This window comes from Trinickia dabaoshanensis (genome assembly GCF_002879885.1).
GTDB lineage: Bacteria > Pseudomonadota > Gammaproteobacteria > Burkholderiales > Burkholderiaceae > Trinickia > Trinickia dabaoshanensis.
The window spans coordinates 54218-109716 of record NZ_PNYA01000019.1 but is presented as its reverse complement, the minus strand read 5'-3'; the positions used below and the strand labels follow the sequence as shown (position 1 = coordinate 109716).

At 65.2% G+C, this 55499-nt stretch carries 55 protein-coding genes (2 of these 55 running past the window's edge); 25 read left to right on the top strand and 30 right to left on the bottom strand.

What is annotated here, in order from left to right:
• From C0Z18_RS20435 to C0Z18_RS20405, 7 genes are all read right to left on the bottom strand, one after another.
• Window positions 1–315, bottom strand: partial view of a GntR family transcriptional regulator gene (locus C0Z18_RS20435; protein ID WP_102647248.1) — the beginning only. The gene continues 408 nt to the left of window position 1, outside the view; the window shows 315 of its 723 coding nt (coding positions 1–315); it begins with the start codon at window positions 313–315; its stop codon lies beyond the left edge, outside the window.
• Window positions 316–449: 134 nt separating this feature from the next.
• On the bottom strand, window positions 450–1025 hold the full coding sequence (locus C0Z18_RS20430; RefSeq protein ID WP_102647247.1) for a DUF2946 family protein: 576 nt from the start codon (window positions 1023–1025) through the stop codon (window positions 450–452).
• Window positions 1018–2076: a YheT family hydrolase gene (locus tag C0Z18_RS20425; RefSeq protein WP_102647246.1), complete on the bottom strand. Its 1059-nt coding sequence runs from the start codon at window positions 2074–2076 to the stop codon at window positions 1018–1020. Before C0Z18_RS20425 ends, C0Z18_RS20430 begins: the two co-directional genes overlap by 8 nt.
• Window positions 2077–2128: 52 nt before the next feature.
• Entirely contained in the window at window positions 2129–2581 is a 453-nt protein-coding gene (locus tag C0Z18_RS20420; RefSeq protein ID WP_102647245.1) for a nuclear transport factor 2 family protein, read from the bottom strand.
• A 162-nt stretch (window positions 2582–2743) separates the two neighbouring features.
• Window positions 2744–3778 carry a lipopolysaccharide heptosyltransferase II gene (gene waaF / locus C0Z18_RS20415; protein ID WP_102647296.1) on the bottom strand — a complete coding sequence of 345 codons (1035 nt, stop codon included), beginning with the start codon at window positions 3776–3778 and terminating at the stop codon, window positions 2744–2746.
• Window positions 3779–3949: 171 nt separating this feature from the next.
• Window positions 3950–4144 (bottom strand): zinc-finger domain-containing protein, encoded by a 195-nt coding sequence (locus tag C0Z18_RS20410; protein ID WP_102608952.1) that lies wholly within the window; start codon window positions 4142–4144, stop codon window positions 3950–3952.
• A 53-nt stretch (window positions 4145–4197) separates the two neighbouring features.
• Window positions 4198–5121: a branched-chain amino acid transaminase gene (locus C0Z18_RS20405; RefSeq protein WP_102647244.1), complete on the bottom strand. Its 924-nt coding sequence runs from the start codon at window positions 5119–5121 to the stop codon at window positions 4198–4200.
• Window positions 5122–5380: 259 nt separating this feature from the next.
• Here C0Z18_RS20405 and C0Z18_RS20400 point away from each other — a divergent pair, with 259 nt between their 5' ends.
• The 7 genes from C0Z18_RS20400 (at window position 5381) to C0Z18_RS20370 (ending at window position 13614) form a co-directional block, all read left to right on the top strand.
• Window positions 5381–6574, top strand: a complete 1194-nt coding sequence (locus C0Z18_RS20400) for a phosphoglycerate kinase (protein ID WP_102647243.1) — start codon at window positions 5381–5383, stop codon at window positions 6572–6574.
• Between the two features lie 311 nt (window positions 6575–6885).
• Window positions 6886–8322, top strand: coding sequence for a pyruvate kinase (pyk, locus tag C0Z18_RS20395; protein ID WP_102647295.1), 1437 nt, complete (start codon window positions 6886–6888; stop codon window positions 8320–8322).
• Window positions 8323–8513: 191 nt separating this feature from the next.
• Entirely contained in the window at window positions 8514–9578 is a 1065-nt protein-coding gene (fba, locus tag C0Z18_RS20390; protein WP_102647242.1) for a class II fructose-bisphosphate aldolase, read from the top strand.
• Window positions 9579–9732: 154 nt separating this feature from the next.
• Entirely contained in the window at window positions 9733–10623 is an 891-nt protein-coding gene (locus C0Z18_RS20385) for a phosphoribosylaminoimidazolesuccinocarboxamide synthase (protein ID WP_102647241.1), read from the top strand.
• A 36-nt stretch (window positions 10624–10659) separates the two neighbouring features.
• Window positions 10660–11181: a 5-(carboxyamino)imidazole ribonucleotide mutase gene (gene purE / locus C0Z18_RS20380; protein WP_102647240.1), complete on the top strand. Its 522-nt coding sequence runs from the start codon at window positions 10660–10662 to the stop codon at window positions 11179–11181.
• 136 nt (window positions 11182–11317) lie between these two features.
• On the top strand, window positions 11318–12526 hold the full coding sequence (locus C0Z18_RS20375; RefSeq protein ID WP_102647239.1) for a 5-(carboxyamino)imidazole ribonucleotide synthase: 1209 nt from the start codon (window positions 11318–11320) through the stop codon (window positions 12524–12526).
• A gap of 26 nt (window positions 12527–12552) precedes the next feature.
• Window positions 12553–13614 (top strand): L-threonylcarbamoyladenylate synthase, encoded by a 1062-nt coding sequence (locus C0Z18_RS20370; RefSeq protein WP_102647238.1) that lies wholly within the window; start codon window positions 12553–12555, stop codon window positions 13612–13614.
• 158 nt (window positions 13615–13772) lie between these two features.
• Here C0Z18_RS20370 and C0Z18_RS20365 read toward each other — a convergent pair whose 3' ends face one another.
• The 3 genes from C0Z18_RS20365 to dacB form a co-directional block, all read right to left on the bottom strand.
• Entirely contained in the window at window positions 13773–14981 is a 1209-nt protein-coding gene (locus C0Z18_RS20365; RefSeq protein ID WP_102647237.1) for an SGNH/GDSL hydrolase family protein, read from the bottom strand.
• Window positions 14982–15110: 129 nt separating this feature from the next.
• Window positions 15111–16055 (bottom strand): sterol desaturase family protein, encoded by a 945-nt coding sequence (locus tag C0Z18_RS20360; protein ID WP_102647236.1) that lies wholly within the window; start codon window positions 16053–16055, stop codon window positions 15111–15113.
• 218 nt (window positions 16056–16273) lie between these two features.
• On the bottom strand, window positions 16274–17830 hold the full coding sequence (dacB, locus tag C0Z18_RS20355) for a D-alanyl-D-alanine carboxypeptidase/D-alanyl-D-alanine endopeptidase (protein WP_199189506.1): 1557 nt from the start codon (window positions 17828–17830) through the stop codon (window positions 16274–16276).
• Window positions 17831–17983: 153 nt separating this feature from the next.
• On the opposite strand from dacB, the gene C0Z18_RS20350 reads away from it, so the two are divergent.
• The 6 genes from C0Z18_RS20350 to C0Z18_RS20325 all read left to right on the top strand — a co-directional run bounded on the left by C0Z18_RS20350 (window position 17984) and on the right by C0Z18_RS20325 (window position 23493).
• Complete coding sequence (locus C0Z18_RS20350; RefSeq protein ID WP_102647234.1) at window positions 17984–18643, top strand: response regulator; 660 nt, start codon at window positions 17984–17986, stop codon at window positions 18641–18643.
• Between the two features lie 15 nt (window positions 18644–18658).
• Window positions 18659–19960: an ATP-binding protein gene (locus C0Z18_RS20345; protein WP_102647233.1), complete on the top strand. Its 1302-nt coding sequence runs from the start codon at window positions 18659–18661 to the stop codon at window positions 19958–19960.
• A 137-nt stretch (window positions 19961–20097) separates the two neighbouring features.
• Complete coding sequence (locus C0Z18_RS20340; RefSeq protein ID WP_102647232.1) at window positions 20098–21588, top strand: DegQ family serine endoprotease; 1491 nt, start codon at window positions 20098–20100, stop codon at window positions 21586–21588.
• A 128-nt stretch (window positions 21589–21716) separates the two neighbouring features.
• Window positions 21717–22208 carry a hypothetical protein gene (locus C0Z18_RS20335; protein ID WP_102647231.1) on the top strand — a complete coding sequence of 164 codons (492 nt, stop codon included), beginning with the start codon at window positions 21717–21719 and terminating at the stop codon, window positions 22206–22208.
• Between the two features lie 121 nt (window positions 22209–22329).
• Window positions 22330–22695 carry a DUF427 domain-containing protein gene (locus C0Z18_RS20330; RefSeq protein ID WP_102647230.1) on the top strand — a complete coding sequence of 122 codons (366 nt, stop codon included), beginning with the start codon at window positions 22330–22332 and terminating at the stop codon, window positions 22693–22695.
• Window positions 22696–22719: 24 nt separating this feature from the next.
• Window positions 22720–23493, top strand: coding sequence for a CoxG family protein (locus C0Z18_RS20325; protein WP_102647229.1), 774 nt, complete (start codon window positions 22720–22722; stop codon window positions 23491–23493).
• Window positions 23494–23524: 31 nt separating this feature from the next.
• Here the strand turns inward: C0Z18_RS20325 and C0Z18_RS20320 are convergent, their stop codons facing one another.
• The gene (locus C0Z18_RS20320; protein WP_102647294.1) at window positions 23525–24496 is read right to left on the bottom strand and encodes a helix-turn-helix domain-containing protein; all 972 of its coding nucleotides are present in this window, start codon (window positions 24494–24496) and stop codon (window positions 23525–23527) included.
• 189 nt (window positions 24497–24685) lie between these two features.
• Between C0Z18_RS20320 and C0Z18_RS20315 the strand changes: the two genes are divergently transcribed.
• Entirely contained in the window at window positions 24686–25330 is a 645-nt protein-coding gene (locus C0Z18_RS20315; protein WP_102647228.1) for a cysteine hydrolase family protein, read from the top strand.
• On the opposite strand, the gene C0Z18_RS20310 is transcribed toward C0Z18_RS20315, so the two are convergent.
• A complete protein-coding gene (locus C0Z18_RS20310) occupies window positions 25327–25986 on the bottom strand; it encodes a TetR family transcriptional regulator (protein ID WP_102647227.1) in 660 nt (219 codons plus the stop codon). The two genes, C0Z18_RS20315 and C0Z18_RS20310, sit on opposite strands and share 4 nt — an antisense overlap.
• 402 nt (window positions 25987–26388) lie before the next feature.
• On the opposite strand from C0Z18_RS20310, the gene C0Z18_RS20305 reads away from it, so the two are divergent.
• From C0Z18_RS20305 to C0Z18_RS20295, 3 genes are read left to right on the top strand one after another with little or no spacing between them, the layout of a single operon-like run.
• Window positions 26389–27612 carry an efflux RND transporter periplasmic adaptor subunit gene (locus tag C0Z18_RS20305; RefSeq protein WP_102647293.1) on the top strand — a complete coding sequence of 408 codons (1224 nt, stop codon included), beginning with the start codon at window positions 26389–26391 and terminating at the stop codon, window positions 27610–27612.
• An 18-nt stretch (window positions 27613–27630) separates the two neighbouring features.
• On the top strand, window positions 27631–30837 hold the full coding sequence (locus C0Z18_RS20300) for an efflux RND transporter permease subunit (RefSeq protein ID WP_102647226.1): 3207 nt from the start codon (window positions 27631–27633) through the stop codon (window positions 30835–30837).
• 1 nt (window position 30838) lies between these two features.
• Window positions 30839–32359 (top strand): efflux transporter outer membrane subunit, encoded by a 1521-nt coding sequence (locus tag C0Z18_RS20295; protein ID WP_102647225.1) that lies wholly within the window; start codon window positions 30839–30841, stop codon window positions 32357–32359.
• Window positions 32360–32448: 89 nt separating this feature from the next.
• On the opposite strand, the gene C0Z18_RS20290 is transcribed toward C0Z18_RS20295, so the two are convergent.
• From C0Z18_RS20290 to C0Z18_RS20225, 14 genes are all read right to left on the bottom strand, one after another.
• Window positions 32449–33042 (bottom strand): thiamine phosphate synthase, encoded by a 594-nt coding sequence (locus C0Z18_RS20290; RefSeq protein WP_102647224.1) that lies wholly within the window; start codon window positions 33040–33042, stop codon window positions 32449–32451.
• Between the two features lie 130 nt (window positions 33043–33172).
• Window positions 33173–34219, bottom strand: a complete 1047-nt coding sequence (locus tag C0Z18_RS20285) for a TadG family pilus assembly protein (RefSeq protein WP_102647223.1) — start codon at window positions 34217–34219, stop codon at window positions 33173–33175.
• Window positions 34212–34640 (bottom strand): TadE/TadG family type IV pilus assembly protein, encoded by a 429-nt coding sequence (locus tag C0Z18_RS20280; RefSeq protein WP_102647222.1) that lies wholly within the window; start codon window positions 34638–34640, stop codon window positions 34212–34214. Before C0Z18_RS20280 ends, C0Z18_RS20285 begins: the two co-directional genes overlap by 8 nt.
• On the bottom strand, window positions 34637–35506 hold the full coding sequence (locus C0Z18_RS20275; RefSeq protein ID WP_102647221.1) for a tetratricopeptide repeat protein: 870 nt from the start codon (window positions 35504–35506) through the stop codon (window positions 34637–34639). Before C0Z18_RS20275 ends, C0Z18_RS20280 begins: the two co-directional genes overlap by 4 nt.
• 36 nt (window positions 35507–35542) lie before the next feature.
• Window positions 35543–36472: a type II secretion system F family protein gene (locus tag C0Z18_RS20270; protein ID WP_102647220.1), complete on the bottom strand. Its 930-nt coding sequence runs from the start codon at window positions 36470–36472 to the stop codon at window positions 35543–35545.
• A complete protein-coding gene (locus C0Z18_RS20265; RefSeq protein ID WP_102647219.1) occupies window positions 36469–37455 on the bottom strand; it encodes a type II secretion system F family protein in 987 nt (328 codons plus the stop codon). Before C0Z18_RS20265 ends, C0Z18_RS20270 begins: the two co-directional genes overlap by 4 nt.
• On the bottom strand, window positions 37452–38951 hold the full coding sequence (locus C0Z18_RS20260; RefSeq protein ID WP_233217404.1) for a CpaF family protein: 1500 nt from the start codon (window positions 38949–38951) through the stop codon (window positions 37452–37454). The genes C0Z18_RS20265 and C0Z18_RS20260 overlap by 4 nt, the downstream gene beginning before the upstream one ends.
• The gene (locus tag C0Z18_RS20255) at window positions 38951–40177 is read right to left on the bottom strand and encodes an AAA family ATPase (RefSeq protein ID WP_102647218.1); all 1227 of its coding nucleotides are present in this window, start codon (window positions 40175–40177) and stop codon (window positions 38951–38953) included. Before C0Z18_RS20255 ends, C0Z18_RS20260 begins: the two co-directional genes overlap by 1 nt.
• A gap of 32 nt (window positions 40178–40209) precedes the next feature.
• Window positions 40210–40614: a CpaD family pilus assembly lipoprotein gene (locus tag C0Z18_RS20250; protein ID WP_102647217.1), complete on the bottom strand. Its 405-nt coding sequence runs from the start codon at window positions 40612–40614 to the stop codon at window positions 40210–40212.
• A gap of 12 nt (window positions 40615–40626) precedes the next feature.
• Entirely contained in the window at window positions 40627–42000 is a 1374-nt protein-coding gene (locus C0Z18_RS20245) for a type II and III secretion system protein family protein (protein WP_233217403.1), read from the bottom strand.
• Window positions 42001–42060: 60 nt separating this feature from the next.
• The gene (cpaB, locus tag C0Z18_RS20240) at window positions 42061–43086 is read right to left on the bottom strand and encodes a Flp pilus assembly protein CpaB (protein WP_102647215.1); all 1026 of its coding nucleotides are present in this window, start codon (window positions 43084–43086) and stop codon (window positions 42061–42063) included.
• Between the two features lie 15 nt (window positions 43087–43101).
• Window positions 43102–43638, bottom strand: coding sequence for an A24 family peptidase (locus C0Z18_RS20235; protein WP_102647214.1), 537 nt, complete (start codon window positions 43636–43638; stop codon window positions 43102–43104).
• Window positions 43639–43724: 86 nt separating this feature from the next.
• Window positions 43725–43916, bottom strand: a complete 192-nt coding sequence (locus C0Z18_RS20230) for a Flp family type IVb pilin (protein ID WP_102647213.1) — start codon at window positions 43914–43916, stop codon at window positions 43725–43727.
• Window positions 43917–44259: 343 nt separating this feature from the next.
• Window positions 44260–45666 (bottom strand): nucleobase:cation symporter-2 family protein, encoded by a 1407-nt coding sequence (locus tag C0Z18_RS20225; protein ID WP_102647212.1) that lies wholly within the window; start codon window positions 45664–45666, stop codon window positions 44260–44262.
• A 248-nt stretch (window positions 45667–45914) separates the two neighbouring features.
• Between C0Z18_RS20225 and fghA the strand changes: the two genes are divergently transcribed.
• A complete protein-coding gene (gene fghA / locus C0Z18_RS20220) occupies window positions 45915–46760 on the top strand; it encodes an S-formylglutathione hydrolase (protein WP_102647211.1) in 846 nt (281 codons plus the stop codon).
• Window positions 46761–46875: 115 nt separating this feature from the next.
• On the top strand, window positions 46876–47631 hold the full coding sequence (locus C0Z18_RS20215; protein WP_102647210.1) for a YoaK family protein: 756 nt from the start codon (window positions 46876–46878) through the stop codon (window positions 47629–47631).
• 9 nt (window positions 47632–47640) lie between these two features.
• Here C0Z18_RS20215 and C0Z18_RS20210 read toward each other — a convergent pair whose 3' ends face one another.
• Entirely contained in the window at window positions 47641–48027 is a 387-nt protein-coding gene (locus tag C0Z18_RS20210; protein WP_102647209.1) for a type II toxin-antitoxin system VapC family toxin, read from the bottom strand.
• Entirely contained in the window at window positions 48024–48272 is a 249-nt protein-coding gene (locus tag C0Z18_RS20205) for a type II toxin-antitoxin system Phd/YefM family antitoxin (RefSeq protein WP_102647208.1), read from the bottom strand. Before C0Z18_RS20205 ends, C0Z18_RS20210 begins: the two co-directional genes overlap by 4 nt.
• A 312-nt stretch (window positions 48273–48584) precedes the next feature.
• Between C0Z18_RS20205 and C0Z18_RS20200 the strand changes: the two genes are divergently transcribed.
• The 5 genes from C0Z18_RS20200 (at window position 48585) to C0Z18_RS20180 (ending at window position 53725) form a co-directional block, all read left to right on the top strand.
• Window positions 48585–49916, top strand: a complete 1332-nt coding sequence (locus C0Z18_RS20200; RefSeq protein ID WP_102647207.1) for an ABC transporter substrate-binding protein — start codon at window positions 48585–48587, stop codon at window positions 49914–49916.
• Between the two features lie 116 nt (window positions 49917–50032).
• On the top strand, window positions 50033–50968 hold the full coding sequence (locus C0Z18_RS20195; protein WP_102647206.1) for a carbohydrate ABC transporter permease: 936 nt from the start codon (window positions 50033–50035) through the stop codon (window positions 50966–50968).
• Window positions 50965–51819 carry a carbohydrate ABC transporter permease gene (locus tag C0Z18_RS20190; RefSeq protein WP_102647205.1) on the top strand — a complete coding sequence of 285 codons (855 nt, stop codon included), beginning with the start codon at window positions 50965–50967 and terminating at the stop codon, window positions 51817–51819. The genes C0Z18_RS20195 and C0Z18_RS20190 overlap by 4 nt, the downstream gene beginning before the upstream one ends.
• Entirely contained in the window at window positions 51816–52580 is a 765-nt protein-coding gene (locus C0Z18_RS20185; RefSeq protein ID WP_233217402.1) for an HAD family hydrolase, read from the top strand. Before C0Z18_RS20190 ends, C0Z18_RS20185 begins: the two co-directional genes overlap by 4 nt.
• Entirely contained in the window at window positions 52568–53725 is a 1158-nt protein-coding gene (locus tag C0Z18_RS20180; protein WP_102647204.1) for an ABC transporter ATP-binding protein, read from the top strand. The genes C0Z18_RS20185 and C0Z18_RS20180 overlap by 13 nt, the downstream gene beginning before the upstream one ends.
• On the opposite strand, the gene C0Z18_RS20175 is transcribed toward C0Z18_RS20180, so the two are convergent.
• Window positions 53700–53918 carry a hypothetical protein gene (locus C0Z18_RS20175; RefSeq protein ID WP_102647203.1) on the bottom strand — a complete coding sequence of 73 codons (219 nt, stop codon included), beginning with the start codon at window positions 53916–53918 and terminating at the stop codon, window positions 53700–53702. The genes C0Z18_RS20180 and C0Z18_RS20175 overlap by 26 nt on opposite strands.
• A 218-nt stretch (window positions 53919–54136) precedes the next feature.
• Here C0Z18_RS20175 and C0Z18_RS20170 point away from each other — a divergent pair, with 218 nt between their 5' ends.
• Window positions 54137–54583: an SRPBCC family protein gene (locus C0Z18_RS20170; protein WP_102647202.1), complete on the top strand. Its 447-nt coding sequence runs from the start codon at window positions 54137–54139 to the stop codon at window positions 54581–54583.
• 44 nt (window positions 54584–54627) lie between these two features.
• Here the strand turns inward: C0Z18_RS20170 and C0Z18_RS20165 are convergent, their stop codons facing one another.
• Window positions 54628–55499 carry the 3' portion of a sugar-binding transcriptional regulator gene (locus tag C0Z18_RS20165; RefSeq protein WP_102647201.1) on the bottom strand. 127 nt of this gene lie beyond the right edge of the window, so only the last 872 of its 999 coding nucleotides appear in the window; its start codon lies beyond the right edge, outside the window — the gene reads right to left on this strand; its stop codon occupies window positions 54628–54630.

Genomic DNA, 55499 nt, shown 5'->3' with positions numbered 1-55499 from the left:
TTCGCGCAACAGAATCCGGCTCGTGGGAACGCGCCGCTCTCCGCGGCGATTCTGAAAACGAAAAAAACGAAACAGCGAGCCGTCGAAGCTGGCCCGGCGGACGAACGTGCCTCGCCCTTGAAAGCGCTCGAGCATGCCTTCCGCGACGAGCTGGTCGATGGCCTTGCGCACGGTGCCCACGGCAACGCCGTGGGTGCGCGACAGTTCCTGCTCGGTGGGGATGGCCTCGCCTGCACGCCAGCGATGCTCTGCGATCTGAGCGGCCAATTCGTCGCGCAGACGCTGATAGCGAGGAAGTCGGTCGTCGGCCTGCATGGGAACTCCGCTCGAAAGGATTAATACGGTCAACCAGTCATATATATGTTTATATGTATCGAGCTTCGCCGCAATTGGGGCAGACCCGCGGTTTCAAAGGGAACGGAAAAGGAAGGGCGAACGCGCTCCGGCGTTCAACGCTGCGCCGCCGCCGGGCTGGCGACGAAGCCGAAGCGCGCGGGGATATCGGCGCGCCGCACCGACTCGACCGCGAGCACATGGCCGGGACGCCATTCGAGCGTGCCCGTCGTGCCCGATTCGTCGAGCGCGGCCAATTGCGCAAACAGGTCGAGGTCGTGGTCGTGCAACACGGCGATCCGTTGCGGGTTTGAACGATCGGCGAACAGTACGCCGCCTTCGTCGTCGATATACACGGCCGCCGGCTCGAACCCGGCGCCGGTCTGGTCCGTCAGCACCGGTGAACCGGGTGAAGGCAAGGCCAGCCGCACCACCCACGGTGTATAAGCCAATTCCACATAAACGCGCTGCGGCCCGTTCTGAAAGAACCAGCAACCCCCGTCGTCACACGCGTAATTGCGCTCGATGAAGCCGACGAGCGCCGCATGGCGGATCGTCGTGCCAAGCTCGCCGCGCGCTTGCGCGCCTTCGTCGCGCATCCGCCATTGTCCGCGCCGGTCCAGCAGCAGCCATCCCGTGCAATGCGGCACGTTCGGCCATTTGGCGAGCGCGGCTTTGACGATGTCATCCATCGTGCGCGTGCGGCTCCAAAAAATTGAATACGCGCCGAGGCAGCCAGTCGATCCGGCCCGGGAAGGGCCCGGTCATGAAGCCCACGTGCCCGCCGGCTTCAGGCTGATCGAGCTCGATCGCACGCGACACTTCGGCATGCGTGGGCAGCGCGGCGCTCGGTAGGAACGGATCGTTGCGCGCGTTGAGCACGAGCGTGGGCACGACGACGTCGGGCAGCAGCGGGCGCGTGGTCGCTCGGGTCCAATACTCTTCCGTATTGCGAAAACCGTGGATCGGCGCGGTCACGACATTGTCGTACTCGTACATCGTCCGGCAGGCCAGCATCGCATCCCGGTCGAACAACCCGGGATACTGCTCGAGCTTGCTCAACGCCTTGCGCTTGAGCGTCTTCAGAAAGCTCATCGTATAAACGAGCGCGAAACCTTGCGAAAGCGCGCGCCCGCCGGCATGCACATCCAATGGTGTCGAAATCGCGGCCGCCGCCGACACGAACGCCGCATCCGTGCCTTGTTCGCCAAGCCAGCGCAACAGGACATTGCCGCCGAGCGAGACGCCTGCGACGACGAGCGGCCCGCGATGCTGCGCATGCAGCCGCCGCAAGACCCAGTCCACCTCGGCACTGTCGGCGAGATGGTAAAAGCGCGGCGCCAGATTGATCGGTCCGCTGCAACTGCGAAAATGCGGCACGACGCCATGCCATCCGAGCGCACGAGCCGATGCCATCAGGACGCGCGCGTAATGCGAATCGGAACTGCCCTCGAGCCCATGAAAGAGTACGAACAGCGGCGCGTCGGGCGGCGGGGCAGCGTCGTTTCCGGTACCGGCGCCGTAGGCGAGCCAGTCGAGTTCGATGAAATCGCCGTCGGGCGTATCCCATCGCTCGCGTCGATATTCGACGGCCGGGCGGCGTGCGAAGAGGGCCGGAACGATCGTTTGGGCATGGCTCGTCGGGAGCCATCGGGGCGGGTTGTAGAGCAGTTGTACCAACGTTTCGGTGGCCGCGGCCCCCGCAGCCGGTGACGAAGCCCGTTTGTCATGTGTCGTGCTCATGACCGTCCCCAAATCCTGTAATCGCCTCGGCCGGCTATCGGTTGCCGGCCGGTCAATGCAATGCGCCTTGTCCGTGTCGAATCTTGGCAGCGAAGTCGGTGGCCGTTTCTTCCGGCATCGGACTCGCATGAATGTGCGCGATTCGCCATTCGCCGCGCTCGTGAACCATGACGTAGGTTGCGTAGATCATCCGCGACGGCGCGAGCGGTTCTTGCAACCGATGCGCTTCCGCGACCGTGTAGACGACCGTGCCGAGGCTGTCGTACACGCGCACGTCGAGCGGCTCGATAGCCGTCGGCAGTGCGCGCGCATCGGCAAGCGCAACCAGCCCGGCGCGGATCTGATCCACGCCGTGCCAGTGCGCTCCGCCCGCATTCACGTAGCTCGCGAACTCTTCGTCGATCCAAAGGGCCATCAACGCGTCGATGTTGCCGTCCCCGACGGTCTGATAGAACGCGTTCAACGTATCGGCTGCGGCTTCGAACAAGCGGGCAAAACGTGGCATGGCTCTCTGGGCTCGTAGATATCGCGCAAAAACGCGCCGTCAGGCTAACTCGTCACGCCCGCGGCAAAAAACGCGAGGCGCGCTCGGCAATACGGTCGTTCGGGCTCGACGTGCGGCGCCCACGCGTCAATGAACGCATAAAGCCGCCAGGCCTTCCGTGCGTCAGCGCTCGCCGAGCAACATGGCACGCAAATCGGCGAACACTTGCTCGGCGGACAACTCGCGCAAGCAGCGCAAATGGCCGAGCGGACACTCGCGGGCAAAGCAAGGGCTGCACTCGAGATGCAGCCATTGTACCTTCGCGAAGTCGGACAAAGGCGGGGTGTGGCGCGGATCGCTCGATCCGTAGATCGCGACCAGCGGCCGGCGCAGCGCCGCCGCGACGTGCATGAGGCCGGAATCGTTGCTCACCACGGCGCCGGCTCGCGCGATCAGCGCGCACGCTTCGCCGAGCGAGGTCTGTCCGCACAGGTTGCGCACGTTCGGAGCCTGGGCCGCGATGGCCGCCGCGAGCGGTGCGTCCTTGTTCGAGCCGAGCGCGACGATCTGCGTGTACGGGAACGACTGGCCGACCATTTTTGCGAGCGCGGCAAAGTGCTCGGCGGGCCAACGCTTCGCGCTGCCGTACTCGGCACCCGGGCAGAACACGAGCAGCGGCACGCGCGTATCGAGGTGAAAACGCGCGGACACACGCACCGATTCGTTCGGATCGGCCTCCAAATGCGGCATGCGCAAGCGCGCTTCGAGATCGGGTACCTCGGCGCCCGGCGCGTAGGCGAGGGCGGCATAGTGCGGCGCCATCGGCGCGCGCTCGCCTTTGCCCGGATTCGCGTGCCGCACGTTCAGCAGGCCCACCCGGCCTTCGCCGGTGTAGCCGATGCGCAGGCGAATGCCCGCCAGCCAAGGAATCAAGGCCGATTTGAACGAATTCGGCAACACATACGCGGCGTCGTAATCGTTCTCGCGCAGATCGAGCGCGAGCTGCCAGCGCTTCAGAAGCTGGAGCTTGCCGTGAGCGAGGTCGGTGGCATGCACCTCGCCGATTTCCGGCATCCGCTCGAGCACCGGTGCCACCCAGGTGGGCGCGACCGCGTCGATGACGAGACGCGGATGAAGTTGCTTGAGCAGCGTGAACAGCGGCTGCGCCATCAATGCGTCACCGATCCAATTCGGTGCGATAACCAACGCGCGACGCATCAGTGTGGATATCCGATAGATAAGCGGAACGCGGCGCGCAATGCGCGCCGCGTTCGGTAATTGAGCGATGAGCGCCGCCCGCCCCGGCCGCGGCACCGCGTACTTCGGCGGTACGGCCCTTTTTCGAGGCGAGCGCTTGCCGCCGCTAAGGAGCGGGCGGCGCCGCGGGAATCAGTGGTGCTTGACGATCTCGCCGTCGCGCAGCTTGTAGCGCGTGCCGCAATACGGGCAGCGGGCTTCGCCGTGCGTGACGTCGATGAACACGCGCGGATGCGCGCTCCAACGCGGCATCGACGGATTCGGGCAATAAGCGGGCAAATCTTTAGCCGACAGTTCGACCAGCGGCATTTCCTTCGTTTCGCTCATGGGACGGATTCTCGTTATTGGCGGTGTGGCGTGCAGTGTTCGGATCGGCTCTTTCAGATCTTCGTGAGCCAGTGCGGGTACTTCGCGTTCTTGCCCGCGATGACGTCGAAGAACGCCGATTGCAGTTTTTCGGTGATGGGGCCCCGCGAGCCCGTGCCGATCGTGCGGTTGTCGAGCTCGCGGATCGGCGTGACTTCGGCGGCGGTGCCCGTGAAGAACGCTTCGTCGGCCGTGTAGACCTCGTCGCGCGTGATTCGCTTTTCGATCACTTCGATGCCGGCGTCGCGGGCGAGCGTGATGACCGTGTCGCGCGTGATGCCGTCCAGGCACGAAGCCAGATCGGGGGTGTAGAGCTTACCGTTGTTCACGAGGAAGAAATTCTCCCCCGAGCCTTCGGAGACGTAGCCGTCGACGTCGAGCAGCAGCGCTTCGTCGTAGCCGTCGGCCGTGGCTTCCTGGTTCGCGAGGATCGAGTTGACGTACCAGCCCGATGCCTTGGCGCGCACCATGGAAACGTTCACATGATGGCGCGTGAACGACGACGTCTTCACGCGGATACCCTGCGTGATCCCTTCCTCGCCGAGATAGGCCCCCCACGGCCAGGCCGCGATCGCCACGTGGATCGTGTTGCCGCGCGCCGACACGCCGAGCTTTTCCGAGCCGACCCAGATGATCGGGCGCAGATAGGCCGTCTCGAGCTTGTTCTCGCGCACGACCTCGCACTGGGCGGCCGCGAGCGTCTCGTGGTCGAACGGGACGTCCATTTGGAAGATCTTCGCCGAATTGAGCAGGCGCTTCGTATGTTCCTTCAGACGAAAGATCGCGGTGGCGCCGTCGACGGTCTTGTACGCGCGCACGCCCTCGAATACGCCCATGCCATAGTGCAACGTATGCGTAAGAACGTGGATTTTCGCGTCGCGCCAGTCGATCAGCTTGCCGTCCATCCAGATCTTGCCGTCACGATCGGCCATTGACATAGGAACCTCCTAGTGATGCGGTCGGGTCTGCCCCGGTGAGTTCGCCATTTTAGCGTCTTTTGCCCCCGTCTCGGGCAGGCGCGGAATTCACCGTTTTACGACATGCGTTCCCCGAATACGCGACATTCGTCCCAAGATCGGCTTGTCGGGCGGGACGATCGGCTAAAATGCACGACTGCCGCCCAGCTGCGAGCCGACCTTCGGCCCGTTCGCCCAAGGGTGCACTCGCCCGCCAATCAACCTGCATGCGTACATTCCCATGAGCCAAGTACTGCGTCTCTCCGATCTGATCGCAAAGGGCTTGCTATCCGGCAAGCGCGTCTTCATCCGCGCCGATCTCAACGTGCCGCAGGACGAGCAAGGCAACATCACCGAAGACACGCGCGTGCGCGCGTCGGTGCCGGCCATCGAGGCCGCGCTGGCCGCCGGCGCCGCCGTCATGGTGACGTCGCACCTCGGACGCCCCACCGAAGGCGAGTTCAAGCCCGAGGATTCGCTCGCTCCCGTTGCCCGGCGCCTGGCCGAGTTGCTCGGCCGCGACGTGCCGCTCGTTGCGGGCTGGGTCGAAAACGGCGTGAACGTCGAGCCCGGGCAGGTCGTCCTGCTCGAGAACTGCCGCGTCAACAAGGGCGAGAAAAAGAACAGCGACGAGCTCGCGCAAAAGATGGCGCAGTTGTGCGACGTCTACGTGAACGACGCGTTCGGCACGGCGCACCGCGCCGAAGCCACGACCCACGGCATCGCCAAGTACGCCAAGATCGCCTGCGCGGGTCCGCTGCTCGCAGCCGAACTCGATGCGCTCGGCAAGGCGCTCGGCAATCCGAAGCGCCCGCTCGTGGCGATCGTCGCCGGCTCGAAGGTCTCGACCAAGCTCACGATCCTGAAGTCGCTGGCCGAAAAGGTCGATCAACTGATCGTCGGCGGCGGCATCGCCAATACGTTCATGCTCGCGGCCGGCCTGAAAATCGGCAAATCGCTGGCCGAGGCCGATCTCGTGAACGAAGCGAAGGCCATCATCGACGGGGCCCGCGCGCGCGGCGCCTCGGTGCCGATCCCGACCGACGTTGTCGTCGCCAAGGAGTTCTCGGCCACGGCGCAGGCCGTGACGAAAAACGTCGCCGACATCGAAGCCGACGACATGATCCTCGACATCGGCCCGCAAACGGCCAAGGCGCTCGCCACGCAGCTTTCGAGCGCCGGCACGATCGTCTGGAACGGGCCGGTCGGCGTGTTCGAGTTCGATCAATTCGGCAACGGGACCAAGACGCTTGCCGAGGCGATCGCGAAGTCGCCCGCGTTCTCGATCGCAGGCGGCGGCGATACGCTCGCGGCGATCGCCAAGTACGGCATCCACGATAAGGTCAGCTATATTTCGACGGGCGGCGGCGCCTTCCTCGAGTTCCTCGAAGGCAAGAAGCTGCCCGCCGTCGAAGTGCTCGAGTCGCGGGCTTGATCATGGGCGCGCGCGCTCCGAAATCGGCCAAGAGTCCGGCCCGGCCGGCCCGATCGTCGCGCCGCGCCCCGGCCGTTGAAACCGCGGACGCGTCCGCAAACCCGCAACAACGAGCGCAGGCGGATCAGCCCGTCCAGCCTGTCGAACCCGTCGCGGTGCCCGCCGCCGCGGTACCCGTCAAAGACGAAGTCAAAGCGACGCCGGCCCGATCCGGCGCGCAACCCAGCCCCAGTACGAGCGCTTTGCCCCAGGCGCCCGACGCATCATCTCGCAGCCCGTTTACCAGCGACACCACTCAGACGAGGAGATACATGCATCGCGCCACCAAGATTGTCGCCACGATCGGACCGGCATCGAGTTCGCCCGAGATCCTTTTGCAGATGATGCAAGCGGGGCTCGACGTTGTACGCCTGAATTTCTCGCACGGCACGGCCGACGATCACCGCCAGCGCGCCGAGCACGTGCGCGAGGCGGCGCGCCAGATGGGGCGAGAGGTCGCCATCATGGCCGACCTGCAAGGGCCGAAGATTCGCGTCGGCAAATTCGAGAAGGGCAAGACGTTCCTCGAGCCGGGCCAGCCGTTCATTTTGGACGCCACCTGCGAGATCGGTAACGACGAGCGCGTCGGCCTCGATTACCGCGATCTGCCGCGCGACCTGAAGCCGGGCGACGTGCTGCTGCTCAACGACGGGCTCATCGTGCTGACCGTGTCGCGCGTCATCGGCGAGGAAATCCATACGATCGTCAAAGTGGGCGGCGAGCTCTCGAACAACAAGGGCATCAATCGCCAAGGCGGCGGCCTGACCGCGCCGGCGTTGACGGCCAAGGATATGGAAGACATCCGCACGGCGATGTCGCTCGGGGTCGATTACATCGCGGTGTCGTTCCCGAAGAACGCCACGGACATGGAGATGGCGCGCCAACTGGCGAACATCGCCGGCATGCCGTACGGCAACAAGCCGAAGATGATCGCCAAGATCGAGCGGGCCGAGGCGATCCCGGCGCTGCAAGGCATTCTCGACGCATCCGACGGCATCATGGTCGCGCGCGGCGATTTGGCCGTCGAAGTCGGTAACGCGGCCGTGCCGGCGCTGCAAAAGCGGATGATCCGCATGGCGCGCGAGTCGAACAAGCTCGTCATCACGGCCACGCAGATGATGGAGTCGATGATCCACGCGCCGGTGCCCACGCGCGCCGAGGTGTCCGACGTCGCCAACGCGGTGCTCGACGGCACCGACGCGGTCATGCTGTCGGCGGAGACGGCCGCGGGCAAGTACCCGGTGCAGACGATCGAGGCGATGGCCGCGATCTGTATCGAAGCGGAAAAATCCGAACACGTCGAACTCGACAAGGACTTTCTCGACCGCACGTTCACGCGCATCGACCAATCGATCGCCATGGGCGCGCTGTTTACGGCCTACCACCTCGGCGCGAAGGCGATCGTGGCGCTGACCGAATCGGGCGCAACCGCGCTGTGGCTGTCGCGCCACTGGTCGCACGTGCCGATCTTCGCGCTGACCTCGCGCGTGACGAGCGAGCGGGGGATGGCGCTGTTCCGCAACGTGACGCCGCTCTCGGTGGAACCGAACAGCGATCGCGATCAGGCACTCAAACAAGCGGTCGAGGTGGTCGTCTCGAAGGGCTTCGCCTCGCGCGGCGACATGGTCGTACTGACCGTGGGCGAGCCGATGGGCCAGGCGGGCGGGACCAATACGCTGAAGATCGTGCGCGTCGGCGACCCGTATTGATCGCGGGCTTAGGACATTGAAAGCGGTGCGCCGGCCACGAGCCGGCGCTCAGCGCCGTATGTTTGGCGCTTCGCGGGGAGTTCCCGGCGCCCCAAAGTGCCGGTCGAGCCCTCGCTTCGCGATAAAATCGCGTATTCGCACAAAAAAACGTGCCGACCGAGCACCCAGATTTCAATCCTAGGAGTACAAGCATGCCTCTCGTATCAATGCGTCAACTGCTGGACCATGCCGCCGAACACGGCTATGGCTTGCCGGCGTTCAACGTGAACAACCTCGAGCAAGTGCAAGCCATCATGGCCGCGGCGGATCAGGTCGGCGCGCCGGTCATCATGCAAGCGTCGGCCGGTGCCCGTAAGTACGCGGGCGAGCCGTTCCTGCGCCACTTGATCGAAGCGGCGATCGAGTCGTATCCGCACATCCCGGTCGTCATGCACCAGGATCACGGGCAATCGCCGGCGGTCTGCATGGCGGCGATGCGCAGCGGCTTCACGAGCGTCATGATGGACGGCTCGCTGCAAGCGGACGGCAAGACGGTTGCATCGTACGAATACAATGTCGACGTCTCGCGCAAGGTCGTGGAGATGGCGCACTCGATCGGCGTCACGGTCGAGGCGGAACTGGGCGTGCTGGGTTCGCTCGAAACGATGAAGGGCGACAAGGAAGACGGCCACGGCGCCGAAGGCACGATGACGCGCGAGCAACTGCTCACCGACGTCGAGCAGGCCGCGGACTTCGTGGCGAAGACGCAGTGCGACGCGTTGGCGATCGCGATCGGCACCTCGCACGGCGCCTACAAGTTCACGAAGAAGCCGACGGGCGATATCCTCGCGATCGATCGGATCAAGGAGATCCACGCGCGCATCCCGAACACGCACCTCGTGATGCACGGTTCGTCGTCGGTGCCGCAGGAACTGCTGGCCGAAATCCGCGAGTTCGGCGGCGACATGAAGGAAACGTACGGCGTGCCGGTCGAGGAAATTCAGGAAGGGATCAAGCACGGCGTGCGCAAGGTGAACATCGACACCGATCTGCGTCTGGCGATCACGGGCGCGATTCGTCGCTACTTGTTCGAAAATCCGAGCAAGTTCGATCCGCGCGACTACCTGAAGCCCGCGCGCGAAGCGGCGAAGAAGGTCTGTGTGGACCGCTATCTGGCCTTCGGCTGCGAAGGGCAAGCCGGCAAGATCAAGCCGGTCTCGCTCGACAAGATGGCGGAAAAATACAAGGCGGGCGAGCTGGCGCAAGTCGTTCGCTAATCCGCCGCAGGCAAGGCCGCGCAGAGGTCCGCGCGGCCGTCGTGAACCGATCGCCGTTCCGATCAATCGATGGGAACGGCGTTTGCCTTTTGTTGTTTTGTAGTCTTTTGTAGTGTTTCATTCGTTCATCACTTTTGACTGACGGCTCACGACGATGTCTACCCTCTACGAATCCACGCTCCGCTCGCTGCCGCTGCTTGGCCGCGGTAAGGTCCGCGACAACTATGCGGTCGGCAACGACAAATTGCTGATCGTCACGACCGATCGTCTGTCGGCGTTCGACGTCATCATGGGCGAGCCGATTCCGAACAAAGGCCGCGTGCTGAACCAGATGGCGAACTTCTGGTTCGACCGTCTCCAGCACATCGTCCCGAACCACTTGACGGGCATCGACCCCGAAACGGTCGTCGCGCCCGACGAAGTGGAGCAGGTGAAGGGACGTGCCGTCGTCGTCAAGCGGCTGGAGCCGATTCTCGTCGAAGCCGTGGTGCGCGGCTACCTCGCCGGCAGCGGCTGGAAGGACTATCAAGCAAGCGGCGCCGTGTGCGGCGTCGCGCTGCCGCCGGGCCTGCAAAACGCCGAGAAGCTGCCCGAGCCGATCTTCACGCCGGCGGCCAAGGCCGAGATGGGTCATCACGACGAAAACATCACGTTCGAGGACTGCGAGCGCCGCATCGGCACGGAACTCTCGGCGACGATCCGCGACATCTCGATCAAGCTCTACAAGGAAGCGTCCGAATACGCGGCCACGCGCGGCATCATCATCGCCGACACGAAGTTCGAATTCGGCCTCGACGATCACGGCAAGCTGTTCCTGATGGACGAAGCGCTGACGGCCGATTCGTCGCGGTTCTGGCCCGCCGACGAATATCGCGTCGGCACGAACCCGCCTTCGTTCGATAAGCAGTTCGTGCGCGACTGGCTCGAAACGCAAGACTGGGGCAAGACGGCGCCCGCGCCGAAGCTGCCCGAGGACGTGATCGCCAAGACGAGCAGCAAGTACCAGGAAGCGCTCGAGCGTCTGACGGGCCAAACGCTGGCCTAAGGCTTGATTCGATCGAGAAAGAGGAAGAGTCGGATCATGACCGAACTAGTACAGACCGCTCATACGCATGACGCGCCGCTCGTCGGCGTGCTGATGGGATCGAGCTCCGATTGGGATGTGATGAAACACGCCGTGGCGATGCTGCAAGAATTCGGCGTGCCGTACGAGGCGAAAGTCGTCTCGGCGCATCGGATGCCCGACGAAATGTTCACCTATGCCGAGACCGCGCGCGAGCGCGGTATCCGCGCGATCATCGCCGGTGCCGGCGGCGCGGCGCATCTGCCGGGCATGCTCGCCGCGAAGACGACCGTGCCCGTGTTGGGCGTGCCGGTGGCCAGCAAGTATCTAAAGGGCGTCGATTCGCTGCATTCGATCGTGCAGATGCCCAAGGGCGTGCCCGTCGCGACGTTCGCGATCGGCGAGGCCGGCGCGGCGAATGCGGCGCTCTTTGCCGTCGCGATGCTCTCGGGCACGTCCGCCGAGTATGCCGAGCGGCTCGCGGCATTTCGCGTCCGGCAAAATCAGGCGGCGCATGCGATGGTGCTGCCCGCGCTTTGAGCGCTTGGGGCCGGCGCGTTGTCCGGCCCCGCTTGCAGGCCCCGCTTATGGGCCCGTTTTATAGGTCCCGTTTTCGCGACCGTTGCTTCCAGTCCCGTAGCTCACCGATGCGCCGCGGGCGCGACCGACCACTGAGATGAATCCAGAGAACACTCCCGTTTCCCCGATCATGCCCGGCGCCTGGCTCGGGATGGTTGGCGGCGGCCAGCTCGGCCGCATGTTCTGCTTCGCGGCGCAGGCCATGGGCTATCGCGTCGCGGTGCTCGATCCCGACGAAACGAGCCCCGCCGGCAGCGTGGCCGATCGCCATCTGCGTGCGGCTTATACCGACGAAGCCGCGCTGACCGAACTCGCGCGCTTGTGCGCGGCCGTCTCGACCGAGTTCGAGAACGTGCCCGCCAAGAGCCTCGATTTTCTCGCGCGCTCCACGTTCGTGAGCCCGGCCGGGCGCTGCGTGGCGATCGCGCAAGACCGCATCGCCGAAAAGCGCTTTATCGCCGAGGCGGGCGTACCGGTCGCGCCGCATGTCGTCATCGAGTCGTCCGATGCGCTCGCCGCGTTGGACGATGCGCGGCTCACGCAAGTGCTGCCCGGTATCTTGAAGACGGCGCGGCTCGGTTACGACGGCAAGGGCCAGGTTCGCGTGGCGAGCGCGGAAGAAGTGCGCGATGCCTATAGCGCGCTGGGCGGTGTGCCGTGCGTGCTGGAAAAGCGGCTGCCGTTGAAATACGAAGTGTCGGCGCTGGTGGCGCGCGGCACGAGCGGCGCGACGGCGGTCTACCCGCTTGCGCAGAATCTGCATCGCGGCGGCGTGCTCGCGCTGACGGTCGTGCCGGCGCCCGACGCATCGCCCGCCCTGGCCGAACAGGCGCAGTTGGCGGCGATCAGCATCGCCGAGAAACTCGGCTACGTCGGCGTGCTGTGCGTCGAATTTTTCGTGCTCGAAGACGGCTCGCTCGTCGCGAACGAAATGGCGCCGCGGCCGCACAACTCGGGCCACTATACGGTCGACGCTTGCGCGGCGAGCCAGTTCGAGCAACAGGTGCGCGCGATGACGGGCATGCCGCTCGGCGATACGCGCCAGCACTCGCCCGCCGTCATGCTCAACATCTTGGGCGACGTCTGGTTCCCCGTGGACCCGAAGGGCGCGGCCAGCGCGACGGCCGTGACGCCGCCGTGGCACGAAGTGGCCGCGATGCCGGCCGCGCGGCTGCATCTGTACGGCAAGGAGGAGGCTCGGCCCGGACGTAAGATGGGGCACGTGAACTTCACCGCCGCCACGCTCGACGAAGCGCGCACGGCCGCACGCGATTGCGCGCGGCTGCTGCACATCGCGCTCGCGTAACGCGGCGGCGCATAGGCTTCTCGACAATGTCCGACGATCGTTCGACTCCATCCGCCGCAGCGTCGGGCTCCGCGGGTTCCGCGGTTAGCGACGCGCAGATCGACGAAGCGGCCGCGCTGCTCGCAGCCGGCGAGCTCGTCGCGTTTCCCACCGAGACCGTCTACGGGCTCGGCGGCGATGCGCAGGACCCGAATGCCGTCGCGCGCATTTACGCGGCAAAAGGGCGGCCGGCCAATCATCCGGTCATCGTCCATCTGGCGCCGAAGGGCGATCCCGAGTATTGGGCCGAGCACCTACCCGCCGACGCCCACAAGCTCATCGATGCCTTTTGGCCCGGCCCGCTCACGCTGATTCTCAAGCGCGCGGCCCGTATTCCGGCTGCCGTCAGCGGCGGCCAGGACTCGGTTGGCTTGCGTTGCCCGTCCCACCCGGTTGCTCAAAGGCTGCTTGCCGCGTTCGATACGCGGCGCGGCGGGCATGGCGGGGTAGCGGCGCCGTCGGCGAACCGATTCGGCCATGTGAGTCCAACCACGGCGCAGCATGTCCGCGAGGAATTCGGCGATACGATCCACGTGCTCGACGGGGGCGCGTGCGACGTCGGGATCGAATCGACCATTCTCGATCTGTCGCGCGGTTTCCCCGCCTTGCTGCGCCCCGGGCGCGTGACGCCGGGCGAGATCGCGAGCGTGCTGGGCGTCGCTCCGCGCTTGCCCGACGGCGGCGATGCGACGGCGCCCCGAGCGTCGGGTACGCTCAAAGCGCATTACGCGCCGCGCACGCCGTTGGCGCTGCTGCCGTTCGAACAACTGGAGCCGCATCTGGCCGCTTCGCGGGCGGCCGGCATGCGCGTCGCGCTCGTGGCGCGGGCTTCGCGCGCGGGCACCTGGGCCGATGCGGCCAACGTGCACTTCGTGGCGGCACCCGAAGATCCGCATATCTACGCACGCGAGCTTTACGGCTTGTTGCGTGCGCTCGATCGGGCGCAGGTCGAACGCATCTTCGTCGAAAAGCTGCCGGACACCCTCGAATGGATTGCGGTCAACGACCGGCTCGGCCGCGCGGCCGCGGCGTTCGAGGCGCTTGAATAAGCGGCGTCCGACCGGTGCCGATCACGGCACCGAAGCGCTGGCGGAAAGCAAACACCCAAAGAAAACGCCCGGCTCGAATTCGATTTTCGAGCCGGGTGTTCTCTTTCTGGCGGCGCAAGAAAAGCCGGCTGGCCGCGCCGGCTTACACGACGGTCCGCTTAGTGACCGATGCCCGCGGCCGCGATCTTCGATTCGACGTATTGAGCGAACAGCAAGTGCGTGCGCGTGGTCGGGTGGACGCTATCCGCGAAGATGTACGTCTGGTCGGCGTTCGTGGCGGTGAGCGTTTGCGGCGAGCAGAACAGCGACGAGGCCAGCGCGGCGCCGAACGATTGCGGCGTTTGCCCGGGCAGCAAGGCGCTCGGGTTTTGCTGCGCGTACGCGGTCGCCGACGCTTGCATCGATGCCAAGTTACAGGCCGTGCCCGTGTTCGACACCGTGAAGCCGTTGGCTTGGGATGTCGCGATCAATTGGTCGAGCCACGTGAATGCATCGACCGAGATCACCGTGCCGGCGGGCAGGTTGGCGCCCTGCACGAATGCCGAGACCAGTCCGTTGAACGTCTGCACGACGCCCGAGATCAACTGTTGCGCGGCCGCGCCGTTTTGGGCGGCTGCCGCTACGCCGAGCGGCGTTTGGCCGATGTCGGGTACGTTCACGAGCACGACGTGCGTCGCGCCCTTCGAGACGATGGTCGCGACCTGCGTGGCGAGCGCCTGGGCCGCCGGGCCGAGTGTCGTGCTGACTTCCTTGAGCAACGCGTTTTGCGGCGTCATGCCCCCGCCGATGTCGGTTTGTACCGCCACCAGCAGCGCGTTCAGGTTCGACAGAATGTCGTTCGCGCCGCCTTCGACGAGCACGATTTGATTCGAATTGAAGCTGCCGTTCGCGCTCAGGTAGTTCGCGACCTGGGTGACGATCGGGGTGGTCGTGGCGGCCATGTTGGCCGGCGCCCAGCCGATCCCCTGAGCGTTGACGACTTCCGCACCGCCTTGGGCGTAGTCGAGGCCGCCGGCGGCCTTCAGCGCCTGGCCGAACCCGCCGACGACGGCGGGCGTGAGCGTGCCGCCGTAGTAATTGGCGACGTTTTGCGTCCAGACTTGGCCCGGGTTCGTCGTGAAGCGGCCGCCGCCGAATTGCGGGGTGATGACCGGCGAGTACGTGCCGGCGTCGGACAGGCTCGTGCCGAACGAGACGACTTGCATCGAGACGCCGCCCGCCGGCGTGGCGCTGGCCGACGAGGACGAGCCGCTGCCGCCGCCGCCGCAAGCGGCCAGCAGCGCGAACGCCGCGGTTGCGATCGAGGTTTGCGCCACGCGCAGCCAAGTATTGTTCTGGGTCTTTTTACGGTGTTCCATCGACTTCATCTCCTCGTATATGCGGCATGGCCGTGATGTGATGCGTGCTGCCTGAAAACCGGCGCCCGGTTCGTGCTCTACGGGCCGACGGACCTCGCCGCCGACGGCCTGGCACGATGCCCGGCGCCGCTTACTTGCTCAAGTCTTTCTCGACACCGCGGCGCCCGGCGCGGCGACCGGGCCGGGCCCCTCGATGTTCGCTGCTCCGCGCTCGGCGGCTCGCCCGGCGCGCGTCGCGTGATACGCCGCGGCCCACTCGGGCGGCCCGAAAATCGCGCGCAGTTTATCGCCAAGGCTCGGCGCGTGCAGCGCGTCGCTCAGCATGGCGCGCCATTCGTGGAACGTCGCCGTCAGCGGGTTATGGCTGTCGAGCGGCTCGACGATGCCGTATCGAGGCGGGTCGTTCGCATCCTCGGGGACGTAGCTGCCGAACAGCCGGTCCCAGACGACGAGCACGCCGGCGTAATTGCGATCGATGTAACGCGGGTTGCGCGCGTGGTGGCAGCGATGAATGGAAGGCGTATTCAAAACGTATTCGAGCCATCCGAGGCGGCCGATCGCTTGCGTGTGCACGAAAAACTGGAACGCCAAGTTGATCAGCACGATCCCGATGATCTGGTTGGGCGGAAAGCCGAGCAACGCGAGCGGGGTCCAAAACGCCCACATGCCGGCAATCGGATACATCAAGCTTTGCCGAAACGCCGTGGACAGATTCAGGCGCTCCGACGAATGGTGGACGACGTGCGCGGCCCAAAACCAGCGGACGCGGTGGCTGCAACGGTGAAACACGTAGTAGAGCAGGTCTTGTGCCACGAACAGGGCGAGGAACGAAGCCCAGCCGCCGTGCCAAGTGAACAGCCGAAAGTGCGCGTAGACGTACGCGTAGACCGGTACCACCGCGAGCCAAGCGAGCTTATCGGCACCCTGATGCATGAGGGCGAGCGCGGCGTTGCACAGCGTATCGGGCCAACTGTACAGGCGCGCGAGGCGCCCCGCGCGCGCGAAGTGCCAGGCTTCCCAGGCGATGCAGGCGAGAAAGACGGGCGCCAAGGCGAGTAGAAGCAATTCGGCGTCGAATTGCATGACGTCTTCCTCCTTCGTGTCTCGTCGTTATCGGGCTGTGCGGTGCAAATCGCCGTCACGCCGTATCGCCGGCGGCGGGGCAAACGCGTCCATCCGGCTTCTCGGCCGGTCGTTGCCCGACAGCGTACACGTTGGAGCCGCGCCCGGCTTCATTTCATCCTAGAAGAAGTATTCGATGGCCGGCGCCCGGCCTGCCTGGCCGGACGCCCTGGAAACGCTCAGCGCAAACCCCGATAGACCCATTCGAGCAGCGCATCGTGCGCGGCGCGGGCCTGCTCCGCGCGAGGCGCGTTGATGAAGCTGACGACGACGTAGCTTTCGCCGTTTTGGGCGGCGACATAACCGGCGATCGCGCGCACGTCGTTCAGCGTGCCGGTCTTGATGTGCGCGTTGCCGAGTACCGGCTCGTTGCGTAACCGGTTGCGCATCGTGCCGTCTACGCCCGCGATCGGCAGCGAAGCGACGAACACCTGCGCGACGGGGCTCGCGTTCGCGTTTTGCAGCAGATCGGCCAGCGATTGCGCGCTGACGTGCTCCTCGCGCGACAGGCCGGAGCCGTTCACGAGCGAGAGCTCGGGCATGACGAGCCCTTGAGCATGCAAAAAGCGCTCGATCGCATCGGCCGATTTTTGCGGGGTGGCGGGCGGTTTTTCCGCGAGGGCGCCGATCGTCAGGAACAGGTTGCGCGCCATCACGTTGTTGCTGAACTTGTTGATGTCGCGAACGATGTCGCCCAGCACCGGGCCGCGGTGCACGGCAAGGAGCCGCGCGCCCACGGGTACGGGGCCCTCGTGAGTCGTTCCGCTGAACGTGCCGCCCGCCGAGCGCCATAAGGCGAGGAAGCCGCCCGCGAAGAACGCGCTATGGTCGAGCACCGCGACGTTGATCGTGCGCGAGCCGCAGCGCAGCGGATATTCGCCGGAGAAGAGCGCATCGACGATGCCGTTCGGCTCGGGTGTGACGCTCGGCGTAAGCGCGGCATCCACGCCGACGCAGGCACCCGGGCTCGCACGCAGCGAGTTGTCGATTTGCAGTTGCGCGAGGGCCGGGAGCACGTCGATGGCCACGTTGCCGTCGGGCGAGGGCGTCAGCGTGAACGTGAGCGACTTGAAGGCGTAGAGCAACGGATCGGGGCCGACGTTGTACGGTGCGTTCACGTCGCCGTCGAACGGGGGCGCATCGCGCGTCGAGGGATCGAAGAAGCGCTTGTCGAGCACGAGCGCGCCGTCGATACCCGTGATGCCGGCTTGCTTGATCTTATCGACGAGATCGATGAGCTCCTCGGGCACGAGCTTCGGGTCGCCCGTTCCCTGGATGTACAAGTTGCCGTGCAGCACGCCGTTGCCGTCCACGTTGCCGTCGGCGTAGGCACTCGTGCGCCAACGGTAATCCACGCCGAGGATCGACAGGCCGGCGTAGGTCGTGACGAGTTTCATCGTCGAGGCCGGGAGCATCGGACTTTGCGCGTTCAGCGCGACGATCGGCGTACGGTCTCCGATGCGCTCGACGACCACGCTGATGTCGGCGAGCGGCACGCCGGCGCGCTTGAGCGCGCTCGTCACCGAGACGGGCAACGAGGCGGGCGCGGCGGCCGCATGCGCATGGCGGTGCAGCAGCTTGACGCGCGCATCGGCGGGCGCGGCGGCTGTCACGGCGGCGACGGCCGCGAGCGCGCACAGCGCGGCTACGCGGCGCCGAACGCCGGCTGAGGCGGAAAGAAGGGATGGAACGAGGGCGGTGCGGCGGCGCGGCGAAAAAGACGTGGCAATCGACATGAAAGGATGCGCAAAGAACCGGTGGGCGCCCATCGAGGCGCACGAAGCGCTCATTGTATGAGGCAAGCGGCGGCTCGTGTCGCGCAAGGTGTCGTCGCCGGACCCGCTAGAATGCGCTATTTGAGTGATACCGGACGCGTTGGGCGTAAAGCGATGCGAATACTGCTAGTCGAAGACGACCGGATGATTGCCGAAGGCGTGCGCAAGGCGCTGCGCGGCGAGGGCTTCGCGGTCGATTGGGTGCAAGACGGCGAGGCCGCGCTGACGGCGGCGGGCAGCGAGACATACGATCTCGTGCTGCTCGATCTCGGTTTGCCCAAGCGCGATGGACTGGACGTGCTCCGGGCGCTGCGCGCGCGCGGCAATGCGTTGCCGGTGCTGATCGTGACGGCGCGCGACGCCGTGGCCGATCGCGTGAAAGGTCTCGATGCGGGCGCGGACGATTACCTCGTCAAGCCGTTCGATCTGGACGAACTCGGCGCCCGCATGCGCGCGCTGATCCGCCGCCAGGCCGGGCGCTGCGAATCGACGATCCGCCACGGCGCGCTCACGCTCGATCCCGCGGGCCATCAGGTCACGCTCGAGGGCGCGCCCGTGGCGCTCTCGGCGCGCGAATTCGCGCTGCTCGAAGCGTTGCTCGCCCGCCCGGGTGCGGTGCTCTCCAAGGCCCAGCTCGAGGAAAAGATGTACGGCTGGGGCGAGGAGATCGGCAGCAATACCGTCGAAGTCTATATTCATGCCTTGCGCAAGAAGCTCGGTGCGGATCTGATCCGCAACGTGCGCGGCCTCGGCTACATGATCGCCAAGGAATAGGAACCGAAGGCCTCGATGCAATCCATTCGCCGTCAACTGCTGTTTTGGCTGATCGGAATCGTTTTGGCAGGCGTGGGCCTGGCCGGGTGGCTCATCTACCGGCAGGCGCTCGCCGAGGCCAACGAACTATTCGACTATCAGTTGCAAGAGATCGCCGCGGCCCTGCCGTCCGAGCCGTTCGCTCAGATCTTCGGGGCGCACAACGATGCGGACGAAGGGATCGTCATCCAAATCTGGAGCCGTACGGGCTCGCTGATGTACTACTCGCATCCGCGCGCACCGCTCGCTCCGCGGGCGGAACTCGGCTTCTCGACCGAGCGCACCGACCGCGGCGATTGGCGCGTGTACGGCGCGATCGTGGGCGATAACGTCGTGCAGCTCGCGCAGCCGTTGTCGGTACGAAACCGGCTCGCCGCGAACGTCGCGCTGCGCACGCTCTGGCCGCTCATCGTGTTGCTGCCGTTTCTCGGCGTGGCCGTGTGGGGGGTCGTCGGACGCGGGCTTGCGCCGCTGCGGCGCGTCACGCGCGCGCTCGATGCGCGCCGCCCCGAGGCGCTCGACCCGTTGCCCGATGCGGGCTTACCGCTGGAGGTGCGCCCGCTCGTGCGTGCGCTCAACGGCTTGCTGGCGCGGCTCTCGTCGGCCCTCGACACGCAGCGCGCGTTCGTCGCCGACGCCGCGCACGAACTGCGCACGCCGCTCGCGGCCGTCCAGATTCAATCGCAGCTCGTCGCGCGCGCGCAAGACGCCGACGCGCGGCGAGAAGCGCTGGCGGATCTGCAGGCCGGCGTTACGCGCGCCACGCGTTTAGCCGAGCAACTTCTCGCGCTCGCGCGGGCGGAACCCGACGCCGGCGCGGTCAAGGAGTCCATCGATCTGCGTATGCTGCTGGCCGACTGCGTGGCTGCCCACGCGCCCATCGCCCAGCGCGCCGGCATCGATCTCGGCTTCGAGCGCGCGCAGGAGGCGACGGTGACGGCCGATGCCGATTCGCTGCGCGTGATGTTCGGCAATCTGCTCGACAACGCGGTCAAGTACACGCCGGCCGGCGGCCGGATCGACGTGAGCCTCACGGCCGACGAAGACGGGCGCCTCGCTTGCGTGCAGATCGCCGACAGCGGCCCCGGCATTCCCGCCGAGGAACGCTCGCGCGTGTTCGATCGCTTTTACCGGGACGCGTCGGCCCGCGCGCGTACCGACGTCTCGGGCAGCGGCCTGGGGCTCGCGATCGTCAAGCGCGTCGCGGCGCAGCACAAGGCGTCGATCGAACTCGGCGATGCGCCGCTCGGCGGTCTGCTCGTCACCGTCCGGTTCTAACGGCGCCTACGCGGGCTCGCGGCCCGCGGGCCTCGCCGCAAGCCGATAGCCTCACGCAATCGGACGGATTCACGGTTAAGTCTCCTTTAAGACAGCCCTTTTACTCTGGCTGACATCAAGCAAGGAGGCCTTTCCCCATGAACGCAAAAACGCTCTCTCGCGGTGCCGTGGCCATTGCGGTTGCCGGTGCGCTTTCCGTCGGCTACGTTGCCGGCACGCGCCATACCGATCCTCAGATCATTTCGTCGGCCCAAGCGGCCGCCTTGATGCCGGCCGAAGCCGCCGCGAAAACCGGTGTGCCCGACTTCTCGGGCCTCGTGGAAACATACGGGCCGGCCGTCGTCAACATCAGCGCCAAGCATGTGGTGAAGGAGACGGCGCACCGGTCGATGCAGCAGTTGCCGGTCGACCCGAACGATCCCTTCTTCCAGTTCTTCAAGCGCTTTTACGGGCAGGTTCCGGGCTATAACGGCGGCGACGGCGGCGGCGGACAGGAAGACGTGCCCAGCGCGAGCCTCGGTTCGGGCTTCATCATCAGTAACGACGGCTACATCCTGACCAACGCGCACGTGGTCGACGGCGCGAACGTCGTGACGGTCAAGCTGACGGATAAGCGCGAATTTCGCGCGAAGGTGGTCGGCACGGATAAGCAGTCCGATGTCGCGGTGCTGAAGATCAACGCATCGAACCTGCCGACGGTCAAGGTCGGCGATCCGAGCCAAAGCAAGGTCGGCCAGTGGGTCGTGGCGATCGGCTCGCCGTACGGCTTCGACAATACGGTCACCTCGGGCATCATCAGCGCGAAGGCGCGCTCGCTGCCGAACGAGAACTACACGCCGTTCATCCAAACGGACGTGCCGGTGAACCCCGGTAACTCGGGCGGCCCGCTGTTCAACCTGCAAGGGCAGGTCATCGGCATCAATTCGATGATCTATTCGCAAACGGGCGGCTTCCAGGGCTTGTCGTTCGCGATTCCGATCGACGAGGCGATGCACGTGAAGGACGAACTCGTCAAGACGGGGCACGTGAGCCGCGGCCGGTTGGGCGTGGCGGTGCAAGGCGTCAATCAGACGCTGGCCAACTCGTTCGGGTTGCCGAAGCCGGCTGGCGCGCTCGTGAGTTCGGTGGACCCGGGCGGGCCGGCGGCGAAGGCCGGCTTGCAAGCGGGCGATGTGATCTTGGCGGTCAACGGCACGGCCGTGAACGATTCGACCGATTTGCCGGCGCAGATCGCGAGCATGAAGCCGGGTTCCAAGGCGACGCTCGACGTCTGGCGCGACAAGTCGAAGAAGCAAGTGACGGTCACGCTCGGCTCGTTTTCGGATACGAAGGTGGCCGATAGCGGCGCGCAGGCCTCGGAGCAAGGGCGGCTCGGCGTCGCGGTGCGTGCGCTGACGCCGCAAGAACGCAACGGCAGCTCGCTCTCGCATGGCTTGCTCGTGCAGCAAGCGAGCGGCCCCGCCGCGAGCGCGGGCATTCAGCCCGGCGACGTGATCTTGGCGGTCAATGGCCGCCCGGTCACCTCGGTCCAGCAATTGCGCGAAGTCATCGCCAAAGCGGGCAACAGCGTGGCGCTCCTGATCCAGCGCGACAACGCGCAAATCTTCGTACCGGTCGATTTGGGCTGATTGCCCCGGCTCCGGTTCCCGCGGGCGCCGCAGCTAAGCTTGCAGCCCGCCGGGAACGCGGTTTGCGTGCGTTTTTTCCGTGGCGCCCGACTCGTTTGGCGAGGGGCGCGCAACTCAAGGAGCGATGCATGAAAACGCGAACCAGCAAGAAAGCGGCGCTCGCCGCGGCGGTAGCGACGGCGGCGCTCGGCTTCACGGCCGCCGCGTTCGCGCAGGCCTCGGACACGGTCGGCGGAACGACCACCGATATGACCAGCGCGGGCAATGTGAACGGCGGCGGCATGCCGCAGATCCAGCACGACGGCGATATCTCGTATGTGTCCGGCGGCGTCGGCACCGACGAGTCGGCCGCGCTCAAGAGCGCCGCTCGTCAGTGGCCGTTGGCCATGCGCTTCACGGGTCCGGGCGCGGACTACTTAGCCGACGTTCACGTCCGCATCGTCGGTGCGCACGACACCGACGTGCTCAAAGCCGATGCGCGCGGTCCCTACATGCTCGTGAAGCTGCCGCCCGGCCGTTATACCGTGCATGCCCGGTACAAGGACGATGACCAAACCCGCCAGGTCACCGTGGCAAGCAAACCGGGCGCTCGCGCAGATTTCCACTGGAATACGCAATAGTGAGCGTACCGGCCGCGCATGCGGTCTGACTTTCGTCGATAATGAAGCCACGGGCGCCCGCTCGTGGCTTTTTTGTGCGTCGCACACGGGCACCCGGCATACGCCTTGCGAGGGGTTTGTCATGACGAATGCCGATGCCACCCACCGTGTCGAGATCACGCCGAACCCGCATCGATTGCGGGTCATTCATCGCGGCATCACGATCGCCGATACGCGCCGAGGACTGACGCTGCGCGAAACCGGCTTGCCCGAGGTCTTTTACTTTCCGCGGGAAGACGTGAACATGTCGCGTTTGCACCGTTCGGAGAGCGGTTCGCATTGCCCGTACAAAGGCGACGCGTCGTACTTCCATCTGTTGACCGAAGAAGACGGTCCCGTCGTCGATGCCGCGTGGAGCTACGAATCTCCGTTGCCCGGCGCCGAGGCGATCAAGCTATGCGTGGCGTTCTATCCGTCGCGCGTGGACCGCATCGATCAAACCTCATAGACGAGGCAGATCGAGGAGGCCGCCATGGAATTGACCGACGCGCTGCACATTCCGCTCCCTCCCGCCGCTGTGTGCGACGCGTTGCAAGACATCGCGTTGCTGCGCGCCAGCCTCGAAAACTGCGAGCGGTTCAGCCGAACCCCGAACGGCGAATACGAGGTGACGTTGACGGTGCCGCTCGGGCCGCTGCGCGCTCGCTACGATGTGCGCGCGCACTTGGGAAGCTTCGAATCGCAGCCGGCGGGCGACGACTCGCCCGGCACGCTCGGCGACGGCGTGCACCGTACGCTCAATTTCAAGGCCTGCGCCACGGGCGTCGGATCGTTGCGCGGTCAGATCGACCTCGCGCTGCGCGGCGAAGGTCTCGCGAACGAGAGCGGCGAGGCCAGCGCGACGCGTATCGAGTATTCGGTTTGGGCCACGTTGACGGGACCGCTCGCCGAATTGCCGCCGCGCCAAATCGAAAACGCACTGCACGATGTGGCCGATGATTTTTTCGCCGAGTTTTGCGCCGTCGTCGAAGCCAAGCACGGCAAGCGGGAAAACCGTGCCGCCGCGGGCATGCGCCGGCAGCACGTCTTTTTGAGGCCGATCAGCTTGGCCGGGCTCGGCCGCAAATCCTGGGAGCAGAACGCCGCCGCGGCGCTGGGCGGTCGTGCCGCCGGTACGCTCGTCTCGCCGCGCGGCGCGCACGGCTTGCATCGCTCTTCGACGCCGCAGGCCATGCCCGTATGGGGCTGGGCCGCTATCGTCGTGCTCGTCGCCGTGTTGCTGTATGCGTCGCATTGGCTCGGCTGAGCCTCTCGGCGGTTCGCGAGCCGCCTTACCCTTACGCGCCTTGGAACTCGCGCCGGTAGTTCGACGGCGTGGTTCTGAAGGCTTCGGCAAAGTGCTGCCTCAGCGAGACGGCCGAGCCGAAGCCTGCCTCCCCTGCAATCGTATCCACGCTCTCGCCGGTCGTCTCCAGTAACTGCTGCGCGCGCGATAGGCGCTCTGCCAGCAACCATGCACCCACCGTCGTTCCCGTCGCTTGCTTGAAGCGTCGCGTGAACGTTCGCCGGCTCATCAAGGCGCGCTGTGCGAGCGAGTCGAGCGAATGGGGCGCCGCCAGGTTCTCCCGCACCCAATCCAACAGCGGCGATAGCCGCTCGTCACGCGATCGAACGCCGATCGGTTGTTCGACGAACTGCGCTTGGCTGCCTTGGCGATGCGGCGGCACCACCAAGCGGCGGGCGACGTAGTTGGCCGCTTGCGCGCCGCAGCGGCGGCGCAGCAGATGCAGGCAGCAATCGAGGCTGGCGGCGGTGCCGGCCGACGTCAGCACGTCGCCGTCGTCGACATAGAGCACGGCCGCATCGACACGCACCGCCCGATAGCGGCGTGCGAACGTGTCGGCCCAGGCCCAATGCGTCGTGGCGGGGCGCCCATCGAGGATGCCGGCGGCCGCCAACGTGAACGCACCGAGACACAATCCGACCATTTGCGCCCCGCGCGCGTGCGCCTCGCGCAATGCGGCGAGGAGCGCTTCGCTGGGCGTTTCGTGCCCGTCGCGCCAACTCGGCACGATCACGATGTCGGCCGCGGCGATGGCTTCGAGCCCATACGGCGCGGCGATCGCAAAGCCGGCCGTCGTGCGCAGCATGCCGGGCTCGACCGCGCATACGCGCACGTCGAAACGCGGCACGCCGCCCGCGCCGTAGTCTTCGCCGAAGACGATGCACGGCACGGATAGATGGAACGGGCTGATGCCGTCGAACGCCACGACGGCGATGACGGCGGACGAAGAGGAGCGAGGCGTCATGAGCAAATGGCCGGCGAAAACGCCGAATGTGCAATTGGCCCGATTATATCGATGAATGGCACTCGGGCCGCTGTCGCCACCGGGGCGATGCGGGAACAATGACATCCATGCCGTCGCCAAGCAGTCGTAGATAGGGCGATGGCCGCAGACGCAACCGATCCGTTACCGAGAAAGAAAAGGAGAATCGCCATGTCCACGTCCACGTCCCCGCGCCGCGCCCTGATCGTCATCGACGTTCAAAACGAATACGTCACCGGCGGCCTGCCGATCGAATATCCGCCCGTGCAAGATTCGCTCGCCAACATCGGCCGTGCGATCGATGCCGCGCACGCCCACTCCGTGCCCGTGATCGTCGTGCAGCATGTTTCGCCGCCTGACGCGTCGCTGTTCGCGCGGGGCTCGTACGGCGGCGCGTTGCATGCGGTCGTCGCCGAACGCGCCTACGACCACCTGATCGAGAAAACGCTGCCGGACTCGTTCGCCGGGACCGATCTGGCCGATTGGCTCGCGGCCAACGGGATCGATACGCTGTCCGTCGCCGGCTATATGACGCACAACTGCAACGTGTCGACGGTGCTGCATGCGTCGCATGCGGGACTCGAGGTGGAGTATCTGAACGATGCAACCGGCGCGTTGCCCTACGAAAACGATGCGGGCTACGCGAGCGCCGAGGAAATCCACCGCGCGTTCACGGTCGTCATGCACGCGCGGTTCGCGGCGGTCGTCGGCACCGACGGCTGGATTGCGGCACTCGAGGCCGGCAAGCCGCTCGCGGGCGGATCGATCGGCGCGTCGAACCGGAAAGCGCGGGAACGGGCGCCGGCCGCGGTCTAATCGTTCGGCCCCGAGCGCGCACTCGTTTTGCGCAGCGCCCGGCTGGTGCGCAACGCGTCGATGCAGGCGTCGATGAACGCATCGATGTGGGCGGCGAAATCTTCCTGCGCGGGCAGCAGCAGCGTATCGCGCAGGAAGCCGCCGACGAACGCATGCAAGTACAACGCGCTGCGGCGCGTGTCGAGATCGACGGGCAACTGCCCATGCGCGACGGCGAGCATCAAGTCGTTCTCGATCTTGCCCACGCCCTCGCGCATGCTCGTCTGGTGACGCTCCTTGACAGGCCCCATCTCGTCGACGAACTCGCATTTCAAAAACAAGATATCGAACACGCGCCGCCGCCGCGGATCGCTGGACGCCGCTTGCAGACACCATTTGAGTACGGTGCCCAGACGGGCCAGCGGATCGTCGCTGGCCGTATCGGCCGGCGGTGCGCCGAGTTCGTCGAGCGGCAGCAGGACGCGATCGAACATCGCGGTGAACAGATCGCCCTTGTTTTCGAAATGCCAATAGATCGCGCCGCGCGTCACACCGGCCTGCGCGGCGATGTCGGCCAGCGACGTGCGCGATACCCCCTTGTCGTAGAAAACCTGCTCGGCCGCGTCGAGAATTCGATCGCGGGTGCGCTGGGCTTCTTCCTTCGTTCGTCTAACCATTGTCTCGCTGGGGCGCGTTGTGGCGGACATCCGGCCGCCGTCGGTCCGTTGCTACGAGTTTGCGTGGGATGGCAAGTCGTCGTCGCGCTGGAACACCGTGTAATACTCGCTATTTTACATACAGCCGAGAATGTATATAAAATGCGCGTCAGCGTTCGAAGTGCCCTAAGTGAAATCCCGGGTATGATCGTCAGTCGTTTGCGCGCGAGCCAGTTTCGCCTTGCCGTTCCTCGCGCGCTTCTTGCGCGGCCCGCGCAGCGCCATATGCAAGGTATGGCGTCCGAGCCGGCGCCCATCGACTTGCTCAAGTGTTTTGCGACGACACGTCGCGCCGCGCGTCTCGCGGGGGAAGGGGCGCGACAGGACCATTTTTGTTCCCAGCTACAGACCAGAGGTCGCTCCATGCGTGTCCAACCGGTTCCATTTCGCTTAATCTGCGCCGCCACCGCGGCCGTGGCGCTCGCAGCGTGCGGACAAAAACCGTCCGCGCCGCCGCAGCAAACGCCCGAAGTCGGCGTCATCACCGTGCAGCCGAGTTCCGTACCCGTGGTCACCGAACTGCCTGGCCGGACGAGCGCGTTCCTCGTCGCGCAAGTGCGCGCCCGGGTCGACGGCATCGTGCAGCGCCGCGAGTTCACTGAAGGCAGTGAAGTCAAGGCCGGTCAGCGCCTCTATAAGATCGATCCGGCGCCGTACCAAGCCGCGCTGAATAGCGCGAAGGCGACGCTCGCGAAGGCCCAAGCCAATCTCGCGACGACTACGGCCCAAGCCAATCGCTACAAGGTACTCGTCGCGGCGAACGCCGTCAGCAAGCAAGACTACGACAATGCGGTGGCCGCTCAAGGCCAGGCCGAGGCCGACGTGGCCGCCGGCAAAGCGAGCGTCGAGACCGCGCAGATCAATCTCGGCTACACCGACGTCGTCGCGCCGATCTCGGGCCGCACCGGTGTCTCGCAAGTCACGCCGGGCGCGTACGTGCAGGCGAGCCAGGCGACGTTGATGGATACGATCCAAACGCTCGATCCCGTCTACGTCGATCTGACGCAATCGAGCTTGGACGGCCTGAAACTGCGCCGCGAGGTGCAGGAAGGGCGTTTGAAGACCACCGGCCCCGGCGCGGCGAAAGTCACGCTGATCCTGGAGGACGGCCGTCCGTACCCGCTGCCCGGAAAGTTGCAGTTCTCCGACGTGACGGTCGATCAATCGACGGGTTCGGTGACGATCCGCGCGACCTTTCCGAATCCGAACCGCGTGCTGCTGCCGGGTATGTTCGTGCGCGCGCGCATCGAGGAAGGCGTCAACGAGCACGCGATGCTCGTGCCGCAGATCGGCGTGACCCATGACCAGAAGGGCAGCGCGATCGCGCTCGTCGTCGGTCCCGACGACAAGGTGGTGCCGCGCGAGCTCGTGACCTCGGGCATGCAAGGACCGAACTGGGTCGTCGACGGCGGTCTGCAAAGCGGCGACCGCGTGATCGTACAGGGCACGGAGAAGGTGCGTCCCGGCATGCAAGTGAAACCGGTCCCGGCACAGTTGCCGGCAGCCGCGAGCGGCGCGCAAGGGGCATCGGCGGCCGCGGCCGCGCCGGCCTCGGGTGCATCGGGTGCCTCGGCGCCCGCCGCCTGATAGGGAGAGCCCGCAACAATGGCTAAGTTCTTTATCGATCGACCTATCTTCGCCTGGGTGATTGCGATCATCCTGATGCTGGCGGGGGTGGCGTCGATCTTCAATTTACCGATCGCGCAGTATCCGACGATCGCGCCGCCGTCGATTCAGATTTCCGCGAGCTATCCGGGTGCGTCGGCGAAGACCGTCGAAAACACGGTCACGCAGGTCATCGAGCAGCAGATGAGCGGCTTGGACCATCTGCTGTACTTGTCCTCGACGAGCGATGACTCGGGCACGGCGACGATCACGCTCACGTTCGATGCCGGCACGAACCCCGACATCGCGCAGGTGCAGGTGCAAAACAAGTTGTCGCTGGCGACGCCGCTGTTGCCGACGGTCGTGCAGCAGCTCGGCACGAAGGTGACGAAATCGAGCAGCAGCTTCTTGCTCGTGCTCGCGTTCGTCTCCGAAGACGGCAGCATGAGCAAGTACGACTTGGCCAACTACGTCGCGTCGAACATTCAGGACCCGATCAGCCGGCTGAACGGCGTCGGTACCGTGACGCTGTTCGGTACGCAATACGCGATGCGGATTTGGCTCGACCCGAACAAGCTGACGAACTATAGCTTGACGCCGGGCGATATCGTCACGGCGTTGCAGCAGCAAAACGTCCAGATCGCGGGCGGCCAGCTCGGCGGTACGCCCGCCGTGCCCGGCCAGATGCTGCAGGCGACGATCACCGAGCAGACGTTGCTGCGCACCCCGGCGGATTTCGGCAACGTTCAGCTCAAGGTGAACGCCGACGGTTCGCAGGTGCGCATCAAGGACGTCGCGCGCGTCGAGTTGGGCGGCGAAACGTACAACTTCGATACGAAGTACAACGGTCAGCCGACGGCCGGCATGGGCATTCAGCTCGCCACGGGGGCGAATGCGCTGCAAACGGCCAAGGAAGTACGCGCGAAGATCGACGAATTGTCGAAGTACTTCCCGCACGGGCTCGTCGTGAAGTACCCGTACGACACGACGCCGTTCGTGCGCTTGTCCATCGAGGAAGTGATCAAGACGCTGCTCGAAGGGATCGTGCTTGTCTTCCTCGTGATGTATCTCTTCTTGCAGAACCTGCGCGCCACGTTGATCCCGACGATCGCCGTGCCGGTCGTGTTGCTCGGCACGTTCGCGATCATGAACGCGGTGGGCTTCTCGATCAACGTGCTGTCGATGTTCGGGCTCGTGCTCGCCATCGGTCTGCTCGTGGACGATGCGATCGTCGTCGTCGAAAACGTCGAACGGGTGATGAGCGAGGAGGGCCTTTCACCCAGAGAGGCCACGCGCAAGGCGATGGACCAGATCACCGGCGCGCTCGTCGGCGTGGCGCTCGTGCTGTCGGCCGTGTTCGTGCCGGTGGCGCTCTCGGGCGGCTCGGTCGGCGCGATCTATCGCCAGTTCTCGCTGACGATCGTCTCGGCGATGGTGCTCTCGGTGCTCGTCGCATTGGTTCTGACGCCGGCGCTGTGCGCGACGATCCTCAAACCGATCGCGCCGGGCGATCACGCGGCCACGACGGGCTTTTTCGGCTGGTTCAACCGCACGTTCGACCGCAGCCGCGACAAGTACCACCGCGGCGTGCATCACGTGATCCGCCGCTCGGGCCGCTGGCTCGTCATTTACCTGGCCGTGATCGTCGCGGTGGGGCTGCTGTTCGTGCGCTTGCCGAAGTCGTTCCTGCCCGAGGAAGATCAAGGGCTCATGTTCGTCATCGTGCAAACGCCGACGGGCTCGACGCAAGAAACGACGGCGCGCACGCTCGCGAACATCTCCGACTACCTGCTCAAACAGGAGAAGTCGCTCGTCGAATCGGTGTTCACCGTCAACGGCTTCAGCTTCGCGGGCCGCGGCCAGAACTCGGGCCTCGTGTTCGTGCGGCTGACCGATTTCGGCAAGCGCCAGCATGCCGATCAGAAGGTGCAGGCGATCATTCAGCGGATGTTCATGCACTACTCGCGCTACAAGGACGCGATGGTGTTCCCGGTCAATCCGCCGTCGATTCCCGAGTTGGGCACCGCGTCGGGCTTCGACTTCGAGCTGACCGACAACGCGGGCCTCGGGCACGACAAGCTGATGGCCGCGCGCAATCAGTTGCTCGGGATGGCGTCGCAGAATCCGACGCTCATGGGCGTGCGGCCGAACGGGCTGAACGATACGCCGCAGTTCAAGGTCGACATCGACCGGGAGAAGGCGCAAGCGCTCGGCGTGTCGCCGCAAGCGATCGACCAGACGTTCTCGGTCGCGTGGGCCTCGCAATACGTGAACAACTTCCTCGATACCGATAACCGGATCAAGAAGGTGTACGTGATGGCCGATGCGCCGTTCCGCATGACGCCCGAGGATATGGGCCACTGGTACGTGCGCAACGCATCGGGCACGATGGTGCCGTTCACGTCGTTCTCGACGGGGCACTGGACGTACGGCTCGCCGAAGCTCGAGCGCTACAACGGCATTTCGTCGATGGAGATTCAGGGGGCGGCGGCGCCGGGCAAGAGTACGGGCCAGGCGATGCAGGCGATGCAGAGCATTGCGGCGAAGCTGCCGGCCGGCATCGGCTACTCGTGGACGGGGCTCTCGTATCAGGAAATCCAATCGGGCTCGCAGGCGCCGATCCTCTACGGCATTTCGATCCTCGTGGTGTTCCTGTGCTTGGCCGCGCTCTACGAGAGCTGGTCGATCCCGTTCTCGGTGATCATGGTGGTGCCGCTCGGCGTGATCGGCGCGTTGCTGGCCGCGACGCTGCGCGGGCTCGAGAACGACGTGTTCTTTCAAGTCGGTTTGCTGACGACGGTCGGTCTGTCGGCGAAGAACGCGATTCTGATCGTCGAGTTCGCGCGTGAGCTGCAGCAAAGCGAAGGCATGGGGCCGGTCGAGGCGGCGATGGAAGCCGCACGGTTGCGGCTGCGGCCGATCTTGATGACGTCGATGGCGTTCATTCTCGGCGTGTTGCCGCTCGCGATCAGTAACGGCGCCGGTTCGGCGAGCCAGCACGCGATCGGCACGGGCGTGATCGGCGGGATGTTGACGGCGACGTTCCTCGCGATCTTCTTCATCCCGATGTTCTTCGTCGTGATTCGCGCGAAGTTCGGCGGCGAGACGGAAGACGTGGACGAAGCGGCGCGCCTGGCCGAAGCCCATCATTCGGCGCCGCATGCGCCGAATACGGGCGAGAACAAGAACGGCGACGAAGGACACTGAGATGAAACGATATTCCTTGATTGCGATCGCCGCGGCGACGCTCGCGGCGGGTTGCTCGTTCCAGCCGAGGTACGAGCGCCCGGCCGCGCCGGTCGCGGCCGCGTTCCCGGCATCGGGTGTGTATGCCACGCAACCGACGACGAGCGCCGGCGATACCGCGGCCGGCCGCGCCGCCGTCGATATCGGCTGGCGCGAGTTCTTCGCCGACCCGCGTTTGCAGCAGATCATTCAGATCGCGCTCGAAAACAACCGCGATTTGCGGGTGTCCGTCTTGAACGTCGATGCGGCGCGTGCGCAGTACCGCGTCACGCGGGCGCAACTGTTCCCCGCGATCAACGCGCAAGGCAGCAAGCAGGTTCAACGCGTGCCGGCGGATTTGTCGCCGTCGGGTCAAACCATTTCCCAGGAATACCAAGCGGGGTTCAACGCTTCGTGGGAGATCGATTTTTGGGGGCGCATCCGTAGCTTGAAGGATCAGGCGCTCGAGAAGTACCTGGCGACCGCGCAGGCGCGCAAGGCCGCCGAGATCTCGCTCGTCTCGCAGGTGGCTCAGCAATATCTGCAGATGCTCGCCGTCGACGATCTCCTCAAGATTACCGACGATACGTTGAAGACGGCGGAGGCTTCTTATTCGCTGACCAAGCTGCAATTCGAGAACGGCACCGGCTCGGAACTCGATCTGCGTCAAGCGGAGACGATCGTCGAGCAAGCGCGCGCGAACCGCGCGGCGCAGGCGCGTGCGCGCGCTCAAGCCGAGAACGCGCTCGTGCTGCTGATCGGCGAGCCGTTGCCCGACGATTTGCCGCCGGGCCGTAGCCTCGAAGATCAGCGCTTGCTGACGGATATCCCGGCCGGCTTGCCGTCCGATCTACTCACGCGCCGGCCCGACATCATGCAAGCCGAGGCCACGCTGCGCGCGGCCAACGCGAACATCGGCGCCGCGCGCGCGGCGTTCTTCCCGCGCATCTCGCTGACGAGCTCGGTGGGTTCGGCGAGTCCGACGCTCGGCGGCTTGTTCAAGGCCGGTTCGGCTGCTTGGACGTTCGCCCCGCAAATCACGTTGCCGATTTTCGAGGGCGGGCAGAATCTGGCCAATCTCGACCTCGCCAACGTGCAAAAGCGCATCGAGATCGCGAACTACGAGAAGGCGATCCAATCGGCGTTCCGGGAAGTGGCCGACGGATTGGCCGCGCGCAGCACGTACGACGAGCAGATTCGATCGCTCGAGCGCACGACGTTCGCGCAGTCGCGCACGCTCGATCTGTCGCAGTTGCGCTATAAGAACGGCGTGGACAGCTATCTGCAAGTGCTTACCGCGCAGACGAACCTGTATTCGGTGCAGCAATCGCTCGTCAACGCGCGCGTGGCGCGGCTCGACAGTCTCGTCAGTCTGTATGTCGCGTTAGGTGGCGGCTGGATCGCGAACACGGGCGATACGCCTCGGCCGGCCGACGCGCCGGCGATGGTCGGCGCCGCGTCGGCACCCGTGGGCGCTTCGGCAGCGAGCAAGACGAACGGTTGAAAGACCGAGCATTCCGGCATGAAGAAGACGGCGAGCAGCGATGCTCGCCGTTTTTGCTATGGGGCTTGCGATGCCTAGCTATGTCTAGGCTAGTGTGCGCCCTTGCCCCACAGCGCACGAATAGCGGCGATACCGTGCGCGCCCGCGTCGCGTGCCTGATCCAACGTCTCCATGCTCATCCCCCCGAGCGCGAAGACGGGGACCTCGGCGAGCGCCGCTAATTCGCGAAATCGTGGCCATCCGAGCGGCGTTGCCGTGGTGTGCGTGGCCGTGGGCAGCACCGGCGAGATCGTCAGCAAATCCACTCCGATTCGGTTCGCGTGAAGCACTTGAGCCGCGTCGTGGCACGCGGCCGATACGAGCCAATCGGCAGGCAACGGCCTCGCGGTGCACGCCATGAGCCGCGTGCTGGTCAGGTGGATTCCATCGGAACCGACGGCCTGCGCGATATCGATGGACGCGTTCAGCAGCAAGCGCGCCTCGTATCGCCGGCACACCGTCAGCGCCAGCCTCGAAAGCTCGACGTATTGCGGCGTGGCGAGCGTCTTCGCGCGCAATTGCACGAGGCGTACGCCGTTGTCCAACGCACGCTCCAACTGCTCGATAAAGGCGGTGAGGGGCTGGTCGGCCGACGGCTCCGGCGTGACCAAGTAGGTTTTCGGCAAATCGATCGATGTCGGCATCGGTGTCGGCGCGGGAGGCGAGAGAAGCTAGGACGACGCGCCTCGTTGCTTACGGGGCGGTCGCATTTCCCCCGAAGCGTACCGCGTTTTGCCGGCGCGGCTCCAGCAGGAAGCGAGAACCGCCGCAGTTCTACAGCGCTAGCCTCGGCGCGACATAGGCGCCGTAGTCGGGACCGATGCCCCACGATTGCACGGGAATCCGATAGCCGCCCACGAAATGCCCTTGGATGTATTTGCTGCTGCCGCCGTAGGAACCGTCGACGTAAAAGGCCGCGAAGGCCACCACCGGCACGTAGCTATGCGAGTCGATCTGCTCGACGACAGGCACGACGATCGTCGCGCCGGTCGGCACGCTGCTATAGATCGTCGTCTTGACGCCGGGCTCGATCCAGATGTTGTCGCCGATCGAAATCGGCGAAGGGTTGCCGGAATCGATGAGGCCGCGCACGGTCGGCACGTCGTTCGCGTTGATCAGAAACGACGTCCATTGTCCCGCCTCGCAACTCGACCCGTACAGTTGCCCGTTGCCGATTTGAAACTCGTACGGTTGACCCGTGCTCGGATCGATCGTCGGCTCGTTCGTCGTCGAGTCCCAATATTGGTTGAGCACGCATTGGTCGATGACCATCGGAAAGAGCCCGCCCGAATCGACGGTCGAGGGGGCCGCGGCAACCGCCACGGCGGTTGCGCTCGCCGGCGTGCTCAATAGATCGAGAAAGCCGCCCAGCAGCAGTGCAACCGCGCCGCCGTTTTGACTCGTGCTGCGCGTGACCGTGACTTGGACGGCAGGCACGTCGTACAGCCCGGGCGTGATCGTCTGCGCTTCGAGCGTCGAGGGCGTACCCGTCAAATTCCAAAACCCCGTTTGCACGGTGCCCGCGTGCAGCGTGGCGCCGTCGGACGCATTCAACGAGACAGCCGTGCTCGTCTCGCTCGCGGCGCCGGCCCAGTCGGGCCCGCTACTGCCATCGATTAGTTTCGATGCGCCTGCGAGCGCGGCGGCATCGGCCGCGTTTTGCAGTTCGTTGCGCACGGTCGCGACGCGCGGCAAGTCGACGGCAAACGCGCCGAACGTCAGCAAGATCGCGGCCGTGAGGATGAACCAAAGCGGCACCGAGCCCCGTTGTGCGCCGCGCCGGGCGAGGCGATGCGAGCGATGCCGCGCGGGCTTACTCATAGTTCATGACCGTCGTGGCGGTGACGGTCACTGGGCCTGTCAACGAACTGAGCGCTGAACCCAGTACGAGGCCGTCGTATGTGTAGGTGACCGTCACCTTGATTGGACTGCCGGGCGCGGTGCCCGCCGATTGATCGACGTTGACGGTCGGTGTCGTGGCGGTACCGCCCGTCACGAGATTGTTTTGGGCATAGGCGAGGGCCACGTTTGATACCTCGCTCGCGCTCAGTTGCGGCACGCGTACGACGACGCCCGCGCGCGCCGCCTCGCGGCTCGCGTTCGTGATGACGGCCTTGTCGCAAAGCAATAGGCTCGTATCGACGATACCGAACAGCACCGTCATCAAGAACGGAAACACGAGCACGAATTCGAGCGCGGCGACGCCGCGTTCGTCGGTGGTCAGGCGGGCCGGGCGGTTCATTCGAGCGTACCTACGCGCGCGATCGGCTGCGGCGTCACCGCGCGAACGGCCGCCTCGTCGCCGCTCGGGGTCGTCCAACGCTCACGCAGTTTTTGATAGAAGAGCAAGTTGTCTTCGGCGGAGGCAGCCGGCATGTCGGCGGTCAAGATGCTTTTGGCTGCTTGGCCGTTGCCGAGCACGCCGTACGCGAGGGCGAGATTCTCGCGCGCTTGCACGGGCGCATCGGGTAATCCCGCTATATCGAGCAAGACGTTCGCGCCTTCGCGTGCACGGCGATCGAGGATCAGCGAGAGCCCGAGGTCGGTCTTCAGCCCCTGCACTTCGGGATGGCGAGCGAGCGCCGCGCGATAGACGGCCTGCGCCTCGCCGTGCTTGCCTTGCAAGTCGAGCGTGGCGCCGAGACCTTCGGCCGCGGCCGCGCTGTCGGGGTACCGAGCGACGAGACGGCGATAGCGGGCGCTAGCATCGTCGAGCCGGCGCTCGCGCAGTGCGACGCGCGCAAGGCCTAGCTGCGCGCGAGGATCGTCGGGCGCGCTCGCCGCCGCGCGCGCGTACAGCATGCCGGCGCGCGCGAGCTCGCCGGTCTGATAGATCGCATCGGCAAGTCCGAGCTCGGCTTGGCGCGAGGTAGGATCGGCCTTCAGCGCCTTTTCGAAGAGCGATATCGCCAATTGCGTGTCGCCGCTCTCCAGCGCGCTTTCGGCGATGCGCAGATCCGTGCTTTGATCGACGCCGCGGGTGGCGAGAACGGGGCGTGTCTCGATGCGCGGACTGCTCGCGCATCCAACCAGCGCGCAAGCGATGAGTGTGCCGAGCACGAGCGCGCTCAACGAGCGGCGCGGCGCCGGCAAGGGGATCGAGTACATGTTACCTCCCACGGTTCTAACGATCTTCAGGTGTGGCTAGTGCTGATGAAACACCGCGATCAATCGAATGATGGCGGGCCCCGCCGCGATCAACGCGACGGTGGGCATGATGAAAAGCATCATCGGCAGTGTCATCTTCGGCGCGAGCTTCGCGGCTTTTTCTTCCAATGCGACGATTTGCATGGCGCGTTCCGTGCGCGAGAGCATGCGCAGCGATTGCGTGATGGGCGTGCCGTACTGTTGCGATTGCACGAGCGTGGTGACGAGCGCGCGCATGGACGTCAAGCCGATGCGCGCGGCCATCGCGTTCAGCGCACGCGCGCTGTCGCCGCCGATTTGCAACTCGTCGGCGGTGAGCGAAAACTCGTCCGCGAGCGCTGGGCAGATCGTGCTCAATTCGCTGGCGACTCGTTTGATCGCGACGACGAGGCTGTTGCCCGCGTTCGTGCAAATCACGAGCAGATCGAGTGCGTCGGGCAGCGCCCCGGCGATCGCGCGCTGCCGGCGCTTGATCGCCGTGTCGAGCGCAAGCTCCGGTAGCATCATGCCGACGACGAACGCCGCCGCCATCATCAAGAGGCGCAGCACGAAGTAGCCGCCGATGCGCGGAATGTGCGGCGCGAGCACGATCGCACCCAACGCGAGACACGCACCGCACACGAGCTTCAGGCCTGCGAGGATCGAGACGGCGCGGGCATCGCGAAAACCCGCGCTGGCTAAACGCGCCGCGAGCTTGCCGCGCTCGGCCGCATCGAGAATCGGCATGCGCTCGCCGAGCGTCGCCACGCGATGGGCGAGCTGCTGAGGCATGTTGCGCCCCGGTGCGGCGCTCGCGCGCGCCACACCGTGCCGCATGCGCTGTGCGATGCGCGAGCGCACGCTCGTGCCGCGCAGCACGAGCACCAGCGTGACCACGGCGAGCAGGGCCACGAGCCACAGGTTCATCCAAACGTCCGTCAGCTTCATCGCGAGGTATCCAAGTTGGCGATCTTGCGGATCAGCACGAGTCCGATCGTGAGCAGTACCGCGGCCAGCGTGAGCATCTTGTGCCCGGCACGCGTGGTGAACAGCAACGAAACGTACGGCCGGTTGACGATATAAAGAAACCCCATGATGAAGAACGGCACGCCCGAAATGATCTTGCTCGAGATGCGTCCTTCGGCCGTCAGCGCCTTCGTCTTCGCGCGTATGTCGCGCCGGCTGCGCACGATCGTGGCGAGGTTTTCCAAAGTCTCGGCGAGGTTGCCGCCCGTTTCGCGTTGCAACACGAGACACACGGCGAAAAACGAGAAGTCGGCCAATTGCAGCCGCTGCGCGGCCTGCTCGAGCACTTCCTTGACGTCGGCCCCCACGAGCAACGCATCGCCCATCGTGCGAAACGTCGAGCGCACGGGCTCTTCGCTCTCCACACCGGCCGTGCAAATCGCCTGCACGGCGGGGATGCCCGCTCGCACGGCGCGGATGATGAGATCGAGCGCGTCGGGGAACACGGCTAAGAAGCGCTGCTTGAAGCGGGCGATGATGACGAGGTATACCGAGCGCACGGCGATGAGGGCGGCCACGATGCTCGCACACAAGCGCATCCACAGCGGCAAGGCCGCGAGGGACGCCGCCCCGAACGCGATGGCGCTCGCGAGCAACGCGACGACGACGATCGCGCGCACGCCCGCGCGCCCAGCCAGCGTTTCGATGCGCTGGCGCTTCGCGCGCAGCCACGCTTGGATCGCGAGTTCGTCTTCCGAATGGCGCTCGAGGCTCACGAGTTGATGCGACGGCTTCGCGCTTGGCGACGTCCGGTTCGTGGCATGTGCCTCGCGTAGGGCACCCATGCGGTGTGCGATGCGCGGCGCGGGCCGGCGCCGCAGCATTTCGCGCAGCGAACGCGCGATCAATCCCAAGATGACGATCGCGAAGAATGCGCCGGCGGCGACGACATCCGCGGGTCTCACGATTGCATCGCTCCGATCAATTGTTCTTCGAGGCCGTAGTACGCTGCGCGCTGCGCGAACGCCGGGCGCAGCGACGACGATTCGAACGCGCCGCGCACCTGCTCCTCGTAGCCGCTCGCGTTGAACCGAAAGGCGAATAGATCCTGGGTGATGACGATGTCGCCTTCCATGCCCGAGATTTCGGTCACGCGCGTGACGCGGCGCATCCCATCGCGCATGCGTTCGATTTGCAAGATCATGTGCACGGCGCTCGCGATCTGGCGGCGGATGGAGATCAGCGGCAGGTTGCCGTTGGCCATCATGACCATGCTTTCGAGCCGCGTGATCGCATCGCGCGGGGTGTTCGCGTGGATCGTCGTCATCGACCCGTCGTGGCCCGTATTCATCGCCTGCAAGACGTCGAACGCTTCGGTGCCGCGCGTCTCGCCCAGGATGATGCGGTCGGGACGCATCCGCAGCGCATTGCGCACGAGGTCGCGCTGCGAGATGCCGCCGAGTCCTTCACTATTTTCAGGGCGCGTTTCCAAGCTGACGACGTGAGGCTGCTGCAATTGCAGTTCGGCTGCGTCTTCGATCGTCACGATGCGCTCGTGCGGGTCGATGAAGTTCGACAGCGCGTTGAGCAGCGTCGTTTTGCCCGACCCTGTGCCGCCCGAGATCACGATGTTCAGGCGGCAGGCGCTCGCGATGCGCAGCACTTCCACCATCGCGGGCGAGATGTTGCCCTGCTGCGCCATACGCGCGAGCGTGATGTTGCGCTTGGCGAACTTGCGGATCGAAATCGACGCGCCGCGCAGGGCGATCGGCGGCAACACGACGTTCACGCGGCTGCCGTCGGCGAGGCGGGCGTCCACGAGTGGGCTGCTCTCGTCCACACGCCTGCCGACGGCAGCCGCGATGCGCTGCGCGACGTTGACGACGTGTGCGTTGTCGCGAAACTTCAGCGGCGTCAGTTCGAGCCGGCCGGCTCGCTCGACGTACACCTGGTCGGGACCGTTGACGAGAATGTCGGTGACCTTTTCGTCGGCGAGCAGCGGCTCGATCGGACCGACGCCGAACATGTCGTTGAGCATCTCGTCCACCACGAGCGCTTGCTCCGCGAGCGTGATCGTCAAGCGTTCCCGTGCGATCGTTTCCGTGGCGATCTGCTCGATGCCTTCGCGTACTTGCGCGCGCGACATCATCAGTGCGGCCGACATGTTCATCGAGGCGAACACGGCGGTGCGAATCGTCTTGAACGTATCGGAGCGGATCAATGCTTCGTGACGGTCGGCGGGCAGGGACGGTACCGGCTGCGCTGCGCGCGCTTCTTGCGGCGCAGCGGCGAGCGGTATGGGCGCACTCGTGTCCCGCTGCCGAGCGACCGCGGCCACGGGCGCGGCTTCGGCCACGCGTTCTTCCACGCGCGCGTCGATGTGCTTGCTCTCGGCCTGCGCTTGAACCGCAACGCTTTGCGGCGACGCGATTTCCGATGGATGGCTCCGGCGTCCGAACATCACGCGGCACTCCGCTTCGGCACCAACCGCGCGTACCAAGGCACGCGCGCCGCGACGGCCGGCGCATCCGAGCCGGTGATGGAGTCGGCGAGCGCCACCACGGCGCGCTGGAAGCCGGAGTGCTTGCCCTCGGCAATGGCCTCGCCGAGATTTTCCGCGAGGGCGAGCGTCTGCGGCTCGTAGGGAAACTCGTGCACCGACGCGCGGCCGAGCGCGTGAACGAAATCGGCCGGCGCCACGCGTCCCCGAACGGGCTGCTGCGCATTGTTCAGCAACACCGAGACGGCGGCGTTCGCCGGTCGCCCTTCGGCGAAACGGCATAGCCGCGCGGTTTCGCGCGCGGCATGCACGGAGCGGTCGGATACGACGTGAATCGTCTCGCAGGCGTCGAGCGTTTCCTCCACCCATGCGCCGGCCCGCTGCGGCAAATCGAGCACCACGTAATGGAAATGGCGTTTGAGCGCCGCGACGAGTTCGCCGACGGTGCCCGGGCGCAGCGTGAGCGGCTGGTCGTAGGGCAACTCGGCGCCGAGTACGAACAGACGATCGCTTTGCGCCACGACGGTTTGATGAATGAGCTGATGGTCGAGCCGCTGCGTGTTTTGCAGCAATTCGGCGAGACCGTTGTTCATCGCGATGCCGAGCATCGAGGCCGCCGCGCCTCCGTGCAGATCCAGATCGACGTAGGCGATACGGCGGCGCGTCTTGTCGGCGAGATGGCGTGCGAGCGCGGAGGCGATCGTCGTGACGCCCACGCCGCCGCGGGCGCCGATGAAACCGATCGCTTTGCCGGCCCGCACCGAGGTGGCGGGATCGGCGGCGCTCAATGCGCGTTGTACGAGCTCGACGGTGAGCGGCTTGACGAGATAGTCCTGCACGCCCATGCGCAGCAACGAGCGGAACAAGCCCACGTCGTTGCGATCGCCCACGACGACGACGCTGACCGACGGATCGACGACCTCGGCGAGCCGCATGAGATCCGATACAGGCATGGCCGAGCCCGAGACATCGACGAGCAAATGCCGTGGCGAATGGGGCAGGCCGCGCATGAGTTCGATCGCATCGGCGATCGTGCCGCGCGTGACATAAGCGTTGGCGATGCCCTGATCGAGCATCAGATTCTTAGCGACTTCCTCGCTGCTCGCATCGGCCAGGACGGCGATGATGCGATCGGTCGCGAGCGGCTGCGCGCGGCGGGTGTTGGAGCGGAAATCGAAGGCACCCATGGCGTGGCGTCCTTAGTGGTTCTCGGTGAAACTCAATGGGTGACCGAGCGCGTCGTCGAGGTCGAGCGCAGCGGCTGCGTGCGGCCTTCCTCATACGCGCGCACGGCACTGGCGCCGAGCGCCGCATCGGCGCCGGCATAAGGAAGCGGGGCGACGAGATCGGCGGGTCTGACGAGCATGGCGGCCAGATTCGAATAGGTGGCACAGCCGAATTCGACGCCGGGGCGGCCTCGACCCGCATCGATCATGTGCGACGGCTGATTGAGCCGTTCGCATTGCGGGGGAATGGCTTGGCCGCCGTTCGCCGCGCTAAAACCGATGACGGAGTCGTCGGGCATGCCGAGCGGCGGATGTTGCGACATGCAGCCCGAGAGCGCCATGCCGAGCGTTGCGGCGAGCGCCGCGCAGACGATTCGTGGAACTGAGCGATTGCGCATGACGTTCTCCGTTCAATAGACGAAGCCGGCGGCGCCGACGAGCCGCGGCGCATCGCCGCTGAGCGGATCGAGACCGAGCGAGCGCTGCAGCGCGAATTCGACGTCGCTGCTCGGATGGGTGACGCTATCGAGTGCGTCGTGCGTTTGGCCCGGGCCGACCGGCTGCACGATGTAAGGCGTCACGATGACGACGACTTCCGACTTGTTGTTGAGATAGTTCTTCGACGAGAACAATTTGCCGAGCACGGGCAGACGGCTCAGGCCCGGCAACTCGGACAGCACATCGCTGCTGTTGCTTTGCAGCAGGCCGCCGATCGCGAAGCTCTGGCCGCTCGAGAGCTCGACGGTCGTCTCCACGCGCCGCACCGTGAGGGCGGGCACCTTGATGGAGCCGGTCGTGACGCTGTTGCTCGGATCGATTTCGCTGACCTCGGGCCGCACCTTGAGACTAATGCGGTTGTTCGCGAGTACCGTCGGCGTGAAATCGAGCGAGACGCCGTAAGGCTTGAATTCGATCGTGATCGCGCCGGTCGTGTCTTGCGCGACTGGGATCGGAAACTCGCCGCCGGCGAGGAAGCTCGCGGTTTGACCGGACATCGCCGTGAGGTTGGGCTCGGCCAGCATCGTGATCAACCCTTCCTGATCGAGCGCCTCGAGCACGCCGTCGATCGCGGTGGCGCCCACGCGAAAGCCGCCGAGGATGGAAAAGGCGCTCGTGGCCGGCAAGGTGAACAGCTTCGAGGTGGGAGTGAGCGTCGTATTGCCGCCGTTGAACAGGCCCCCGACGAAGTTGCCGCGCGAGCCGAGCGCGCTCCAGTTGATGCCGAGCTGCTGCGTGATGTTGCGATCCACTTCGGTGATGCGTACGCGCAGGTGCACTTGAATCGGTTGCGCCAACGTGAGCCGATTGACGAGCGCTTCCTCGCCATGCAGATAGGGTTTCAACGTTTGCGCGACGGCGTCGGCATCGGCGGCGCTCGGCACATGCCCGCTCACCATCAACGAACCGGGCGCGCTCGTGACCGTGAGCCGCCATTGCGGGAAGCGCGCGTCGAGCAGCCGCTGGATCGCGGCGGTATCCATCGAGACGTCGATGGTCTTGCGAAGTATCGGGCGGTTGTCGGCGCCGAGCGCGAACAGCGTCGTCGTGCCGGCCTTCTTGCCGAGGACGAACACGCTGCGCGCGTTCGGCACATGCACGTCGGCTACGTCGGGATCGGCCACGAACACGGCCACCGCCGGCGCCGGAAGTTGGACGAGTTCGCCGCCGCCCGCGGGCACGTGAAGGATGCCGTCGGCAGTGCCGGCTGCGTGCGCGAGCGATGCCGAGAGCGCGAGCCAGGAGGCCGCGCAGGCGAGCATGGCGACGAGCGCTAAGGAGCGCATCGATGCGCCGCGACGAAGGCGCGATGGGGAGCGAGTGAGACCGAACATCGTTGACGAATCCTAAGCTGCGGGATGAGCGCTCGGCGCTGGGGGCGGCATCGAGCCGGGCGAGGCGGGCGGCGTGCCGGAGGGCAGCGGCGGCATGAGGCCGGCGCCGCCGCCCGGCAGACCCGAGAAATCGCTGCCGCCCGAGTCGCTTTGCTTCGATCCGCGATAGACCACGACGGGGCGCGCGCTCGAACTCATATGCGATGCGACCCCGCGAGGTGCGCTCGGCGCAGCCGCGGCCATCGCGCGCAAGCCGCGCGAAACGTCGCGGGCCCAGACCGGTGCCGATTGCGGCTCGATGACGTCCTCGGTCTGCGGTTCGTGGCGGTCGCGCGTCGCGAAGCTGCGCAGCGCAAGCGAGAGCGACCCGAGATGAGCCGCCACCGTCACGACCTCGGCGCTGCGCGGCGTGACTTCGAACGTGACGGTGCGTGCGCGGGTGTTGGCCGCGCTCTTTTGCGTATCGTCGTCCTTCGGGCGCTTGAACGCCGAACCGACCGCCAGTACGCGCACGCGTTCGGCGACCGTCTCCGTCTCGACCGTGCGGTCCGGGTTGCTCGGCGCGCCGGATGCGGTCGCGATTTGCTGGGTCAACAGCACGTCGACGTAATCGCCCGGTTCGATGAGGCCCGCATTGCCCGACACATCGTCGATCGCAACCGAGATCGCGCGCATGCCGGGCTTGAGCGCCGCGGCGAGAAAGCCGGGCGAACTCGGAGAAATGACGTCGGCCTGGCCGAGCGGTGTGCCCGCATGCACCGCATGGCGCAGCAGATCGCCTTTGAGGTCAGCGCCGGCGGGTTGCCCTTCGACGAGTGCGCCGGCCGGGACATCCGCGCGCGGGACGCTCTTCCAGACGAGGTCGCTGTCGCGCAACAGCAGACCGTCGGGCAGATCGGCCGCGGCGGCCCGAATCTGCACCGTCGGCGCCGGTTTGGGCGGAGCCGGACGCGAGGCGGCGACGTACAGCGCGCGCAACACCACCGCGCCGATTGCGGCGACGATGATGAGGCCGGCGAGTTTAAGAATGTTTTGCATGACGACGGCGTTCCGTTATGTGAGCCGCACAGAGATCGAAAGCGACCAGGCCGCAATGTGCGGCGGCGATACGACGTGGGCATGCACGAGTGGCAGCCATACCGCCGCCACGCCGCCTACGGCGAGCGCAACACCGTACGGCACGCCGCGTGCGGGGGCGAGCCATCCAAGGGTGGGGGCGCGAGCGCGATTGCGCTGCATCCGGCCGATGGCCATCTGCGCCAGGCCGAGCATCAATCCGATCAACGAAACGACGAAAAAGACGGTCGTCGCGAAAGCGGGGCCGCTCCAAAGAAACACGGCGCCGAACAGCTTGGCGTCGCCGCCGCCAAGCCATCCGAAATGAAATAGGACACAAGCGAGCACGAACGCCGCGAGGCCCATCGCAACATGGGTTTCGAGGCCGAGGCGATTCACCCCGGCGATCCACGCTTGGGCGAAATAGAGGACCGCGAATGCCGCGACGATCGCGTTGGGTAACCGCCGCCGGGTTAAGTCGGAGACAGCTAACGTGGCCAAGAGCGCGCAAGCGAGAGCATGGACCGAGAACATATTGGTGTGCCTTTCGATCTACTAACGCCAGCGCCGGCGGGACGACTCGTTCGGCGGCACCGCCGAACGAGTTCAGCCGCCACTCATCAATGACCGTTCGTCTGAACGCTCGTCACGTGCGTGATCATGTTGCTGAACAGCGCCGGCAGACCCGTGGCGCCGCCGAAGATCAAACCGGCCGCGGCAACGGCCACGACTACGATGCCGGCCAAAACTGAATATTCCAGCGCGCTGACGCCGCGCTCGTCGCGCGAAAGGAACCGTAGAAAACGCAACATTATTAGGACTCCTTAATAAGAGACGAAGGGTCAGAGTGGACCACTTTCGCAACGGGGGTGGGAAACGCAGGCTCCCGAATTTGTTTACGGCAATCGTTTGCGCGGGTTTAGGCTCGTTCGTAGGAGACGTGAATTTTCGGCGTCCAAACGAATCGTATGAATTAATAGATGGCGATCGAGGAACGACCTTCGACCCTTTTAGGATAAGGGCCTCGCGCGTGTGCGCCGCCGCGCGGCGGCAATCGTATGACTAGAATCGTTAGGTGTAAACGATAGTCAGTTCTGCTAACTAAAGAAGCGCGAAGACCGCCGCGATATGACGGCGGCCTTAAGCGATCTTCAGTTAATGCAGGTCGACGGCACGCCGCTCGAGTCGCGTCGGCGCATGATCGTCGTTCCGCTCCACGTACAAGCTTTCCGTTTCGCTTTCATTTTCCTGCGCGCTTGCGGTCGAGACCCCGTTGAACACGACGTTGAGCAGGACGGCCGATGCGGAGGCCAGCAAGATCCCGCTGTGCAGCAGCGGCGAGAGCGCATGCGGCAATCGTCCGAAGAACGTCGGCGAGACGACGGGCACGAGCCCCAGGCCGACGCTGACGGCGACGATGAACAGATTGTGCGGGTTCGTCGAAAAATCGACGCGCGACAACGCCTTGATGCCGTTCGCGGCCACCATCCCGAACATGACGATGCCCGCGCCGCCGAGTACGAACGGCGGCACCGAGGCGACGACCTGAGCCATCTTCGGGAAGAGCCCCAGTACGACGAGGATCAGGCCGCCCGTTGCGCAGACGAAACGGCTCTTCACGCCGGTCACGCCGATGAGCCCGACGTTTTGCGAGAAGGACGTGTGGGGGAACGAATTGAAGATGCCGCCCACGAGCGTGCCGAGCCCATCCACGCGCAAGCCGCGCACGAGCGTCGCGCGATCGACCGGACGGCCGACCATATCGCCCACGGCCAGAAACATTCCGGTCGATTCGATGAACGTTACGAACATGACCGTGACCATCGTGGCGATGGCGAGCGGATCGAAATGCGGCAGTCCGAAATGAAATGGAGCGACGATACCGACCCAAGGTGCCGCGCGCACGCCGTCGAACGAAACGTGACCCGTGACGGCCGCGATCGCGAATCCCGCGACGATGCCGATCAGCACGGAAATGTTGGCGATGAAGCCGCGGCAGAACTTATTGATGAGCAAGATCGCGGCGAGCACGAGCAGCGATAAACCGAGAAAGAGGGGATCGCCGTAGTCGGGATTGCCCACGCCGCCCGCGGCCCAGTTAATGCCCACTTCCATCAGCGAAAGACCGATGACCGAGATGACGGTGCCGACGACGACCGTCGGAAAAAAGCGCAATAAGCGCCCGATCATCGGCGCGAGCACGATACCGATGGCGCCCGCCGCGATGGTCGAGCCGAAGATATCGAGGATACCCAGTTGCGGGTTCGTGCCGATGGCGACCATCGGTCCGACGGCGGCGAACGTGCAGCCCATGATGACCGGCAGGCGGATACCGAAGATCCACAGCCCGAGCGTTTGGATCAGCGTGGCGATGCCGCACGAGAACAAGTCGGCGCTGATGAGGAAGGCGATTTGATCTTTCGGCAGCTTCAACGCGCCGCCGACGATGAGGGGCACGGCCACCGCGCCGGCGTACATGACCAAAACGTGCTGAATGCCAAGCGTAAGCAGCCGTCCGAACGGCAACTGCTCGTCGCACGGATGAACCGTGTTCGATTGCATGTGTCTCGCTCCATAGTCTCTTTGTATTGGGTGGCTCAACAGTAGGCGGATGGCGGTGGGGGCACAAGACGCCACGACCTATTCCATCCTTTTCCGGGCCGATATGGGCGACGCCCTCCCGAGCCACTGGCGGCGGCGCCGGACGGGGCGTCGCGCCCGTGCCTGCCTGGTCGAGCGCGCAGCGCGCCACGTGGCCGTTATGATGTGTATCGCGCAAGCGATATGACCCATCGAACCGGAGACGCCCGATGCTCGAATCGATCGAGACCCACCTCGCCCACGGCGGCACGCAAAGCATCTATCGCCACGAATCGAAGACGATCGGACTGCCGATGCGCTTCTCGGTCTATCTGCCGCCGCATGCGCAGCACGCCCGTGTTCCCGCGCTCTTTTACCTTGCGGGGCTGACGGCGACGGAAGAGACGTTTCCGATCAAAGCAGGCGCCCAGCGCTTCGCCGCGAAGCACGGTATCGCGCTGGTGTCCCCCGATACGAGCCCGCGCGGAGCGAATATCGCGGGTGAGACCGACGATTGGGATTTCGGGGCCGGCGCGGGCTTTTACGTCGATGCCACGCGCGAGCCTTGGTCGCGTCACTACCGGATGTACTCATACGTGCGGGACGAGCTGCGCGAGACGGTGATTTCGCAACTCCCTATCGACGGTGCGCGGCTCGGCATATTCGGCCATTCGATGGGTGGGCATGGCGCGCTCGTTCTGGCGCTGCGCAACCCCGATATCTATCGCTCGGTCTCCGCCTTTGCGCCGATCGCGGCGCCTACGCGATGCCCTTGGGGCAAGAAGGCGTTCACGGGCTATTTGGGGGACGACCCGAAGGCATGGACCCAATACGATGCGAGCGAACTCGTGAAGGGTGCGCAGCAGCCGCGCTTTCCGGCAGGCATTCTGGTCGATCAAGGGCTGGCCGATAAATTTCGGATCGAACAATTGCACCCCGACGTCTTCGAGCGCGCGTGCCTCGAGGCAGGCCAACCGTTGACGATGCGTCGGCATGAAGGGTACGACCACGGCTACTACTTCATCGAAACCTTCATCGAGGATCACATCGCCCATCACGCACGGGCTTTGATCTAGCGTAAGGGGGCGGCCGGCGGTCGTGGTACGATCGAACGAGCGTGCGCAAAGGCGGCTTGCGGAGTAAGCGGTCTACCGACAGGTTGCGCGCGCGCCCTGCTGCGAGTGAGCCGATATGCCTATCCATTACCTTCGCGCGTTCACCAATCCCGAGCGCACGGACGAAGCCAATCGGCGCCTCGGGCGTTCGCTCGCATTCGTCGCCGGCGCCGCCAATGCCGGCGGCTTTCTGGCTGTGGGCCAATACACGTCGCATATGTCCGGGATCGTTTCCTCGATGGCCGATTATCTGGCCCTCGGCGAACTCGGCCTCGCGGCCGGAGGACTGGCCTCGCTCGTGTCGTTCTTGTGCGGCGCCGCCACGTCGGCGGTCATGATCAATTGGGGGAAGCGGCATTCGCGACGCAGTTTGTATGCGATGCCGTTGATGCTCGAGGCAGCGTTGCTTCTCGTCTTCGGCTTTCTCGGCTCGAACCTCAAGGACCATCGCTTGCTGTTCGTGCCGGCCACGGTTGCGCTGCTGTGCTTCGTGATGGGCCTGCAAAACGCGATGATCACGAAGATCTCGAAGGCGGAGATTCGTACGACTCACGTGACGGGGCTCGTCACCGACATCGGTATCGAGCTCGGCAAACTGTTCTATTGGAACGGGCTGGCCGGCGATGCGATGCGGGGGACGCACTTCGTTCGAGCCGACCGTCAGCGCCTGGCGCTGCTCGCGTCGCTGCTAGCGTCGTTCTTTTGCGGCGGCCTGGCGGGCGCGATCGGATTCAAACACATGGGCTTCGTTTCCACCGTGCCGCTTGCCACCGTATTGGTGGCCCTTGCCGCCGTTCCGCTCGTGGACGACATGCTGGGCGAGCGCTTCTGACCTCATCGTTCAAATCTGCTTCACCAGCCCGGCGTATTGCGCGACCAGCGGATCGGCCGTGACGAGCGGAACGCCCTCGGACGACGACTGCGCGATCAGCATGCGATCGAACGGATCGCGGTGCAATGCCTCAAGCCCTTTGAGCGCGAGCACGTGGCGGTGGGTGACGGGCAGTTCGAGATAGCCGTTGTCGACGAGCGCGCGGCGCAGCAGCCGGGGATCGACGCGGAAATCGTCTCGCCCCAAATCGCTTTTGATCGTCACCTCCCACAGACTCGCCGCGCTGAAGAGCAGCGTGTTCTCTTCGTCCTCGATGAGGGCGCGTGCCGAACTCGAGAGCCGCTCCGGCTGAGCGGCCGCCCACAGCAGCACATGGGTATCGAGCAATAGCTTCACGTATCGGCACCCCCGAACAGGTGTTCGATGTCGCCGGCTGCCATGCGGTCGAAGTCTTCCGGGACGGCGATTTCTCCCGCCAGAAATCCGAGCCGACGGCGTTGCGCCCCGCTGGGCGCATCGAGCGGGACGACCTTCACGAGCGGCTTGCCCGCTTTTGCGATGATGAACGCTTCGCCGAGCGCGGCCCGATCGACGAGCCGCGACAGGTGCGTTTTTGCTTCGTGGATGTTCACGATTTCCATAGGGCGTTGTTGAGGTGGACTAAGTTTCGTTAGTTTAGCTCAAACCCGCAATACGCCGAACGGCCAACGCACTCTTTCGCAGCGCACCATCGAAAATCCCGGGGCCGCCTTGACAGGCCCCCACGTGTATCCGATCATTCGACCACGGAATGAACAATTGCTCTATCGACGGGCGATCGCTCGGCGAAGGACGCGAAACCGCATGAGCGGACAAGGCGCCGCGCCGGCCGGCTGAGCTGAGTACGAACCGTGCTTCTCCCCGAAGCGCACGTGCATTTCCACCACAACGTACAAGACTGAAGGAGACAAGTGATGCAACGCAATGCTCGATTCACACGGCGCGCGCTCGCCGCGGGCGCCCTGGCGCTCGGCGCGGTGGCGGCGCTGCCTGTGTCCGCCGCGACGATCACGGTCGCGGTGGTGAACAATCCCGACATGATCGAGATGAAGAAGCTGTCGTCGGACTTCGAAAAGAGCAATCCGACGATCAAGCTGAACTGGGTCGTGTTGGAGGAGAACGTGCTGCGTCAGCGCGCGACGACCGACATCACCACGAAGAGCGGCCAATTCGACGTCATGATGATCGGCGCATATGAAGCGCCGCAGTGGGGCAAGCGCGGCTGGCTCACGCCGATGACTGGGCTGCCCGCCAGCTACGACGAGAACGACGTCATCAAGACGGTTCGCGACAGCCTTTCCTACAACGGCACGCTCTACGCGCTGCCGTTCTACGCGGAAAGCTCGATGACCTTTTACCGCAAGGATCTATTCGCGGCGAAGGGGCTGACGATGCCGCCGAAGCCGACCTACGACCAGATCGCGCAATTCGCGGACAAGCTGACCGACAAAGCGAACGGCACCTACGGCATCTGCTTGCGCGGCAAGGCGGGCTGGGGCGAGAACATGGCGTACCTCACGACGGTCGTCAATACGTTCGGCGGCCGCTGGTTCGACGAGAAGTGGCATGCTCAGCTCACGTCGCCGGAATGGAAGAAGGCCGTCACCTTCTACGTCGACCTGTTGAAGAAAGACGGCCCCCCGGGTGCGAGCTCGAACGGCTTCAACGAAAACCTGACGCTGATGTCCTCGGGCAAGTGCGCGATGTGGATCGACGCGACGGTCGCGGCCGGCATGCTCTATAACAAGAGTCAGTCGCAGGTGGCCGATAAGATCGGTTTCGCGGCGGCGCCGACCGAAGTCACGCCGAACGGTTCGCACTGGCTGTGGGCTTGGTCGCTGGCTATTCCGAAGACCTCGAAGCAGCAGGACGATGCCAAGAAGTTCGTGGAATGGGCCACGAGCAAGGACTACATCAAGCTCGTCGCGAAGGACGAGGGCTGGGCCTCGGTGCCGCCGGGCACGCGCGAATCGACGTATAACACGCCGGCCTATGTCCAGGCCGCGCCGTTCGGCGAGTTCGTGCTGAACGCGATCCGCACGGCCGATCCGAATCACCCGACGGCCAAGCCGGTTCCTTACACGGGTGTGCAGTTCGTCGGCATCCCCGAGTTCCAATCGTTCGGAACCGTGGTCGGCCAAAGCATTTCGGGTGCGCTCGCCGGTCAAATGACGGTGGATCAGGCCCTCGCGGCAGGCAATGCCACCGCGGATCGCGCGGTGCGCGAAGCCGGCTACCAGAAGTGACGTAAGCCGGCAGGCGGTGCGCCCGCGCGCATCGCCCGCCAGCGGGCCGTCCCTCGCGGCCCGTTCTCGACGCCGTTCCGCGCGGACGGCGTCAGACCGAACAGGAGTCCGAAACAATGGGACATCTTCATATGCCGCTCTCGCACGCCGCGGAGCAAGGCGCGCTGCCCACGCCCGAGCGGCGAGCGGGCTCGACGCGATTGCTCGCCGCCCCCTCGGTTGCCGTGCTCGTCTTGTGGATGACGATACCGCTCGCCATGACGATCTGGTATTCGTTCTCGCGCTACAACCTGCTCAATCCCGACGCCAAGGGTTTCGCGGGACTCGATAACTATCGCTATCTCGTCACCGATCCGTCGTTTCTGCCGTCGATCTTCCATACGCTGGAACTGATCGGCTCCGTGCTCGTCATTACGGTCGTCGGCGGCATCCTGATGGCGGTACTGTTCGACCGCAAGTTTCCCGGCCAAGGCATCGCGCGGCTGCTCGCGATCGGCCCGTTCTTCGTCATGCCCACGGTCAGCGCGCTGATCTGGAAGAACATGATGCTGCACCCCGTGTACGGCGTCGTGGCTGCCGTGATGCGTTGGTTCGGCATGCAGCCCATCGACTGGTTTTCCACCTATCCGCTGTTCGCCATCGTCGTCATCGTTGCTTGGCAGTGGCTGCCGTTCGCTTTCCTCATTTTGTTCACGGCGATTCAATCGCTCGACGAGGAGCAAAAGGAAGCGGCGCGCATCGACGGCGCAGGACCGCTCGCGATGTTCTTCTACATCACGCTGCCGCATTTGCGTCGCGCGATTTCCGTCGTCGTAATGATGGAGACGATCTTCTTGCTGTCGATCTTCGCCGAGATCTACACGACGACTTCGGGCGGACCGGGCAATGCGACGACGATCCTCTCGTACCTCATCTATGCGCTCGGGTTGCAACAGTTCGACGTCGGTCTCGCATCCGCCGGCGGCATTCTCGCCGTCGTGCTCGCGAACATCGTCGCGTTCTTCCTCGTGCGCATGCTCGCGAAGAATCTGAAAGGGGAGTACGAAGCATGAGCCATCCGACCGTACCGGCGCCGCGCGCGCCGCTGCCCGGGCTCGACGCCGTCAAGCGCGCCTTGCCCGCGGTGCTTGCTTGGCTGATCGCGCTCGCGCTGTTCTTTCCGATCTTCTGGATGACGATCACGGCGTTCAAGACTGAGCGCGACGCGTACTCGATGGCGCTGATTTTCACGCCGACGCTCGATAGCTTCCGCGAAGTGTTCGCGCGCAGCGATTACTTCCTGTTCGCGCGCAACTCGGTGCTGATATCGGCCGGTGTGACGATACTGTGCCTGCTGCTGGCCGTGCCCGCCGCCTACGCGATGGCGTTCTTTCCTTCGCGCCGCACGCAAAGCCTGCTGCTGTGGATGCTCTCGACGAAGATGATGCCGTCGGTGGGCGTGCTCGTGCCGATCTATTTGTTGTGGAAGAACGTGGGCTTGCTCGATACGGTGTCGGGTCTCGTCATCGTCTACACGCTGATGAACCTGCCGATCGCCGTTTGGATGGCCTTCACCTACTTCAACGAGATTCCGCGCGACATCCTGGAAGCCGGCCGGATCGACGGCGCGGCGACCTGGCAGGAGATCGTCTACCTCTTGATGCCGATGGCGCTGCCGGGGCTCGCTTCCACGGCGCTGTTGCTCGTGATCCTGTCTTGGAACGAAGCGTTCTGGAGCATCAATTTGTCGAGTTCGAACGCGGCGCCGCTGACCGTGTTCATTGCCTCGTACTCGAGCCCCGAGGGATTGTTCTGGGCGAAGCTGTCGGCGGCGTCGCTGCTCGCCGTCGCGCCGATTCTGATCGTGGGCTGGCTGTCGCAAAAGCAGCTCGTGCGCGGTCTCACGTTCGGGGCCGTCAAATGACGGCATCCACGATCGGGGCAAACGAGATGCGGCGCGACCGCGTGCTGATCTGCGATTGCGACGGCGTGCTGATCGACAGCGAGGCCGTGGCCGCCAAGATGCTCGTCAGCGAGCTGCAGGCGCGTTGGCCGCATGCCGACGTGGAACCGGTCGTCATGCCGCTGCTCGGCCTGCGCATCGAGCGCGTGCTCGAAGAGAGCGCCGCAGCGCTGAACGAAACACTCGCACCGGTGGAAATGGATGCGATACGGCGCAGCGTCGAAGCGGCGGCGCAGCAAGCGCCCATGATGGCGGGCGTCGAGGCGGCGCTCGCGCAGATCGCGCTGACCAAGGCGTGCGCGAGCAACAGCTACACGGCATATGTCGCCGCGGTGCTCGCGCGCACCGGGCTGGACCGCTTCTTCGGTTCGCGCGTGTTTTGCGCGGATCGCGTGCCGAGGCCTAAGCCCGCGCCCGACATCTACATCGCGGCGGCGGATGCGCTCGGTGTGCCGAGCGTTGCGTGCGTCGTCGTGGAAGACAGTGTGGCGGGCGTCGCGGCCGCGACCGCGGCGGGCATGGCCGTACTCGGTTTCGCGGGCGGCACGCATGCCGAGCACGGCGGCCGCGCCCACGCCGAAGCGCTCGTCCAAGCGGGTGCCAAACAAATATTCGACGACATGCGTGCGTTGCCCGCGCTCGTCGACCAATGGATGACCGATGCCGCCGCAACGGCGCGCACGGCGATGAATGGGAAAGGAGACGCATCATGGCAAGCTTGACGCTGCGTGGCATTGCGAAGCGGTATGAGGAGCATGAGGTTTTGCGCAACGTGAACCTCGATATCGCGGACGGCGAATTCGTGGTTTTCGTCGGGCCGAGCGGATGCGGTAAGTCGACCTTGCTGCGCATGATCGCGGGGCTCGAGGCGATCAGCGGCGGCGAGTTGCTGATCGATGCCGCGCGCGTGAACGACGTGCCGCCGGCCAAGCGCGGTATCGCGATGGTGTTTCAGTCGTACGCGCTTTACCCCCATATGTCGTTGTACGACAACATGGCGTTCGGCCTGAAGTTGGCCGGTGCGAAGAAACCCGAGATCGACGAAGCCGTGCGCAACGCGGCGAAGATCTTGCACATCGACCATTTGCTCGACCGCAAGCCGAAGCAGCTTTCGGGCGGCCAGCGTCAGCGCGTGGCGATCGGGCGGGCGATCACGCGCAAGCCGAAGGTGTTTTTGTTCGACGAGCCGCTCTCGAACCTCGATGCGGCACTGCGCGTGAAAATGCGCCTCGAATTCGCGCGCCTGCACGACGAGTTGAAGACGACGATGATCTACGTCACGCACGATCAGGTCGAAGCCATGACGCTCGCCGATAAGATCGTCGTGATGTCGGCCGGCAACGTCGAGCAAGTGGGTAGCCCCAATCGTCTGTACCATGCGCCGGCCAATCGGTTCGTCGCGGGGTTCATCGGCTCGCCGAAGATGAATTTCCTGGACGGTGTCGTCGAGCAGGTGGACGGCGAAGGCGTCCTCGTGCGCTACGCCTCCGGGGAGACGCAGCGCGTGGCGATCGAGACGCGTGGCGTGTCCTCGTCGGGGGCGCGCGCGCTCGAGCGCGGTGCGCGTGTGACGGTCGGCATTCGGCCCGAGCACCTGCACACGCAGCCGGTCGCATCGGCAGGCGGTGCGCCCGCGAATGGCGTGCTTGCGCATACGACCACGGTCGAGTCGCTCGGTGACGCCGCGTACCTTTATGCGGAAGCGCAGGTGGCTCCGGAGGGTTTGATCGCTCGCATCGCACCGCTCGAGCGGCACCAGCGCGGCGATGCGCTGCTGCTCGGCGCCGATCCGGAGCATTGCCACCTGTTCGACGAGCAGGGGCAGGCTTACGACCGGAAGATCATCGAGGTGTTGTCGGCCGCTTGAACATGATGGCGAGGTGGCGCGCCGCGGCCGGCGCGCCATCGGTCCGCTCGCCGTGTGCACCATGTTCCGACGGCGCATGTAACTTCGCGCGCGAGAAAAACTCGTTGCCAAGCCTCGGGACGTCGTTCGTATCGATTTCCTCGTCTTTGAGCTTGTCCAAGCGGTTCCAATCCGTTTCTGACACTTCGCTCATCTCTTTGGGGCTCGCATTTTGTTGCCTCGCGGGCCAACACTATCCGGAAGATCCACACTATGCGGGTCGAATCGCCCGCGCTGGCCGGTCGACGATTTAACCGGACTGGGGGAATGCGTTCGCCGTGAACGCGCAAGTTGGCCCGCGCATGTCGATTTCACGGATGCTCATTCGTCGTCTAGGATCGGAGGGGCCGTCCCTTCGCTTTGGAGATGCTTATGTCGACGAATACCGTGCGCCTACACCGTGTTTTGCGTTCCACCCCCGAGCGCGTGTACCGCGCATTTCTCGATGCGGCGGCGCTGGCGAAATGGCTGCCGCCGAACGGCTTCACGGGCACCGTTCATCACCTGCAAGCCGAGGTTGGCGGGACCTACAAGATGTCGTTTTCCAATTTCACGACGGGCGATGGGCACGCGTTCGGCGGGAAATATCTCGAACTCGTGCCGAACGAGCGGATTCGCTATACGGGCAAGTTCGACGATCCGAACTTGCCGGGCGAAATGCAGACTACCGTTTCGCTCGCGCAAACGCCTTTCGGCACGGAGCTGAACGTCGTCCAGGAGGGGATACCGGAAGTCATTCCGGCGCAAGCGTGCTACCTCGGATGGCAGGAATCGCTCGCGTTGCTGAAACTGCTCGTGGAAGCCGAAATCCAGCAGTGAAATTTCCGCCGCGCGGCGAGCATCAAGCGAATATCACGCAGATATCAAGCGGGCATTTGCGCGCCGCGAGCCTTCGCGCGCTTCGCCGTGCGCTCGTCGGCCTCGAGCGCCGCGCGTGCGCAAGCTTCATCGGTCACGAGCCCCGACAACCAGCCGCCCTTGAGCACGGCCAGCACGGCGCCGTGCTTGCGCGCGCCTCCGGCGAAGCCGATCGTCGGCCGCTTGGGCGGCGAATCGAGCGGCACGCTCGTGACGCGCCGGCCCGTGGCCGACTGGACGCCCTTGCCGTCCGCATCGATCGGCAGTCCTAACATCTCGGCCACGGCGCCGCGCTTCGTGAGATCCGCCACTTCGTCGGCGGTGATAAAGCCGTCCACATGCAACGGGCATTTCGGCCCGATGTCGCCGATCCCGACGAATGCTACATCGGCTTGCGCCGTCAACGATTCGACGATGCGGTAGAGCCGGTGATTGACCCACTGCGCGCGCTCGGCCTCGCTGTCGGCGATGAGCGGCGCCGGAAGCAGAAAATGCTTGCCGCCCGTCTTCTCCGAGATATGCAGCGCGACGTCGTACCGGTTCGACGAGCCGTCTTGTGCGATCGCGCCCACCATCGAGACCAGCCGATGCTGCGGCCGGTCGATCTGCCCGAGTTGATCGACGGCCGCCTTCAGCGTCCGCCCGCTGCTCACCGAGATGATCATCGGCTTTTCTTCGCTCAGATAGCGTTCCATCACCTGAGCGCTCGCGACGGCGAGCTTGCGGTCGATGGCGTCGGGCGTGTCGTCGTCGACGGGAACGACCTCGCACATCGAAAGCCCATAACGGTTTTTCAACGCTTCGGCGAGCGAGAGGCAATCGGCAAGCCGGTGCTCGATGCGCACGCGCACGAGATTTTTCTCGACCGCGAACGCAA

What these genes read in the sequence shown, in the direction of transcription:
- C0Z18_RS20385 (WP_102647241.1), top strand. Translation starts at nt 9,733, where the DNA reads ATGTCTACCCTCTACGAATCCACGCTCCGCTCGCTGCCGCTGCTTGGC.
- C0Z18_RS20170 (WP_102647202.1), top strand. Translation starts at nt 54,137, where the DNA reads ATGTCGACGAATACCGTGCGCCTACACCGTGTTTTGCGTTCCACCCCC.
- C0Z18_RS20190 (WP_102647205.1), top strand. Translation starts at nt 50,965, where the DNA reads ATGAGCCATCCGACCGTACCGGCGCCGCGCGCGCCGCTGCCCGGGCTC.
- C0Z18_RS20235 (WP_102647214.1), bottom strand. Translation starts at nt 43,638, where the DNA reads ATGTTCTCGGTCCATGCTCTCGCTTGCGCGCTCTTGGCCACGTTAGCT.
- C0Z18_RS20280 (WP_102647222.1), bottom strand. Translation starts at nt 34,640, where the DNA reads ATGAACCGCCCGGCCCGCCTGACCACCGACGAACGCGGCGTCGCCGCG.
- dacB (WP_199189506.1), bottom strand. Translation starts at nt 17,830, where the DNA reads ATGTCGATTGCCACGTCTTTTTCGCCGCGCCGCCGCACCGCCCTCGTT.
- C0Z18_RS20310 (WP_102647227.1), bottom strand. Translation starts at nt 25,986, where the DNA reads ATGGTTAGACGAACGAAGGAAGAAGCCCAGCGCACCCGCGATCGAATT.
- C0Z18_RS20180 (WP_102647204.1), top strand. Translation starts at nt 52,568, where the DNA reads ATGGCAAGCTTGACGCTGCGTGGCATTGCGAAGCGGTATGAGGAGCAT.
- C0Z18_RS20185 (WP_233217402.1), top strand. Translation starts at nt 51,816, where the DNA reads ATGACGGCATCCACGATCGGGGCAAACGAGATGCGGCGCGACCGCGTG.
- C0Z18_RS20400 (WP_102647243.1), top strand. Translation starts at nt 5,381, where the DNA reads ATGAGCCAAGTACTGCGTCTCTCCGATCTGATCGCAAAGGGCTTGCTA.
- C0Z18_RS20255 (WP_102647218.1), bottom strand. Translation starts at nt 40,177, where the DNA reads ATGGGTGCCTTCGATTTCCGCTCCAACACCCGCCGCGCGCAGCCGCTC.
- C0Z18_RS20405 (WP_102647244.1), bottom strand. Translation starts at nt 5,121, where the DNA reads ATGTCAATGGCCGATCGTGACGGCAAGATCTGGATGGACGGCAAGCTG.
- C0Z18_RS20295 (WP_102647225.1), top strand. Translation starts at nt 30,839, where the DNA reads ATGAAACGATATTCCTTGATTGCGATCGCCGCGGCGACGCTCGCGGCG.
- C0Z18_RS20200 (WP_102647207.1), top strand. Translation starts at nt 48,585, where the DNA reads ATGCAACGCAATGCTCGATTCACACGGCGCGCGCTCGCCGCGGGCGCC.
- cpaB (WP_102647215.1), bottom strand. Translation starts at nt 43,086, where the DNA reads ATGCAAAACATTCTTAAACTCGCCGGCCTCATCATCGTCGCCGCAATC.
- waaF (WP_102647296.1), bottom strand. Translation starts at nt 3,778, where the DNA reads ATGCGTCGCGCGTTGGTTATCGCACCGAATTGGATCGGTGACGCATTG.
- C0Z18_RS20420 (WP_102647245.1), bottom strand. Translation starts at nt 2,581, where the DNA reads ATGCCACGTTTTGCCCGCTTGTTCGAAGCCGCAGCCGATACGTTGAAC.
- C0Z18_RS20325 (WP_102647229.1), top strand. Translation starts at nt 22,720, where the DNA reads ATGGAATTGACCGACGCGCTGCACATTCCGCTCCCTCCCGCCGCTGTG.
- pyk (WP_102647295.1), top strand. Translation starts at nt 6,886, where the DNA reads ATGCATCGCGCCACCAAGATTGTCGCCACGATCGGACCGGCATCGAGT.
- purE (WP_102647240.1), top strand. Translation starts at nt 10,660, where the DNA reads ATGACCGAACTAGTACAGACCGCTCATACGCATGACGCGCCGCTCGTC.
- C0Z18_RS20175 (WP_102647203.1), bottom strand. Translation starts at nt 53,918, where the DNA reads ATGAGCGAAGTGTCAGAAACGGATTGGAACCGCTTGGACAAGCTCAAA.
- C0Z18_RS20330 (WP_102647230.1), top strand. Translation starts at nt 22,330, where the DNA reads ATGACGAATGCCGATGCCACCCACCGTGTCGAGATCACGCCGAACCCG.
- C0Z18_RS20370 (WP_102647238.1), top strand. Translation starts at nt 12,553, where the DNA reads ATGTCCGACGATCGTTCGACTCCATCCGCCGCAGCGTCGGGCTCCGCG.
- C0Z18_RS20365 (WP_102647237.1), bottom strand. Translation starts at nt 14,981, where the DNA reads ATGAAGTCGATGGAACACCGTAAAAAGACCCAGAACAATACTTGGCTG.
- C0Z18_RS20300 (WP_102647226.1), top strand. Translation starts at nt 27,631, where the DNA reads ATGGCTAAGTTCTTTATCGATCGACCTATCTTCGCCTGGGTGATTGCG.
- C0Z18_RS20320 (WP_102647294.1), bottom strand. Translation starts at nt 24,496, where the DNA reads ATGACGCCTCGCTCCTCTTCGTCCGCCGTCATCGCCGTCGTGGCGTTC.
- C0Z18_RS20340 (WP_102647232.1), top strand. Translation starts at nt 20,098, where the DNA reads ATGAACGCAAAAACGCTCTCTCGCGGTGCCGTGGCCATTGCGGTTGCC.
- C0Z18_RS20195 (WP_102647206.1), top strand. Translation starts at nt 50,033, where the DNA reads ATGGGACATCTTCATATGCCGCTCTCGCACGCCGCGGAGCAAGGCGCG.
- C0Z18_RS20375 (WP_102647239.1), top strand. Translation starts at nt 11,318, where the DNA reads ATGAATCCAGAGAACACTCCCGTTTCCCCGATCATGCCCGGCGCCTGG.
- fba (WP_102647242.1), top strand. Translation starts at nt 8,514, where the DNA reads ATGCCTCTCGTATCAATGCGTCAACTGCTGGACCATGCCGCCGAACAC.
- C0Z18_RS20335 (WP_102647231.1), top strand. Translation starts at nt 21,717, where the DNA reads ATGAAAACGCGAACCAGCAAGAAAGCGGCGCTCGCCGCGGCGGTAGCG.
- C0Z18_RS20260 (WP_233217404.1), bottom strand. Translation starts at nt 38,951, where the DNA reads ATGTTCGGACGCCGGAGCCATCCATCGGAAATCGCGTCGCCGCAAAGC.
- C0Z18_RS20350 (WP_102647234.1), top strand. Translation starts at nt 17,984, where the DNA reads ATGCGAATACTGCTAGTCGAAGACGACCGGATGATTGCCGAAGGCGTG.
- C0Z18_RS20215 (WP_102647210.1), top strand. Translation starts at nt 46,876, where the DNA reads ATGCCTATCCATTACCTTCGCGCGTTCACCAATCCCGAGCGCACGGAC.
- C0Z18_RS20285 (WP_102647223.1), bottom strand. Translation starts at nt 34,219, where the DNA reads ATGAGTAAGCCCGCGCGGCATCGCTCGCATCGCCTCGCCCGGCGCGGC.
- C0Z18_RS20270 (WP_102647220.1), bottom strand. Translation starts at nt 36,472, where the DNA reads ATGAAGCTGACGGACGTTTGGATGAACCTGTGGCTCGTGGCCCTGCTC.
- C0Z18_RS20275 (WP_102647221.1), bottom strand. Translation starts at nt 35,506, where the DNA reads ATGTACTCGATCCCCTTGCCGGCGCCGCGCCGCTCGTTGAGCGCGCTC.
- C0Z18_RS20230 (WP_102647213.1), bottom strand. Translation starts at nt 43,916, where the DNA reads ATGTTGCGTTTTCTACGGTTCCTTTCGCGCGACGAGCGCGGCGTCAGC.
- C0Z18_RS20410 (WP_102608952.1), bottom strand. Translation starts at nt 4,144, where the DNA reads ATGAGCGAAACGAAGGAAATGCCGCTGGTCGAACTGTCGGCTAAAGAT.
- C0Z18_RS20250 (WP_102647217.1), bottom strand. Translation starts at nt 40,614, where the DNA reads ATGCGCAATCGCTCAGTTCCACGAATCGTCTGCGCGGCGCTCGCCGCA.
- C0Z18_RS20315 (WP_102647228.1), top strand. Translation starts at nt 24,686, where the DNA reads ATGTCCACGTCCACGTCCCCGCGCCGCGCCCTGATCGTCATCGACGTT.
- C0Z18_RS20430 (WP_102647247.1), bottom strand. Translation starts at nt 1,025, where the DNA reads ATGGATGACATCGTCAAAGCCGCGCTCGCCAAATGGCCGAACGTGCCG.
- C0Z18_RS20425 (WP_102647246.1), bottom strand. Translation starts at nt 2,076, where the DNA reads ATGAGCACGACACATGACAAACGGGCTTCGTCACCGGCTGCGGGGGCC.
- C0Z18_RS20290 (WP_102647224.1), bottom strand. Translation starts at nt 33,042, where the DNA reads ATGCCGACATCGATCGATTTGCCGAAAACCTACTTGGTCACGCCGGAG.
- C0Z18_RS20360 (WP_102647236.1), bottom strand. Translation starts at nt 16,055, where the DNA reads ATGCAATTCGACGCCGAATTGCTTCTACTCGCCTTGGCGCCCGTCTTT.
- C0Z18_RS20205 (WP_102647208.1), bottom strand. Translation starts at nt 48,272, where the DNA reads ATGGAAATCGTGAACATCCACGAAGCAAAAACGCACCTGTCGCGGCTC.
- C0Z18_RS20305 (WP_102647293.1), top strand. Translation starts at nt 26,389, where the DNA reads ATGCGTGTCCAACCGGTTCCATTTCGCTTAATCTGCGCCGCCACCGCG.
- C0Z18_RS20225 (WP_102647212.1), bottom strand. Translation starts at nt 45,666, where the DNA reads ATGCAATCGAACACGGTTCATCCGTGCGACGAGCAGTTGCCGTTCGGA.
- C0Z18_RS20245 (WP_233217403.1), bottom strand. Translation starts at nt 42,000, where the DNA reads ATGCGCTCCTTAGCGCTCGTCGCCATGCTCGCCTGCGCGGCCTCCTGG.
- C0Z18_RS20345 (WP_102647233.1), top strand. Translation starts at nt 18,659, where the DNA reads ATGCAATCCATTCGCCGTCAACTGCTGTTTTGGCTGATCGGAATCGTT.
- fghA (WP_102647211.1), top strand. Translation starts at nt 45,915, where the DNA reads ATGCTCGAATCGATCGAGACCCACCTCGCCCACGGCGGCACGCAAAGC.